53 protein-coding genes, 8 tRNA genes and 1 other RNA gene (1 of these 62 running past the window's edge) are annotated in these 55,636 nt (G+C 70.4%); 23 read left to right on the plus strand and 39 right to left on the minus strand.

What is annotated here, in order from left to right; genetic code table 11:
- The 3 genes from AC07AW_RS35170 to AC07AW_RS35180 form a co-directional block, all read right to left on the minus strand.
- The coding region (locus AC07AW_RS35170) for a DEAD/DEAH box helicase (protein WP_478819542.1) at positions 1–1,977 on the minus strand (1,977 nt) is incomplete at its 3' end.
- 197 nt (positions 1,978–2,174) lie between these two features.
- Positions 2,175–2,858, minus strand: a complete 684-nt coding sequence (locus tag AC07AW_RS35175; RefSeq protein WP_478819543.1) for a hypothetical protein — start codon at positions 2,856–2,858, stop codon at positions 2,175–2,177.
- A 96-nt stretch (positions 2,859–2,954) separates the two neighbouring features.
- Positions 2,955–3,305, minus strand: coding sequence for a metallopeptidase family protein (locus AC07AW_RS35180; protein WP_369145485.1), 351 nt, complete (start codon positions 3,303–3,305; stop codon positions 2,955–2,957).
- 104 nt (positions 3,306–3,409) lie between these two features.
- On the opposite strand from AC07AW_RS35180, the gene AC07AW_RS35185 reads away from it, so the two are divergent.
- From AC07AW_RS35185 to AC07AW_RS35195, 3 genes are all read left to right on the plus strand, one after another.
- Positions 3,410–3,482: transfer RNA gene (locus tag AC07AW_RS35185), tRNA-Glu, on the plus strand.
- Between the two features lie 41 nt (positions 3,483–3,523).
- Positions 3,524–3,597: transfer RNA gene (locus AC07AW_RS35190), tRNA-Asp, on the plus strand.
- A gap of 22 nt (positions 3,598–3,619) precedes the next feature.
- Positions 3,620–3,693: transfer RNA gene (locus tag AC07AW_RS35195), tRNA-Phe, on the plus strand.
- A 109-nt stretch (positions 3,694–3,802) separates the two neighbouring features.
- Here the strand turns inward: AC07AW_RS35195 and AC07AW_RS35200 are convergent.
- Genes AC07AW_RS35200 through AC07AW_RS35210 form a run of 3 tightly spaced genes read right to left on the minus strand, consistent with a single transcriptional unit; the run spans position 3,803 to position 5,759 of the window.
- A complete protein-coding gene (locus AC07AW_RS35200) occupies positions 3,803–4,627 on the minus strand; it encodes a cytochrome c biogenesis CcdA family protein (RefSeq protein ID WP_478819544.1) in 825 nt (274 codons plus the stop codon).
- Entirely contained in the window at positions 4,624–5,352 is a 729-nt protein-coding gene (locus tag AC07AW_RS35205) for a DsbA family protein (protein WP_478819545.1), read from the minus strand. The genes AC07AW_RS35200 and AC07AW_RS35205 overlap by 4 nt, the downstream gene beginning before the upstream one ends.
- A 56-nt stretch (positions 5,353–5,408) precedes the next feature.
- On the minus strand, positions 5,409–5,759 hold the full coding sequence (locus AC07AW_RS35210; RefSeq protein ID WP_478819546.1) for a hypothetical protein: 351 nt from the start codon (positions 5,757–5,759) through the stop codon (positions 5,409–5,411).
- Positions 5,760–5,883: 124 nt separating this feature from the next.
- Here AC07AW_RS35210 and hrpA point away from each other — a divergent pair, with 124 nt between their 5' ends.
- The 3 genes from hrpA (at position 5,884) to AC07AW_RS35225 (ending at position 10,351) form a co-directional block, all read left to right on the plus strand.
- Positions 5,884–9,852, plus strand: coding sequence for an ATP-dependent RNA helicase HrpA (hrpA, locus tag AC07AW_RS35215; RefSeq protein WP_478819547.1), 3,969 nt, complete (start codon positions 5,884–5,886; stop codon positions 9,850–9,852).
- 98 nt (positions 9,853–9,950) lie between these two features.
- A tRNA-Asp gene (locus AC07AW_RS35220) sits at positions 9,951–10,024 on the plus strand.
- 126 nt (positions 10,025–10,150) lie between these two features.
- A complete protein-coding gene (locus AC07AW_RS35225) occupies positions 10,151–10,351 on the plus strand; it encodes a DUF6274 family protein (RefSeq protein WP_478819548.1) in 201 nt (66 codons plus the stop codon).
- 341 nt (positions 10,352–10,692) lie between these two features.
- Here the strand turns inward: AC07AW_RS35225 and bldC are convergent, their stop codons facing one another.
- Positions 10,693–10,899, minus strand: a complete 207-nt coding sequence (bldC, locus tag AC07AW_RS35230; protein WP_003949541.1) for a developmental transcriptional regulator BldC — start codon at positions 10,897–10,899, stop codon at positions 10,693–10,695.
- A gap of 559 nt (positions 10,900–11,458) precedes the next feature.
- The gene (locus AC07AW_RS35235; RefSeq protein ID WP_478819549.1) at positions 11,459–12,319 is read right to left on the minus strand and encodes a DUF8083 family protein; all 861 of its coding nucleotides are present in this window, start codon (positions 12,317–12,319) and stop codon (positions 11,459–11,461) included.
- A gap of 155 nt (positions 12,320–12,474) precedes the next feature.
- On the opposite strand from AC07AW_RS35235, the gene AC07AW_RS35240 reads away from it, so the two are divergent.
- Positions 12,475–13,566, plus strand: a complete 1,092-nt coding sequence (locus AC07AW_RS35240) for a Leu/Phe/Val dehydrogenase (RefSeq protein ID WP_478819550.1) — start codon at positions 12,475–12,477, stop codon at positions 13,564–13,566.
- A gap of 289 nt (positions 13,567–13,855) precedes the next feature.
- On the plus strand, positions 13,856–14,110 hold the full coding sequence (locus AC07AW_RS35245; protein ID WP_225804330.1) for a DUF3073 domain-containing protein: 255 nt from the start codon (positions 13,856–13,858) through the stop codon (positions 14,108–14,110).
- 156 nt (positions 14,111–14,266) lie between these two features.
- Here AC07AW_RS35245 and purM read toward each other — a convergent pair whose 3' ends face one another.
- The 4 genes from purM to AC07AW_RS35265 form a co-directional block, all read right to left on the minus strand.
- Positions 14,267–15,334 (minus strand): phosphoribosylformylglycinamidine cyclo-ligase, encoded by a 1,068-nt coding sequence (purM, locus tag AC07AW_RS35250; protein ID WP_478819551.1) that lies wholly within the window; start codon positions 15,332–15,334, stop codon positions 14,267–14,269.
- 74 nt (positions 15,335–15,408) lie between these two features.
- The gene (purF, locus tag AC07AW_RS35255; RefSeq protein ID WP_116159817.1) at positions 15,409–16,935 is read right to left on the minus strand and encodes an amidophosphoribosyltransferase; all 1,527 of its coding nucleotides are present in this window, start codon (positions 16,933–16,935) and stop codon (positions 15,409–15,411) included.
- A gap of 216 nt (positions 16,936–17,151) precedes the next feature.
- Positions 17,152–17,958: an META domain-containing protein gene (locus AC07AW_RS35260; RefSeq protein ID WP_478819552.1), complete on the minus strand. Its 807-nt coding sequence runs from the start codon at positions 17,956–17,958 to the stop codon at positions 17,152–17,154.
- A 39-nt stretch (positions 17,959–17,997) separates the two neighbouring features.
- Positions 17,998–18,786 carry a maleylpyruvate isomerase family mycothiol-dependent enzyme gene (locus tag AC07AW_RS35265; protein ID WP_478819553.1) on the minus strand — a complete coding sequence of 263 codons (789 nt, stop codon included), beginning with the start codon at positions 18,784–18,786 and terminating at the stop codon, positions 17,998–18,000.
- A 66-nt stretch (positions 18,787–18,852) separates the two neighbouring features.
- On the opposite strand from AC07AW_RS35265, the gene AC07AW_RS35270 reads away from it, so the two are divergent.
- Positions 18,853–19,260: a nuclear transport factor 2 family protein gene (locus tag AC07AW_RS35270; RefSeq protein WP_478819554.1), complete on the plus strand. Its 408-nt coding sequence runs from the start codon at positions 18,853–18,855 to the stop codon at positions 19,258–19,260.
- A 71-nt stretch (positions 19,261–19,331) separates the two neighbouring features.
- Here AC07AW_RS35270 and purL read toward each other — a convergent pair whose 3' ends face one another.
- The 3 genes from purL to purS are packed head-to-tail and all read right to left on the minus strand — an operon-like array spanning position 19,332 to position 22,503.
- Positions 19,332–21,581, minus strand: coding sequence for a phosphoribosylformylglycinamidine synthase subunit PurL (gene purL, locus AC07AW_RS35275; RefSeq protein ID WP_478819555.1), 2,250 nt, complete (start codon positions 21,579–21,581; stop codon positions 19,332–19,334).
- On the minus strand, positions 21,581–22,261 hold the full coding sequence (purQ, locus tag AC07AW_RS35280) for a phosphoribosylformylglycinamidine synthase subunit PurQ (protein WP_478819556.1): 681 nt from the start codon (positions 22,259–22,261) through the stop codon (positions 21,581–21,583). The genes purL and purQ overlap by 1 nt, the downstream gene beginning before the upstream one ends.
- A complete protein-coding gene (gene purS / locus AC07AW_RS35285; protein WP_017240564.1) occupies positions 22,258–22,503 on the minus strand; it encodes a phosphoribosylformylglycinamidine synthase subunit PurS in 246 nt (81 codons plus the stop codon). Before purS ends, purQ begins: the two co-directional genes overlap by 4 nt.
- 365 nt (positions 22,504–22,868) lie before the next feature.
- On the opposite strand from purS, the gene AC07AW_RS35290 reads away from it, so the two are divergent.
- The 4 genes from AC07AW_RS35290 (at position 22,869) to AC07AW_RS35305 (ending at position 23,783) form a co-directional block, all read left to right on the plus strand.
- Complete coding sequence (locus AC07AW_RS35290) at positions 22,869–23,210, plus strand: histone-like nucleoid-structuring protein Lsr2 (protein ID WP_478819557.1); 342 nt, start codon at positions 22,869–22,871, stop codon at positions 23,208–23,210.
- Between the two features lie 135 nt (positions 23,211–23,345).
- Positions 23,346–23,417 (plus strand) — tRNA-Gly (locus AC07AW_RS35295).
- Between the two features lie 84 nt (positions 23,418–23,501).
- Positions 23,502–23,574, plus strand: a tRNA-Gly gene (locus tag AC07AW_RS35300).
- 133 nt (positions 23,575–23,707) lie between these two features.
- Positions 23,708–23,783: transfer RNA gene (locus AC07AW_RS35305), tRNA-Gly, on the plus strand.
- A 43-nt stretch (positions 23,784–23,826) separates the two neighbouring features.
- On the opposite strand, the gene AC07AW_RS35310 is transcribed toward AC07AW_RS35305, so the two are convergent.
- From AC07AW_RS35310 to ffs, 6 genes are all read right to left on the minus strand, one after another.
- Positions 23,827–24,726, minus strand: a complete 900-nt coding sequence (locus AC07AW_RS35310; protein WP_478819558.1) for a phosphoribosylaminoimidazolesuccinocarboxamide synthase — start codon at positions 24,724–24,726, stop codon at positions 23,827–23,829.
- Between the two features lie 162 nt (positions 24,727–24,888).
- Positions 24,889–26,349: a N,N-dimethylformamidase beta subunit family domain-containing protein gene (locus tag AC07AW_RS35315; RefSeq protein WP_478819559.1), complete on the minus strand. Its 1,461-nt coding sequence runs from the start codon at positions 26,347–26,349 to the stop codon at positions 24,889–24,891.
- Positions 26,350–26,532: 183 nt separating this feature from the next.
- The gene (locus AC07AW_RS35320) at positions 26,533–28,434 is read right to left on the minus strand and encodes a M48 family metalloprotease (RefSeq protein ID WP_478819560.1); all 1,902 of its coding nucleotides are present in this window, start codon (positions 28,432–28,434) and stop codon (positions 26,533–26,535) included.
- A gap of 280 nt (positions 28,435–28,714) precedes the next feature.
- Complete coding sequence (gene purD / locus AC07AW_RS35325) at positions 28,715–29,968, minus strand: phosphoribosylamine--glycine ligase (protein ID WP_478819561.1); 1,254 nt, start codon at positions 29,966–29,968, stop codon at positions 28,715–28,717.
- A gap of 61 nt (positions 29,969–30,029) precedes the next feature.
- Positions 30,030–32,150, minus strand: coding sequence for a DNA polymerase III subunit gamma and tau (locus AC07AW_RS35330; protein WP_478819562.1), 2,121 nt, complete (start codon positions 32,148–32,150; stop codon positions 30,030–30,032).
- A gap of 56 nt (positions 32,151–32,206) precedes the next feature.
- Positions 32,207–32,305: signal recognition particle sRNA small type (gene ffs / locus AC07AW_RS35335), an RNA gene on the minus strand.
- Positions 32,306–32,423: 118 nt separating this feature from the next.
- On the opposite strand from ffs, the gene AC07AW_RS35340 reads away from it, so the two are divergent.
- Positions 32,424–32,511: transfer RNA gene (locus tag AC07AW_RS35340), tRNA-Ser, on the plus strand.
- 63 nt (positions 32,512–32,574) lie between these two features.
- Here the strand turns inward: AC07AW_RS35340 and AC07AW_RS35345 are convergent.
- The 16 genes from AC07AW_RS35345 to AC07AW_RS35420 all read right to left on the minus strand — a co-directional run bounded on the left by AC07AW_RS35345 (position 32,575) and on the right by AC07AW_RS35420 (position 42,883).
- A complete protein-coding gene (locus tag AC07AW_RS35345; protein WP_469954699.1) occupies positions 32,575–33,855 on the minus strand; it encodes a tyrosine-type recombinase/integrase in 1,281 nt (426 codons plus the stop codon).
- Between the two features lie 10 nt (positions 33,856–33,865).
- Positions 33,866–34,090 carry an excisionase family DNA-binding protein gene (locus AC07AW_RS35350; RefSeq protein ID WP_469954697.1) on the minus strand — a complete coding sequence of 75 codons (225 nt, stop codon included), beginning with the start codon at positions 34,088–34,090 and terminating at the stop codon, positions 33,866–33,868.
- 472 nt (positions 34,091–34,562) lie between these two features.
- On the minus strand, positions 34,563–36,038 hold the full coding sequence (locus tag AC07AW_RS35355; RefSeq protein WP_478819563.1) for an ATP-binding protein: 1,476 nt from the start codon (positions 36,036–36,038) through the stop codon (positions 34,563–34,565).
- A 1-nt stretch (position 36,039) separates the two neighbouring features.
- A complete protein-coding gene (locus AC07AW_RS35360; protein WP_478819564.1) occupies positions 36,040–36,912 on the minus strand; it encodes a bifunctional DNA primase/polymerase in 873 nt (290 codons plus the stop codon).
- 78 nt (positions 36,913–36,990) lie between these two features.
- On the minus strand, positions 36,991–37,335 hold the full coding sequence (locus tag AC07AW_RS35365) for a hypothetical protein (RefSeq protein ID WP_478819565.1): 345 nt from the start codon (positions 37,333–37,335) through the stop codon (positions 36,991–36,993).
- Positions 37,336–37,341: 6 nt separating this feature from the next.
- Positions 37,342–37,530, minus strand: coding sequence for a hypothetical protein (locus tag AC07AW_RS35370; RefSeq protein ID WP_478819566.1), 189 nt, complete (start codon positions 37,528–37,530; stop codon positions 37,342–37,344).
- 204 nt (positions 37,531–37,734) lie between these two features.
- Complete coding sequence (locus tag AC07AW_RS35375; protein WP_478819567.1) at positions 37,735–39,861, minus strand: FtsK/SpoIIIE domain-containing protein; 2,127 nt, start codon at positions 39,859–39,861, stop codon at positions 37,735–37,737.
- 88 nt (positions 39,862–39,949) lie between these two features.
- Positions 39,950–40,138: a hypothetical protein gene (locus AC07AW_RS35380; RefSeq protein ID WP_478819568.1), complete on the minus strand. Its 189-nt coding sequence runs from the start codon at positions 40,136–40,138 to the stop codon at positions 39,950–39,952.
- Positions 40,135–40,299 (minus strand): DUF6257 family protein, encoded by a 165-nt coding sequence (locus AC07AW_RS35385; RefSeq protein ID WP_478819569.1) that lies wholly within the window; start codon positions 40,297–40,299, stop codon positions 40,135–40,137. The genes AC07AW_RS35380 and AC07AW_RS35385 overlap by 4 nt, the downstream gene beginning before the upstream one ends.
- Positions 40,300–40,301: 2 nt before the next feature.
- A complete protein-coding gene (locus AC07AW_RS35390; RefSeq protein ID WP_478819570.1) occupies positions 40,302–40,472 on the minus strand; it encodes a hypothetical protein in 171 nt (56 codons plus the stop codon).
- Between the two features lie 97 nt (positions 40,473–40,569).
- Positions 40,570–40,770 carry a hypothetical protein gene (locus tag AC07AW_RS35395; protein ID WP_478819571.1) on the minus strand — a complete coding sequence of 67 codons (201 nt, stop codon included), beginning with the start codon at positions 40,768–40,770 and terminating at the stop codon, positions 40,570–40,572.
- Position 40,771: 1 nt separating this feature from the next.
- Positions 40,772–41,158 carry a DUF6251 family protein gene (locus tag AC07AW_RS35400; protein WP_478819672.1) on the minus strand — a complete coding sequence of 129 codons (387 nt, stop codon included), beginning with the start codon at positions 41,156–41,158 and terminating at the stop codon, positions 40,772–40,774.
- Positions 41,159–41,183: 25 nt separating this feature from the next.
- A complete protein-coding gene (locus AC07AW_RS35405) occupies positions 41,184–41,519 on the minus strand; it encodes an RRQRL motif-containing zinc-binding protein (RefSeq protein ID WP_478819572.1) in 336 nt (111 codons plus the stop codon).
- On the minus strand, positions 41,516–42,391 hold the full coding sequence (locus AC07AW_RS35410; protein ID WP_478819573.1) for a protein spdB: 876 nt from the start codon (positions 42,389–42,391) through the stop codon (positions 41,516–41,518). The genes AC07AW_RS35405 and AC07AW_RS35410 overlap by 4 nt, the downstream gene beginning before the upstream one ends.
- Positions 42,392–42,431: 40 nt before the next feature.
- On the minus strand, positions 42,432–42,620 hold the full coding sequence (locus AC07AW_RS35415) for a hypothetical protein (RefSeq protein ID WP_478819574.1): 189 nt from the start codon (positions 42,618–42,620) through the stop codon (positions 42,432–42,434).
- The gene (locus AC07AW_RS35420) at positions 42,617–42,883 is read right to left on the minus strand and encodes a DUF6284 family protein (RefSeq protein WP_478819575.1); all 267 of its coding nucleotides are present in this window, start codon (positions 42,881–42,883) and stop codon (positions 42,617–42,619) included. The genes AC07AW_RS35415 and AC07AW_RS35420 overlap by 4 nt, the downstream gene beginning before the upstream one ends.
- A gap of 461 nt (positions 42,884–43,344) precedes the next feature.
- Between AC07AW_RS35420 and AC07AW_RS35425 the strand changes: the two genes are divergently transcribed.
- The 4 genes from AC07AW_RS35425 to AC07AW_RS35440 all read left to right on the plus strand — a co-directional run bounded on the left by AC07AW_RS35425 (position 43,345) and on the right by AC07AW_RS35440 (position 48,085).
- On the plus strand, positions 43,345–44,103 hold the full coding sequence (locus tag AC07AW_RS35425; protein ID WP_478819576.1) for a GntR family transcriptional regulator: 759 nt from the start codon (positions 43,345–43,347) through the stop codon (positions 44,101–44,103).
- On the plus strand, positions 44,100–44,669 hold the full coding sequence (locus AC07AW_RS35430) for a P-loop nucleotide/nucleoside kinase family protein (RefSeq protein WP_478819577.1): 570 nt from the start codon (positions 44,100–44,102) through the stop codon (positions 44,667–44,669). Before AC07AW_RS35425 ends, AC07AW_RS35430 begins: the two co-directional genes overlap by 4 nt.
- Before the next feature lie 288 nt (positions 44,670–44,957).
- The gene (locus AC07AW_RS35435; protein ID WP_478819578.1) at positions 44,958–45,395 is read left to right on the plus strand and encodes a hypothetical protein; all 438 of its coding nucleotides are present in this window, start codon (positions 44,958–44,960) and stop codon (positions 45,393–45,395) included.
- A 311-nt stretch (positions 45,396–45,706) separates the two neighbouring features.
- On the plus strand, positions 45,707–48,085 hold the full coding sequence (locus AC07AW_RS35440) for a tetratricopeptide repeat protein (protein ID WP_478819579.1): 2,379 nt from the start codon (positions 45,707–45,709) through the stop codon (positions 48,083–48,085).
- Positions 48,086–48,428: 343 nt separating this feature from the next.
- On the opposite strand, the gene AC07AW_RS35445 is transcribed toward AC07AW_RS35440, so the two are convergent.
- On the minus strand, positions 48,429–48,989 hold the full coding sequence (locus tag AC07AW_RS35445; RefSeq protein ID WP_478819580.1) for a hypothetical protein: 561 nt from the start codon (positions 48,987–48,989) through the stop codon (positions 48,429–48,431).
- 239 nt (positions 48,990–49,228) lie between these two features.
- On the opposite strand from AC07AW_RS35445, the gene AC07AW_RS35450 reads away from it, so the two are divergent.
- From AC07AW_RS35450 to AC07AW_RS35460, 3 genes are all read left to right on the plus strand, one after another.
- Positions 49,229–49,642, plus strand: a complete 414-nt coding sequence (locus AC07AW_RS35450) for a hypothetical protein (RefSeq protein ID WP_478819581.1) — start codon at positions 49,229–49,231, stop codon at positions 49,640–49,642.
- 61 nt (positions 49,643–49,703) lie between these two features.
- On the plus strand, positions 49,704–50,381 hold the full coding sequence (locus AC07AW_RS35455) for an ABC transporter ATP-binding protein (protein WP_478819582.1): 678 nt from the start codon (positions 49,704–49,706) through the stop codon (positions 50,379–50,381).
- Positions 50,378–52,633 (plus strand): FtsX-like permease family protein, encoded by a 2,256-nt coding sequence (locus tag AC07AW_RS35460; protein ID WP_478819583.1) that lies wholly within the window; start codon positions 50,378–50,380, stop codon positions 52,631–52,633. The genes AC07AW_RS35455 and AC07AW_RS35460 overlap by 4 nt, the downstream gene beginning before the upstream one ends.
- 94 nt (positions 52,634–52,727) lie before the next feature.
- Here the strand turns inward: AC07AW_RS35460 and AC07AW_RS35465 are convergent, their stop codons facing one another.
- Entirely contained in the window at positions 52,728–53,948 is a 1,221-nt protein-coding gene (locus AC07AW_RS35465; RefSeq protein ID WP_478819584.1) for an MFS transporter, read from the minus strand.
- Between the two features lie 86 nt (positions 53,949–54,034).
- On the opposite strand from AC07AW_RS35465, the gene AC07AW_RS35470 reads away from it, so the two are divergent.
- Both AC07AW_RS35470 and AC07AW_RS35475 read left to right on the plus strand, forming a co-directional pair.
- The gene (locus tag AC07AW_RS35470) at positions 54,035–55,030 is read left to right on the plus strand and encodes an ArsR/SmtB family transcription factor (protein WP_478819585.1); all 996 of its coding nucleotides are present in this window, start codon (positions 54,035–54,037) and stop codon (positions 55,028–55,030) included.
- Positions 55,027–55,636, plus strand: the 5' portion of a protein-coding gene (locus AC07AW_RS35475; protein ID WP_478819586.1) for an alpha/beta fold hydrolase. Its footprint extends 233 nt past the window's final position; only the first 610 of its 843 coding nucleotides appear in the window; it begins with the start codon at positions 55,027–55,029; its stop codon lies off the right edge, out of view. Before AC07AW_RS35470 ends, AC07AW_RS35475 begins: the two co-directional genes overlap by 4 nt.

Consider the following 55,636-nt stretch of genomic DNA (forward strand, 5'->3'; position numbering starts at 1 on the left):
GTCGCCACCGCGGTCGTCACGGTTGAAGCCACCCGAGGGGCGGTCGTCGCGGCGGAAGCCACCGGACGGACGGTCGTTGTCGCGACGGAAGCCACCACGGTCGCCACCGCGGTCGTCACGGTTGAAGCCACCCGAGGGGCGGTCGTCGCGGCGGAAGCCACCGGACGGACGGTCGTTGTCGCGACGGAAGCCACCGGACGGACGGTCGTCACGGTTGAAGCCACCCGACGGACGGTCGTCACGACGGAAGCCGCCCGAGGGACGGTCGTTGTCGCGACGGAAGCCGCCACGGTCGTTGTCCCGGCGGAAGCCGCCACGGTCGCCGCGGTCCTCACGGTTGAAGCCACCGCGGTCGCGGCGCTCGAAGTTGCCCCGCTCGTCGCGGAAGGTCGAACGCTCCTCGCGGCGCTCCTCGGCCTTCGCGGCGCGCTCGGCCTCGACGGCGGCGGCAGCGACCTCGGCCTCGGCGGCCTCGGTCACCTCGGCGACAGCGGCCTCCGGGTCCTCGCCGCGCTCGCGGGCGGCACGGGCCACCAGGCGGTCGGCCTCCTCGCGGAGCTCGACGGCACGGCGCTGGAGGCGCTCCAGCTGCTTGGTCAGGTCGACGACCTCGCGCTCGGCCTGCTTGGCCGAGTTGTTCGCGGAGTCGGCCTGGACCTCGGTCAGCGAACGGGCGCCGGTGATCTCGGCGACCTCCGGGTCGAAGGCGCCGGCGCCGCCGACGATGTGACGCGAGGCGTCGACGCCCGCGTCCTCCATCAGGCGGAAGATCTGGCGGCGCTGGTGCGGCAGGGCCAGGGAGACCACGACGCCGGAGCGGCCGGCGCGGGCGGTGCGGCCCGAGCGGTGCAGGTAGTCCTTGTGGTCGCCGGCCGGGTCCACGTTCAGGACCAGGTCGATGCCGTCGACGTGGATGCCTCGGGCGGCGACGTCGGTCGCGACGAGCGCGTTGACGTAGCCGTCCTTGAAGTCGGCCAGGGTGCGCGTACGGGCGCCCTGGGTCATGCCGCCGTGCAGGGCGTCGGCCTTCACACCGGCGTCGCGCAGCTGCTCGGCGATGCGGTCGGCGCCCAGCTGGGTGCGGACGAAGATGATCGTGCGGCCCTTGCGCGCGGCGATGGCGGCGGTGACCGGGGCCTTGTCCTTCGGCTTCACGACGAGGACGTGGTGGGTCATGGTGGTGACGGCACCGGCGGAGGGGTCGACCTCGTGCGTGATCGGGTCGACGAGGTAGCGCTTCACGAGCGTGTCGATCTCGTTCTCCAGCGTGGCGGAGAAGAGAAGACGCTGGCCACCGGTCGGAACCTGGTCGAGCAGCTCGGTGACCTCGGGCAGGAAGCCCAGGTCGGCCATCTGGTCGGCCTCGTCGAGGACGGCGACCTGGACCTGCTCCAGGGAGCAGGCGCCGCGGTTGATGATGTCGCGCAGGCGGCCCGGGGTGGCGACGAGGATGTCGACGCCGCGCTCCAGGGCGTAGATCTGGTTGCCCATGGACGTACCGCCGCAGACGACCTTCATCTTGAGGCCGAGCACGTCGCCGTAGGGCTGGAGGGCGTCCGCGACCTGCATCGCGAGCTCACGGGTCGGGGTGAGGATGACGCCGCGGGGCTTCTTCTTCTCGGTGTGGCCGTCCGCCAGGGTGGCGAGCAGCGGCAGACCGAAGGAGAGGGTCTTGCCGGAGCCGGTGCGGCCGCGGCCGAGGATGTCCTTGCCGGCCAGGGCGTCCGGGATGGTCGCCGCCTGGATCGGGAAGGGGGTGGTGACGCCGTTCTGCGCGAGCTTGCGCACGACGCCCTCGGGGAGACCGAGGTCGCCGAAGGTGATGGTGGGCTCGTCGGAGACGGTCTCCTCGACGACCGTCTCGGCGGTGTCGTCGGCCTCGATCTCCACGATCTCGACGATCTCGGTGGCCTCTACGGCCTCGACGATCTCGTCGTTCTCGGGCATGACGGCGTGGTCAGAACTGAAAATGGACATGCGAAATGCGAAACCTTCCGGAGTCTCGGCACGCGCCCGTCAACTCCGTGATTTCGCAAACGACCGCCTCAATGCGGTCAGCCACGGCTAGGGAGAGTACGCGCCACGCGGCGCTCTTCTGTGTCGGCGCCGGGCAATAGGATCAAGCGATCTACCACCATACGGACTCTCCCCCACCTATAGCAAATCGGACTACGTCACACCGGTCCGACCTGCGGCGATGCCGCCGGCTCCGGGGGCGCTCCCGGCCCGTCCGCCGCACGCATCGCACCCATCTGGGTGTCGGTGCCGGACGACGGCGGATCGGTGGGGTTCGAGGTCGGTTCCGGGGTCGGCTCGGGCGTCGGGTTCGAGGTCGGCTCGGGCGTCGGCTCCGGGCTCGGCGCGGTCGGCTGCGGCGTGGGCGTGGCCCCGCCCCCGTCCGCACCCCCGACGCTCCCGCCGCTGTCCCCCCCGCCGCCACTGCCCCCGCTGCCGCCGTTCCCGCCACCGCCGGAGCCGCCCGGAACCTCGTGGCCGCCACCGGCCGGCGGCGGCTTCGACGGCCCTCCGGTCCCGCCCGGGCCCTCCACCGGCAGGACGGCGCCCGGCGAGGGCTTCGCCGTGCCGGACGGGGAGCCGCTCGGCACCGGGGACTCCTTGCCCGCACCGGCCGCGGCGGGACCGCCCTTCCCCGGCCGGCCGTTCCACGACCCGCCGCCCCCGCCCTGGGCTCTGCCGCCGCCGTCGGCCTCGGCCGCCACGCCCTGCTTCCCCCCGGACGCGCCGGGCGCCGGCTTCGCCCCCTCGTCGCTCACACTCATACAGCCGCTCAGACCGGCACAGGCCGCGACGGCCAGCGCGGTGGCGGCCCATCTCACCGGGGTGGGCAAATGGCGCACGGGGGCACCTCCAGGACACAACAGGCAGGAACGGAACGCGTCGCACTGCCCAACTCCCGGGGCCCCACAAGGGACACGCGCGAAGCGCGCCGAGCCTCAGCCGTAGCCGAGCGCGTGCAGCCGCTCGTCGTCGATGCCGAAGTGGTGGGCGATCTCGTGCACGACGGTGATCTCGGTCTCCGCGACCACGTCCTCGCGCGACTCGCACATCCGCAGCGTCGGCCCCCGGTAGATGGTGATCCGGTCGGGCAGCACCCCGGCGTACCACTCGCCGCGCTCGGTCAGCGGCGTCCCCTCGTAGAGCCCGAGCAGCTCGGGATCGTCCGCGGAGGGCTCGTCCTCCACGAACACGGCGACGTTGTCCATCAGCCGGGTCAGCTCCGGCGGGATCCGGTCCAGGGCCTCGGCGACAAGCTCCTCGAACTCCTCGCGCGTCATCTCCAGCACGGGCCCATTCTCCCCCCGCCGGAAACCGTTTTGGCGATAGCGGCCGGGATCCCATATGCTTCTCACGTCCCCGACGCGCTGGAAAGCGCGCAGGTGAGCCTCTAGCCCTCATCGTCTAGTGGCCCAGGACGCCGCCCTTTCAAGGCGGTAGCACGGGTTCGAATCCCGTTGGGGGCACGCATTACCGTGTGCGAGACTAGTGATCGCACACAACGCAAGGTCCTGTGGAGCAGTTGGTTAGCTCGCCACCCTGTCAAGGTGGAGGTCGCGGGTTCAAGTCCCGTCAGGATCGCTGAGGTCAGCAATGGCCTCGTGGCTGGGTAGCTCAGTTGGTACGAGCGATCGCCTGAAAAGCGATAGGTCGCCGGTTCGACCCCGGCCCCAGCCACAGAAGGAAGGCCCCGTTCGAAAGAACGGGGCCTTTTTCGTGCACCCGAAAGGCGGCCGTACGGGGAGCGGCCGTACGGGGGAGGGGCCCGCGCCCCTCCCCCGTACGGTCAGCCCTCCCTGCCCCGCCTCGCCCGCACCGCGAGCGCCGCCGCCACCACCGCCACGACCGTGACGAGCAGTGCCCAGTCCGGCACCGAGCGGCCCAGTGAGGCCACCCGCTCCTCCACGGCGAAGGATTCGTCCACCGACAGCAGGCCCGGCAGCGCGGTCGTCCCGTCGAAGACCAGGAACAGGGTGCCGAGGGCGAGGAAGAAGAGGCCCGAGAGCAGCGAGGTGGAGTGGACCTCGAAGCGGCCGGCACGGAGCGGGCGGCCCCGCAGCCAGCGCCGCCGGCCCAGCTCGTACCGGTCCCAGAGCAGCGCCAGGACGAACAGCGGGACGGCCATGCCGAGCGCGTACACCGCGAGGAGCAGTCCGCCGTACGCCGGGCTGCCGCTCAGCGCCGCCACCGTCAGGACGCTGCCGAGGATCGGGCCGGCGCAGAAGCCGGCGAGGCCGTAGACCAGGCCGAGGGCGTAGACGGAGAGCGCCGACGTCGGGCGGATGCGGCCGCTCGCCTCGGCGATCCGGCGGGAGGTGAAGCCCAGGCCGAGGATCTGGAGGACGCCGAGCCCGATGATCAGCCAGCCCCCGGCGGTGACGAGCAGGTCCCGGTGGCCGTAGAAGAACCGGCCCGCGAGGGAGCCGGCCGCGCCGAGCGGGACGAGGGTCGTCGCCAGACCCGCGTAGAGGATGCCGGTCCTGGCCACGAGCTTCGCGCGCGTGTCGATCGAATACGCGAAGAAGGCGGGCAGGAGCAGGGCGCTGCACGGGCTGAGCAGGGCGAGGAGGCCGCCGAGGAAGGCGGCGAAGTAGCCGATGCCGGAGGTCACTGCCCGGCCTTCTTCGGCGCGGCCTTCGCCGCCGCCTCGATGGCCTCGGTGAAGGTCTCCAGGGGCTGGGCGCCGGCGATCGGCCGGCCGTTGATCAGAAAGGAGGGGGTGGAGGTGGCGCCGAGCGCGTACCCCTGCTCCTGGTCCTCGCGGACGGCCTCGCGGGCGGCCTCGCTGTCGCTGTCCTTGGCGAACCGGGCGGCGTCGGGGACGCCCGCCTCCTTCGCGAGGGCGGTCAGCCGCTCCTTGCCGAAGCCCTTCTCCTTGGCCCCCTCGGCGTAGGCGGCCTTGTGGAACTCCCAGAACCGGCCCTGCTGCCCGGCGGCCCAGGAGGCGCGGGCGATGTTCTCCGACTCCTCGCCGAAGATCGGGAAGTTCCGCCACTCGATGCGCAGGGTGCCGTTCTCGACGTACTTCTTCACGAGGGCGGGCTCGGTGTCGCGGGCGAACTTCCCGCAGTAGCCACACTTGAAGTCGGCGTACTCGATGAGCACGACGGGCGCGTCGGCCCGGCCGAGGGCCAGCCTGTCGGCGGGGTCGCGGCGGGCGTACGCCTCCAGTTCGGCGTAGACGCCGGCGGAGGGGTCGGCGGAGACCTCGGCGACGGACGAGGAGCCGGAGGCGCCGGGGGACGTGGGCTTGGTGGCGGTGTACGAGGCGAAAGCGAGCAGCGCGGCGACGGCCGCCACCCCGGAGACGATCATGATCGGCTTGGTCTTGGACATGCGGAAGCGCTCCTGGAGGAGGGAGAAGGGAAGGGCGGCGGAGGCGAACCGTCCGTCTACACCCTCAGGACCTTCAGCTCCACGGGAGACAGGGGTACGCGCGCGGGTGGCTCCCGGCCCGGTGACGCGGCCGGGCCGCCCGGGTCCGGCTGCCGGAGCCCGGGGGCCACCCGGTCGGCGGCCAGGGCCGGCAGCAGCTCGGCGAAGCCGTGCGCACGCGGCGGTACGACGGGGCCCGAGGCCCCTTCGTCGACGGGGTGGCCGGGGTCGCAGCCGGGCACGGCGGCGGCCGTCACGACGGGGGCCGCCCCCGGAGGCGTACTGGAGGAGGCGCCGCAGACCAGGAGCCCGAGCACCAGACCCAGCAAGGCGGCGAACGCCGCCGTCGCGCGGGTGGTGCAGAACATGCGAAACCTCTCCGGTCCGGTCGGCGTGCCCGAAATAGTACGCACCCCGCGCGCGTGGCCCCGGGGAAGCCGCTCGTAAATCGGTTCGCCGCTTCTCGTCCGCAGGTGCGATCCTGGATCCCGTATGTCTACTTCCTTCGCCGCCCTCCAGTCCGTCCTGGCCGAGGTCTCGCTGCGGGACTCCCACCGGCTCGGCCGCCGTCTCGAAGGCGCCCGCCGCATCCGCAAGCCCGAGGCCCGCGTGGCCGTCCTGGACGAGATCGCCGCCGAGGCGGCCAAGGCCAAGGAGCGCGTCGACGGGCGTGCCTCCCGCGTGCCCGCGGTCACGTACCCCGAGCAGCTGCCCGTCTCGCAGAAGAAGGACGCGATCCTGGAGGCGATACGCGACCACCAGGTCGTGATCGTCGCCGGTGAGACGGGCTCCGGAAAGACCACACAGATCCCGAAGATCTGTCTGGAGCTGGGCCGGGGCGTCCGGGGCATGATCGGGCACACCCAGCCCCGCCGGATCGCCGCCCGCACGGTCGCCGAGCGCGTCGCCGAGGAGCTGCGGACGCCGCTGGGCGAGGCCGTCGGCTGGAAGGTCCGCTTCACGGACCAGGTGAACCCCGACGCGACCTTCGTGAAGCTGATGACGGACGGCATCCTGCTCGCCGAGATCCAGACGGACCGCGAGCTGCGCGCGTACGACACGATCATCATCGACGAGGCCCACGAGCGGTCCCTCAACATCGACTTCCTTCTCGGCTATCTGGCCCAGCTGCTCCCGAAGCGTCCCGACCTGAAGGTCGTGATCACCTCCGCGACGATCGACCCGGAGCGCTTCTCCCGCCACTTCGGCGACGCCCCGATCGTCGAGGTCAGCGGCCGTACGTATCCGGTCGAGGTCCGCTACCGCCCGCTCCTCGAAGAGGACAGCGAGGAGTCCGACCGGGACCAGATCACCGCGATCTGCGACGCCGTCGACGAGCTCCAGAAGGAGGGCCCGGGCGACGTCCTGGTCTTCCTCTCCGGCGAGCGCGAGATCCGCGACACCGCGGACGCCCTGCTCAAGAAGAAGCTCTTCAACACCGAGATCCTCCCGCTGTACGCGCGCCTCTCGCACGCCGAGCAGCACCGGGTCTTCCAGGCGCACTCGGGCCGCCGGATCGTCCTCGCGACGAACGTCGCCGAGACCTCCCTGACCGTCCCCGGCATCAAGTACGTGATCGATCCGGGCACCGCCCGCATCTCCCGCTACTCGCACCGGACCAAGGTGCAGCGGCTGCCGATCGAGCCGGTCAGCCAGGCCAGCGCCAACCAGCGCAAGGGCCGCTGCGGCCGTACGAGCGACGGCATCTGCATCCGCCTCTACTCCGAGGACGACTTCCTCACCCGTCCGGAGTTCACGGACGCCGAGATCCTCCGTACGAACCTGGCCTCCGTCATCCTCCAGATGACCGCGGCCGGCCTCGGCGACATCGAGAAGTTCCCCTTCATCGACCCGCCGGACCACCGGAACATCCGGGACGGCGTGCAGCTCCTCCAGGAGCTCGGCGCGATCGACCCGACGGAGAAGGATCCGAAGAAGCGGCTCACGCAGCAGGGCCGGAAGCTGTCCCAGCTGCCCGTGGACCCGCGGCTCGCCCGGATGGTCCTGGAGGCCGACAGGAACGGCTGTGTCCGCGAGGTCATGGTGATCGCGGCCGCGCTGTCGATCCAGGACCCGCGCGAGCGGCCCTCGGAGAAGCAGGCGCAGGCCGATCAGCAGCACGCCCGGTTCAAGGACGAGACGAGCGACTTCCTCGCCTTCCTCAACCTGTGGCGGTACGTCCGCGAGCAGCAGAGGGAGCGCGGTTCCAGCTCCTTCCGCCGGATGTGCAAGCAGGAGTACCTGAACTTCCTGCGCATCCGGGAGTGGCAGGACATCTACGCCCAGCTGCGGACGGTCGCGAAGCAGATGGGCATCCACCTCAACGAGGAGGACGCGCCGGAGCAGTCCGTGCACGTCTCCCTGCTCTCCGGCCTGCTCTCCCACGTCGGTCTGAAGGACGTGAAGGAGAACAAGGAGAGCCGGGACCCGAAGCGCGAGGGCACCCGGAACGAGTACCTGGGCGCGCGGAACGCCAAGTTCGCGATCTTCCCCGGTTCCGCGCTCTTCAAGAAGCCCCCGCGGTTCGTCATGTCCGCCGAGCTGGTGGAGACCTCGCGGCTCTGGGCCCGGGTCAACGCCCGGATCGAGCCGGAGTGGATCGAGCCGCTCGCGCAGCACCTGGTGAAGAAGACGTACAGCGAGCCGCACTGGGAGAAGGACCAGGCGGCCGTGATGGCCTTCGAGAAGGTGACGCTGTACGGCGTCCCGATCGTCGCCGACCGCAAGGTGAACTTCGGGCGGATCGACCCGGAGGTCTCCCGCGACCTGTTCATCCGGAACGCGCTCGTCGAGGGCGACTGGCGCACCCACCACAAGTTCTTCGCGGACAACCGCAAGCTCCTCACCGAGGTCGAGGAGCTCGAACACCGGGCCAGGCGCCGGGACATCCTCGTCGACGACGAGACGCTCTTCGACTTCTACGACAAGCGCGTCCCCGAACACGTCGTGTCCGGCGCCCACTTCGACTCCTGGTGGAAGCACAAGCGCCACGAGGAGCCGGAGTTCCTCGACTTCGAGCGCGAGATGCTCATCAACGAGAAGGCCGGGGCGGTCACCAAGGACGACTACCCGGACTCCTGGCGGCAGGGCGCGCTGAAGTTCCGGGTGACGTACCAGTTCGAGCCGGGCGCGGACGCGGACGGCGTGACCGTCCACGTACCGCTCCAGGTGCTCAACCAGGTGACGGACGAGGGCTTCGAGTGGCAGATCCCGGGTCTGCGCGCGGAGGTCGTCACCGAGCTGATCCGGTCCCTCCCGAAGCCGATCCGGCGCCACTACGTGCCCGCGCCGAACTTCGCGACCCGCTTCCTGGACACGGTCGTCCCCGTCCAGGAGCCGCTGACGGGCGCGCTCGCCCGCGAGCTCCAGCGGATGGTCGGCGTCCCGGTCACGGCCGAGGACTTCGACTGGGCGAAGGTCCCCGAGCACCTCAAGGTGACCTTCCGGATCGTCGACGAGCGGCGCCGGAAGCTCGCCGAGGACAAGGACCTGGAGACGCTGCGGCTGCAGCTGCGCCCCAAGGCCCGTCAGGCGCTGTCCAAGGCCGCCGCGGCGGCGACGGGCGGCCCGGACGGCTCCGGGCCGTCCCTGGAGCGCACGGGCCTCAAGGACTGGACGATCGGCACGCTCACCAAGGTCTTCGAGACCCGGCGGGCCGGGCAGCCGGTCAAGGCGTTCCCGGCGCTGGTCGACGAGGGCGACTCGGTGGCCGTGCGGCTCTTCGACTCGGAGGCCGAGCAGGCGCAGGCGATGTGGCGGGGCACCCGGAAGCTGATCATGCTGAACATCCCGGTGAACCCGGCGAAGTTCGCCTCGGACAAGCTGACCAACCAGCAGAAGCTGGCCCTGTCGTCGAACCCGCACGGCTCGATCCAGGCCCTCTTCGACGACTGCGCCACCGCCGCCGCCGACCGGCTGATCGCGGACCACGGCGGCCCGGCGTGGGACGAGGAGTCCTTCCGGAAGCTGTACGACAAGGTCCGCGCGGACCTCGTCGAGCTGACCATCCGCACCGTGAGCCAGGTCCAGCAGGTCCTGGCGGCCTGGCAGGCCTGCGAGCGCCGGCTGAAGTCCACGAACAGCCTGGCGCTGATCAACAACCTCACCGACGTACGTGAGCAGCTCGCCTGGCTGATGCCGGCCGGCTTCGTCACCCGTACGGGCCTGAAGCGGCTCCCGGACCTGATGCGCTACCTGGTGGCGGTGGACCGGCGGCTCCAGCAGATGCCCACCGGGGTCCAGCGGGACACCACCCGGATGGAGAAGGTCCAGGAGATGCAGGACGAGTACGCCTGGCTCCTGGAACAGCTCCCCAAGGGCCGCCCGGTGCCGTCCGAGGTCACCGACATCCGCTGGATGATCGAGGAGCTGCGGGTGAGCTACTTCGCGCACGCGCTGGGCACGGCGTACGCGATCTCGGACAAGCGGATCGTGAAGGCGATCGACGCGGCGGCCCCGTAGGGATCCGTAAGCGGGACCTCGCCGTCGGTGAGTTCGACCAGACCCCCTGACCTGCTGTACAGTCTTGCTCGCAGCCGCTTACGAGGGGCTGCGAGCAAGGCTCTGTGGAGCAGTTGGTTAGCTCGCCACCCTGTCAAGGTGGAGGTCGCGGGTTCAAGTCCCGTCAGAGTCGCTTTTCACGAAGGCCCGCATCGCGAGATGCGGGCCTTCGTTGTGTTCCCGTGTCTTGACGGGGCCGCGCGCCCGCCGGTACCCCGGACTTCAGGGAATCGGGGGCCCACACCGGAGGTGGTCGCGCATGGCCGCGGCGTCCACAGCACGGCACGACACACGAGCACTGCTGCGCGCCCATCTGGCGGCCGCGTCGCGGTACGGACACCTCACCCGCCACTGCGTGGTCTGCCATCGCCTCCTGAGGCTCGCCATGGAGCTCCCCGACCCGGAGGAGCCGGCGGAGGTGACGGAGAGCACCGAGGACGAAAGTCCCACCGACCCATGACCAACGGCGGGTTGGGAGCGATCCCGGAGGTGGCAGGCTGTTCCTTGGCAAGCCTTCCGCAGTGTGACGGGTGTCACTGAAACCGTTTCAGAAACGACCACACTTACACCCTCCCTACACCACCCCGATTTAATATGTGCAATTGCACCACCCTGGAGAGGGTGTGGCGCGGGGCACAAAAAAGATCGCGCTGGACCCGGCGGAGTCCAGCGCGATCGTTGACGAAGACCTGTTGGGGCAGGAGTCCGTCGGCAGTACTAGGGGTGGGCGACCGGATTGGGGGATCCGGACGGGCCCGGTGTTACGGGGTGTTGCGGGGTTCTGCAGGGTTCTGCGCGACCTCAGGCCTCGCTGCGCTGCTGCGGAATACCCGCCAGCAGTGCGCGAACCTCGGCCTCGCGGTACCGGCGGTGCCCACCCAGGGTGCGGATGGACGTGAGCTTGCCGGCCTTGGCCCAACGGGTCACCGTCTTCGGGTCCACGCGGAACATCGTGGCAACCTCGGCAGGGGTCAGCAGCGGCTCGGCATCAGGGGTGCGAGCGGTCATGAGCGGCCTCCTCGGGAGAACCGAACCAATCTCGGTTCTTTCCTCTAAATTCTGCACCTTGACCCGCCATGCCCGAAATGGCAGAAGCGGGTCGAGTCGGTTATAGGACGAACGGCTTGTCCTCGGCACTACAACTACACCATCCGTCCAGCCGCGTCGGCCAAACCGATGGAATTGCCCTCGCAGGTGTTCATCAGCGGCGGAAGTCGACTGACCATGCCATAACGGACAGTCACACCGCTGTGACGATCAGTCACAGGGCGATCAGGAGTCCTCAGACCCCCCATAGAGTGCAATGCTGAGTGTTCCGCCCAAAGTTGGGCGGAAGGAACCCTCCCCGGACTCCTTGTCCTATTTTGGCACGAGGGTGGGTGATGGGCGCAAGGGTGCGTTACGTGCTGTCCGTCACGCTTGAGCCAAAGGCCCGGATCGGGACCAACGTCCTCACCCCATCAGTGCGAAAGACCCGGCCATCGGAAACCGGCCAGGCCCTCAAGATCATTTACACCCGCCGGACATGTCTTGTCGATACCTACCTGACGAACTTGTCCGACTGATGTCAGTTCGCGAAACGCAGGTCCCTGACCGTCCGCCAGCGCTCCGCGAGCCGCCCGTACACCGCGCTCGCCGCCTCGCCGTCCCCGGCCCGCAGCGCCGCGATCCCCTCCGCCAGCTGCGCCGCCGACCGGTCCTCCGCCAGCCACCGGGCCGGCATCGCGTGCACCAGACCACCGAAGTCCAGCTCCACGAGCGCCCGCGGATGGAACTCCTCCAGCCAGCGCCCCACCTCGACCAGGCCCTCCGTCATCGGACCCTCGTCGATCGACTCCCGCAGCGCCTTCAGCGCCCGCGCCAGCCGCCGCCGCGCCTGCGCCATCGTCGTCCGGTAGCGCAGCACCGGCGCCCGGCCCGCCTCCGTACTGCCCGGGTCTCCCGGCTCGTACTCCCGGTCCTCGTCCCCGAAGAGCGCGAACCAGCGCAGCGGGACCTGCCAGACCCCCGTACGGATCCACGGCCGCGCGTCCGGGTTCCGGCTCAGCCACCGCTCGTAGTCGCTCGCCACCTGCGCCCGCACCACCGGCGGCAGCATCGCGTCGAGCACCGGCGCCGGATACGGGCCGGACGCCAGCTCCTCCAGGGCCAGCCAGCCGCGCAGCCGGGTCCGCCACGGGCAGATCACCACCACCCCGTCCAGTTGCGCGACGAACGCCTCCCCGCTCTCGTGGACCGGCACCGGCACCGGAGGCGTCGGCAGCAGATCGGCCAGCGAACGGCGCAGCTCCTCTTGGGCCCCCGGGGTGCTCGGCCGGCGCGCGTACCGGGCCCAGTGGGACCGCTCCGGCTCGGGAAACGCGGCCAGCGGCTCGTACACCCGCAGATAGGACGCGTAGGGAACGGGGACCGTGGAGGCGACCGACATGTCGCAAATCCTTCCACGGAGGTACTCCGGGAGGGGGTGATCCTCAGCACTGAGGCCGATCTACGCCCAGGTAGGACTTACCCTCTTGCCGAACTGGTCCTCCCCCACCCGTAGGGAGGGCCGCAACCGCCGCTTCGTACTTGGGAGTCACCACCGTGACCGATGTGACCGGCGTTCCTGCTGACGTACTGCACACTCTGTTCCACTCGGAGCAGGGTGGCCACGAGCAAGTCGTGCTCTGCCAGGACCGCGCCACCGGCCTCAAGGCCGTCATCGCCCTCCACTCCACCGCCCTGGGCCCCGCCCTCGGCGGCACCCGTTTCTACCCGTACGCCACCGAGGCCGAGGCGATCGCCGACGCGCTCAACCTCTCCCGCGGCATGTCGTACAAGAACGCCATGGCCGGCCTCGACCACGGCGGCGGCAAGGCCGTCATCATCGGCGACCCGGAGCAGATCAAGAGCGAGGAGCTCCTCCTCGCCTACGGCCGCTTCGTCGCCTCCCTCGGCGGCCGGTACGTCACGGCCTGCGACGTCGGCACCTACGTCGCCGACATGGACGTCGTCGCCCGCACCAACCAGTGGACGACCGGCCGCTCCCCCGAGAACGGCGGCGCCGGAGACTCCTCCGTCCTCACCGCCTTCGGCGTCTTCCAGGGCATGCGCGCCGCCGCCCAGACCGTGTGGGGCGACCCGACGCTGCGCGGCCGCAAGGTCGGCGTCGCGGGTGTCGGCAAGGTCGGCCACTACCTCGTCGAGCACCTCCTGGAGGACGGCGCCGAGGTCGTGATCACCGATGTGCGCGAGGAGTCGGTGCGCCGGATCACCGACAAGCACCCGCAGGTCACCGTGGTCGCCGACACCGACGCCCTGATCCGCATCGAGGGCCTCGACATCTACGCCCCCTGCGCGCTGGGCGGCGCCCTGAACGACGAGACCGTGCCGGTCCTCACCGCGCGGATCGTCTGCGGCGCGGCCAACAACCAGCTCGCCCACCCCGGCGTCGAGAAGGACCTCGCGGACCGCGGCATCCTCTACGCGCCCGACTACGTGGTCAACGCCGGTGGCGTGATCCAGGTCGCCGACGAGCTGCACGGCTTCGACTTCGACCGCTGTAAGGCCAAGGCGACGAAGATCTTCGACACCACCCTGGAGATCTTCGCACGTGCGAACGCGGACGGCATTCCGCCGGCCGCGGCGGCCGACCGGATCGCCGAGCAGCGGATGGCGGAAGCCCGCCGCGGCTGAGCCTCACCCGGGCCGGCCCGTCAAAACAGGGGCGTCAGCGAGACTTCGCTCACGCCCCTCGGCGGGTCGGCCCTCAAGAAGAGGTTAAAATCGCGATTGACCAGCGAGGAAAGGGCACCTCGAAGGTTCTGTACCGGGGTATGTGATGCGCGCGGCGTACCGTAGACCCACGGAAACAGGTACCGTTGAAGCCCTACGGACCGGTCTCTCTGTCGAGAGTCCGTTCCGAATCATGAACGCGTGTCAAGACTCTGGGGCCGACGAGCCCCGTCACCGAGGGGGTCGAGCCATGGGGCGCGGCCGGGCAAAGGCCAAGCAGACCAAGGTCGCCCGCCAGCTGAAGTACAGCAGCGGCGGGACAGACCTGACGCGTCTGGCCAATGAGCTGGGCGCTTCGACTTCGAGCCAGCCGCCGAATGGCGAGCCGTTCGAGGACGACGACGAGGAAGACGACCCGTACGCCCAGTACGCGGATCTCTACAACACGGACGACGAGGACGAGGACGACGAGTCCGGTCCGAGCACGTCCCCGCGTCGCGCTTGACCTTCTGAATCACCGAAACCCGGACCGGGGTCACCCGGCCGGGTTTCTGTGCTGTCCGCACACGGGATCTTCCAGGTGCGGATGGTGCGGATACGCCGACGGGGCGCCCCTCAGGAGCGCCCCGCCTCGTACCGCAGCTCTTACTTCGCGACGCCTCTACTGTGCATACGTCCCGACCAGCTCAGCGCCGCTCGTGTGCGCCCCGCGCTCGGTGATCTCGCCCGCGACCCAGGCCTCGACCCCGCGGTCCTCCAGCGTCGCCAGGGCCACGTCCACGGACTCGGCCGGGACGACGGCCATCATGCCGACGCCCATGTTGAGGGTCTTCTCCAGCTCCAGGCGCTCCACCTGACCCGCCTTGCCGACCAGGTCGAAGATCGCGCCCGGCGTCCAGGTCGAGCGGTCGACGGTGGCGTGCAGCCCGTCCGGGATCACCCGCGCCAGGTTGGCGGCGAGGCCGCCGCCCGTGATGTGGCTGAAGGCGTGGACGTCCGTGGTCCGGGTGAGGGCCAGGCAGTCCAGCGAGTAGATCTTCGTGGGCTCCAGGAGCTCCTCGCCGAGCGTCCGGCCGAGCTCCTCGACCTGCTGGTCGAGGGTCATGCCGGCGCGGTCGAAGACCACGTGCCGGACGAGCGAGTACCCGTTGGAGTGAAGGCCCGAGGACGCCATGGCGATGACCGCGTCCCCCGTACGGATGCGGTCCGCGCCGAGCAGCCGGTCGTACTCCACGACACCCGTGCCGGCGCCGGCGACGTCGAAGTCGTCCGGGCCGAGGAGGCCCGGGTGCTCCGCCGTCTCGCCGCCGACCAGGGCGCAGCCGGCGAGGACACAGCCCTCGGCGATGCCCTTGACGATGGCGGCGACCCGCTCGGGGTGGACCTTGCCGACGCAGATGTAGTCGGTCATGAAGAGCGGCTCGGCGCCGCAGACGACGATGTCGTCCATGACCATCGCGACCAGGTCGTGGCCGATCGTGTCGTACACGCCCATCTGGCGGGCGATGTCGACCTTCGTGCCGACGCCGTCGGTCGCCGAGGCGAGCAGCGGACGCTCGTAGCGCTTGAGGGCGGAGGCGTCGAAGAGGCCGGCGAAGCCGCCGAGGCCGCCGAGGACCTCGGGGCGCTGCGTCTTCTTCACCCACTCCTTCATGAGCTCGACGGCGCGGTCGCCCGCTTCGATGTCGACGCCCGCGCTCGCGTAGGAGGCACCGGTGGTCTCAGTCATGGGGTGAGAACTTTCGTGTCGTCGTACTGCTCGTACCGCCCGCGCCGCGGGTCGCGGCGCGGGCGGCGGGGGTCTTACGGGCGACGGAGCGCGTCGGAGGCCGCGGTGGCGGCCGGGCCGGCGGCCAGCTCGGTCTCCAGGAGCTGCTTGCCGAGCAGCTCGGGGTCCGGCAGCTCCATCGGGTACTCGCCGTCGAAGCAGGCACGGCAGAGGTTCGGCTTCTGGATCGTGGTCGCCTCGATCATCCCCTCCAGGGAGATGTACGAGAGCGAGTCCGCGCCGAGCGACTTGCCGATCTCGTCGACCGACATCCCGTTGGCGATCAGCTCCGCACGGGTCGCGAAGTCGATGCCGAAGAAGCAGGGCCACTTGACCGGCGGAGAGGAGATCCGGATGTGGACCTCGGCCGCACCGGCCTCGCGGAGCATCCGGACCAGGGCGCGCTGGGTGTTGCCGCGGACGATCGAGTCGTCGACGACCACGAGCTTCTTCCCCTTGATGACTTCCTTGAGGGGGTTCAGCTTCAGCCGGATGCCCAGCTGGCGGATGGTCTGGGAGGGCTGGATGAAGGTGCGCCCGACGTAGGCGTTCTTCACCAGGCCGGCGCCGAAGGGGATGCCCGAGGCCTCGGCGTAGCCGATGGCGGCCGGGGTGCCGGACTCCGGCGTCGCTATCACCAGGTCGGCCTCGACCGGCGCCTCCTTGGCGAGGCGGCGGCCCATCTCCACACGGGAGAGGTACACGTTCCGGCCGGCGATGTCGGTGTCCGGGCGGGCCAGGTACACGTACTCGAAGACGCAGCCCTTGGGCTTCGCTTCCGCGAATCGCGAGGTACGGATGCCGTTCTCGTCGATCGCGATCATCTCGCCCGGCTCGACCTCGCGGACGAAGCTGGCGCCGCAGATGTCGAGGGCGGCGGACTCCGAGGCGACGACCCAGCCGCGCTCCAGACGACCGAGGACCAGCGGGCGGATGCCCTGCGGGTCACGGGCCGCGTAGAGCGTGTGCTCGTCCATGAAGACGAGGGAGAAGGCGCCCCGGACCTCGGGGAGAACCTTCGCGGCCGCCTGCTCGATGGTGAGCGGCGTGCCGTCCTCGTCCACCTGGCCCGCGAGGAGCGCGGTGACCAGGTCGGTGTCGTTGGTGGCGGCGACCCGGTTGGTGCGGCCCTCCTTCTTGGGGAGGTCCGCGACCATCTCGGCGAGCTGCGCCGTGTTCACCAGGTTGCCGTTGTGGCCGAGCGCGATCGAGCCCTGGGCGGTCGCCCGGAACGTCGGCTGCGCGTTCTCCCATGTGGAGGCCCCGGTGGTCGAGTAGCGGGCGTGACCGACCGCGATATGACCCTGGAGGGAACCGAGAGAAGTCTCGTCGAAGACCTGGGAGACGAGTCCCATGTCCTTGAAGACGAGGATCTGGGAGCCATTGCTTACCGCGATTCCCGCGGATTCCTGGCCCCGATGCTGGAGGGCGTAGAGCCCGAAGTACGTGAGCTTTGCGACCTCTTCACCCGGAGCCCAGACACCGAAGACGCCACAAGCGTCCTGGGGGCCTTTCTCACCGGGGAGCAGATCGTGATTGAGTCGACCGTCTCCGCGTGGCACGTTTCCGAGTGTAGACGGGCTCGACCACTGGTCCGAATTGAGGAAATGTGGAGGTGGCGGCCCTCGTGCGATCGCACAAAATGATCAACTCCGGCTTGGAGAGGGCTACAAAGCAGGCGGGGTAAGGGATTCCGACCCCCGGGCCCCGACGAGCGGACGCTCGTACCAGGCCCGGGGCGGTCCTGCGATGTGACGGACGCCGCAGTCCACGTCCGCTCAGCGGGCGGCCACGGTCGCCGTGAGGCCCTCCCCGGAGGCGTCGGTGAGGGTCAGGGTTCGGTGGTTCAGCCGATAGGTGAGCGGGCCGTCGAGGAGCTCGTACAGCCGCGTCTCCAGCTTCATCTGCGGGGGCGTGCACATCATCCGGGTCGTCGCCGCCGGGCCCTCGACGGTGAGGGTCCGGGCCTTCTCGTCGAGGCGGGCGGTCGCGGAGAAGTTGTTGCAGCCGAGGTTGCCGGTGACCCGGCCGTCGGCGCCGAGGACGAACCGCGCCTTGTCACCGCTGCCGGCGGGCAGGGAGGACGCCGTCTCCTTCGAGACCAGCCCGTCGACCTTCCAGGTGGTGCCGCGCAGCGGGACGGCCCGCTCGGCGGTCAGCTCCAGGACGTTGCGCCCGTCGGACGAGGCCAGCCGCAGGTCGTCGCCCTTCAGCGTCCCCTTCAACGGGCCGGAGAAGGCCTTCAGGAGCTCCTTCTCGAAGCGCTCCCGGTCGCCGGGGCAGCCGATCTCGGTCACCTCGTCCGGGGAGACGGTGAGCGTGTCGCCCTTGAGCACCACACCGGCGCCGAAGGTGTTGCAGCCGGTGTTCCCCCGGGCCCGGCCGTCCTCGAAGTCGACGCGCGCGCCGTCGGGCGCGGCCGACCTGCGGCCGTCGACCGTGACGGCGTCGACCGTCCACTGCGTGCCGGCGACCGGCAGGTCGGGCTCTCCCGCGCCCGCGCCGCTCCCCGCCCCTCCTTCCGTACCGCAGGCGGTGAGCAGAAGGAGGGGGACCAGGACGACGAGTGCGCGTGGCTTCGGCATGCCGGTGGGACGGACGGCCCTGCCGTACGGTTCCGCCGGTCACCCCATCAGGGGCAGCAGGTCCTTCAGGTCGGCGCGCTCCCCGCTCGCGCTGACGTGCGCCGCGTCCAGCTCCGCCGCCCAGTCCGTACGGCCCGTCGCGAGCCGGATCCAGGTCAGCGGGTCCGTCTCCACCACGTTCGGCGGGGTGCCCCGGGTGTGCCGGGGGCCCTCCACGCACTGCACCACCGCGTACGGCGGGACCCGCACCTCCACCGCCCCGCCCGGGGCCTTCACCGCGAGCGTGTCGGCGAGGAGCCGGGTGCAGGCGGCGAGGGCCTGGCGGTCGTACGGGACGTCCGCGCCGGTTGCCGCGTTGAGGTCGTCGGTGTGGACGACGAGTTCGACGGTGCGGGTCACCAGGAAGTCCCCGAGCCGCATCGCGCCGAAGCGGCTCGGGACGAGCCGCTCGTCGGAGACGCCCGCGATCGCCTCCTCGTACCGCGCGAGGGTCCGCTCGTACAGCGCCGGCAGGTCACCCGTGTCGATCGCCCGGGTGTCCTCGTCGATGCTCGCCGCCGCCGTCGCCGTGGCCAGGGGCCAGTCGGCCAGGGCGAGTTCCCGCCGCTCCGGCTCCGGCTCCGCGAGCTTCCGGACCAGGGAGCCGAGCACCATCGTGAAGTGCGCCGCCAGGTCCCGTACGGTCCACTCCCCCAGCCGGGTCGGCCCGTCCAGCTGCTCGGGCGTGAGCGCGGCGACCGCCTCCCGTACGTGCCCGAACTGGGCGAGCACGGCGGCCCGGATCTTGGCGGAGTCGTACGTGCGGGGACGCTTCTTGGCGGGTGGCATGGCCCGAGGCTAGCGCCGAGACTGGAGGGAGGGGGAACTCCCCTCGCGAAAGGCAGTGACGGGACCATGACCCATCACGAGCACCCCGATGCCGCACTCGTGCGCCGGGGCTACGAAGCGTTCAGCAAGGGTGACATGGAGGCACTCGCCGCCACCATGACCAGCGACTGCACCCACCACGCACCCGGCACCACCCGGTTCGGCGGGCACTTCAAGGGCCGGGACAACGTCCTGGCCATGTTCGGCGAGATGTTCGAGTACACCGGCGGCAGCATGCGCGTCGAGCTCGAGGGCATCTACCCCGACGGCCGTGGCCATGTGATCTCGTCCCACAAGTTCTACGCCGAACACGGCGATCGCGGGATCGAGATGAGGGGCGCCATGTTCTTCACCATCATCGGGGGCAAGGTCTCGGACGTCGACGAGTGCGTCGAGGACATCACCGAACTCGACGCCTTCTACTCCCAGGCCTGAGAATCCCAGGCCTGAAAAAGGCGTCGAGCCCCCGCCCGGGTGAGGGCGGGGGCTCGTTCCGGTACGGACGATCAGGCCAGCAGGCCCGGGATCGTCGCCTCGTGCGCCTCGCGCAGCTCCGTCAGGGAGAGCGCGAACTCGCCCTGCACGTCCACCGCGTCACCGTCGACGACGCCGATCCGGGTCGCCGGCAGACCCCGCGCACCGCACATGTCGGTGAAGCGGAGCTCCTCGCTGCGCGGGACGGCGACGACCGCACGGCCCGCCGACTCGCTGAAGAGGAACGTGAAGGCGTCCAGGCCCTCGGGGACGACCAGACGCGCGCCGTTCCCGCCGCGCAGGCAGGACTCGACGACCGCCTGCACGAGACCGCCGTCGGACAGGTCGTGCGCCGCGTCGATCATGCCGTCGCGCGAGGCCGAGATCAGGATCTCGCCGAGCAGCTTCTCCCGGTCGAGGTCCACGGCCGGCGGCAGACCGCCGAGGTGCTGGTGGATGACCTCGGACCAGGCCGAGCCGCCGAACTCCTCGCGCGTGTCGCCGAGCAGGTAGAGGAGCTGGCCCTCTTCCGCGAAGGCGATCGGCGTACGGCGGTTGACGTCGTCGATCACACCGAGGACGGCCACGACGGGCGTCGGGTGGATGGCGACCTCACCGGTCTGGTTGTAGAGGGAGACGTTGCCACCCGTCACCGGGGTGCCGAGCTGGAGGCAGCCGTCCGCGAGACCACGGGTGGCCTCGGCGAACTGCCACATCACGGCCGGGTCCTCGGGCGAACCGAAGTTCAGGCAGTCCGAGATCGCGAGGGGCTTCGCACCGGAGGCGGCGACGTTGCGGTACGCCTCCGCCAGCGCGAGCTGCGCGCCCGTGTACGGGTCGAGCTTGGCGTACCGGCCGTTGCCGTCGGTCGCCATGGCCACGCCGAGGTTGGTCTCCTCGTCGATACGGACCATGCCCGCGTCCTCGGGCTGCGCCAGGACCGTGTTGCCCTGCACGAACCGGTCGTACTGGTCCGTGATCCAGGACTTCGAGGCCTGGTTCGGGGAGGAGACGAGCTTGAGGACCTGGTCCTTCAGCTCGGCGCCGTTCTGCGGCCGGGGCAGCTTGCCGGCGTCGTCGGCCTGGAGGGCGTCCTGCCAGTCCGGACGCGCGAACGGCCGGTGGTAGGTCGGGCCCTCGTGGGCGACGGAGCGCGGCGGCACGTCGACGATCTGCTCGCCGTGCCAGAAGATCTCCAGACGCTCGCCCTCGGTCACCTCACCGATGACGACGGCGATGACGTCCCACTTCTCGCAGATCTCCAGGAAGCGGTCGACGTGCTGCGGCTCGACGATCGCGCACATGCGCTCCTGCGACTCGCTCATGAGGATTTCCTCGGGCGAGAGCGTGGCGTCGCGCAGGTGGACCTTCTCCAGGTCGACCCGCATGCCGCCGGAGCCCGCGGAGGCCAGCTCGGACGTGGCGCAGGAGAGCCCGGCGCCGCCGAGGTCCTGGATGCCCGCGACGAGCTTCTCCTTGAAGATCTCCAGGGTGCACTCGATGAGGAGCTTCTCCTGGAAGGGGTCACCGACCTGGACGGCGGGGCGCTTGGTGGGCTTGGTGTCGTCGAAGGTCTCGGACGCGAGGACCGAGACGCCGCCGATGCCGTCGCCACCCGTGCGGGCGCCGTACAGGATGACCTTGTTGCCGGGGCCGGAGGCCTTGGCGAGGTGGATGTCCTCGTGCTTCATCACGCCGATGCAGCCGGCGTTGACGAGCGGGTTGCCCTGGTAGCAGGAGTCGAAGACGACCTCGCCACCGATGTTGGGCAGGCCGAGGCAGTTGCCGTAGCCGCCGATGCCGGCGACGACACCGGGCAGCACGCGCTTGGTGTCGGGGTGGTCGGCCGCGCCGAAGCGCAGCGGGTCGACGACCGCGACCGGACGGGCACCCATGGCGAGGATGTCGCGGACGATGCCGCCGACGCCGGTGGCCGCGCCCTGGTAGGGCTCGATGTACGAGGGGTGGTTGTGCGACTCGACCTTGAAGGTGACCGCGTACCCCTGGCCGACGTCGACGACGCCGGCGTTCTCACCGATGCCGACGAGCATGGCGTCGTTCTCGGGGACCTTCTCGCCGAACTGCTTCAGGTGGACCTTGCTGCTCTTGTAGGAGCAGTGCTCGGACCACATGACCGAGTACATGGCGAGCTCGGCGCCGGTGGGCCGGCGGCCGAGGATCTCGCGGATGCGCGCGTACTCGTCCTCCTTGAGGCCGAGCTCCTTCCAGGGCTGCTCGCTGTCCGGCGTCTCGCTCGCGTGCTTGACGGTGTCGAGGCTCATCAGGCGTTGACCAGCTTCTTGAGGATCGAGGTGAAGAAACCGAGACCGTCGGTCTTGCCGGTGCCGACAAGCGGTTCGACGGCGTGCTCCGGGTGCGGCATGAGGCCGACCACGTTGCCCGCGGCGTTGGTGATGCCCGCGATGTCGCGCAGCGAGCCGTTGGGGTTGACGTCCAGGTAGCGGAAGGCGACCCGCCCCTCGGCCTCCAGCTCGTCGAGCGTGTGCTCGTCGGCGACGTACCGGCCGTCCATGTTCTTGAGCGGGACCTCGATCTCCTGGCCCTCGGTGTAGTCCGAGGTCCAGGCGGTCTCCGCGTTCTCCACCCGCAGCTTCTGGTCGCGGCAGATGAAGTGGAGGTGGTTGTTGCGCAGCATCGCGCCCGGCAGCAGATGGGCCTCGGTGAGGATCTGGAAGCCGTTGCAGATGCCGAGGACGGGCATGCCCGCCTTCGCCTGCTCGATGATCGTCTCCATCACCGGCGAGAAGCGGGAGATGGCTCCGGCCCGCAGGTAGTCGCCGTAGGAGAAGCCGCCGGCCAGGACCACGGCGTCGACCTGCTTGAGGTCCTTGTCGCGGTGCCAGAGCGAGACGGGCTCGGCGCCCGCGAGGCGGGCGGCACGCAGCGCGTCCTGGTCGTCGAGCGTTCCGGGGAACGTGACGACGCCGATGCGTGCGGTCACGACTCCACCTTCACGATGAAGTCTTCGATCACGGTGTTGGCAAGGAAGGTTTCGGCCATCTCATGGATGCGGGCGAGGGCGGCGTCGTCGACCGGTCCCTCCACCTCCAGCTCGAAGCGCTTCCCCTGACGGACGTCGGCGATTCCGGCGAACCCGAGGCGAGGCAGTGCACGCTGCACCGCCTGTCCCTGCGGGTCGAGGATCTCCGGCTTGAGCATGACGTCGACTACGACGCGTGCCACTGGCACTCCCGGTGGTGTGTTGCGTGGGCGGTTCCCTCAGCGTACCTGCCTCCAAATTCTACGCGGGTAGAGATCTGAAGGATCCTACAAAAGCCCGGTTCAGAGCGGTGTGCGTCACACGAACACCTTCCACGCGCCCGGCACGCACTCCACACAAAATTCGAGTGAAATATTGCGGACCGCATTACACCGGGACACGCTGAAACAATTGACAGGGCTTCACAATGCGACGCCTGCCGCTGTACAAAGGAATCCAGAAGAAAGCAGCATTGTCCCGGCACAGCCGTACGGTCGGCATCGTCGCACGTCAGGGGCGCCACAAGCGCTCCGTCGACCTCGGCGGCCGCAGGAAAGGACCGATATCCGTGGCTCAGCGTGTGGTGGTCACTCTCTCCGACGACATCGACGGCGGAGAAGCGGCTGAAACGGTCGCGTTCGGCCTCGACGGGAAGATGTACGAGATCGACCTGAATGCTGCCAATGCAAAGAAACTCCGCAAGGCCCTCGCGCCCTACCTCGCCGCCGGGCGCAAGCTGCCGGCCAGGGCGGCGGCCCGCCGGAGCGCCTCGGCCGACTCGTACACCCACACCGCCCTCGCCCCCGATCCGGCGGCGGTCCGCGCCTGGGCCCAGTCCAACAAGATGGACGTCCCCGCCCGCGGCCGGATCCCGAAGCGCGTCTACGAGGCCTTCCGCGAGGCGAGCTGAGCGGGGGCCGAACAGGAGAGCGGGCCCGGCCGGGGAGGCTCGGCCGGAGCCGATTTGCATTGCACCCCCTCTGATCGGCTAGAGTCTGGATCACGCCGAGGGGCGAGGCCGAAAAAGCCAAGTCCCCAGCAGCGTGCGGGTGTAGTTCAGTAGCAGAACAGCCCCCTTCCAGGGGGAAGGCGCAGTGTGCAATCCCTGTCACCCGCTCTGCGAGAAACGCGTTACCGACCACTCCGGTGGATCAGGTAGAGTGGTGCTCGCACCGAGCAGCGAAAGCTGACCGGTAGCAATGCGGACGTGGCTCAGTTGGTAGAGCATCACCTTGCCAAGGTGAGGGTCGCGAGTTCGAATCTCGTCGTCCGCTCAGGGATCAAAGGCCCCGGTTCTCAGGAACCGGGGCCTTTGTCGTGTTCCCGGGGAGTGTGAAGGGCCCCACACGGCGGTATGTCACGAGCACCGTCGAGGTTGGGTATAGTTAGCAGCGCGCTACGGCGCATGCGGACGTGGCTCAGTTGGTAGAGCATCACCTTGCCAAGGTGAGGGTCGCGAGTTCGAATCTCGTCGTCCGCTCCATGAAGAAGCCCCCGGTCGAATCGACCGGGGGCTTTCTCGTTCCCTAGGACCAGGCCTGGCCGGTCAGGAGCTCGAACGCCTCGATGTACTTGGCGCGGGTCGCGTCCACGACCTCCTGCGGCAGGGCCGGCGGCGGCTGCTCGCTCTTGCGGTCCCAGCCGGAGGCCGGGGACGTCAGCCAGTCCCGTACGAACTGCTTGTCGTACGAGGGCTGGGCGCGGCCCGGCTGCCACTGGTCGGCCGGCCAGAAGCGGGACGAGTCCGGGGTGAGGACCTCGTCGGCGAGGATCAGGCGGTCGCCCTCGAAGCCGAACTCGAACTTGGTGTCGGCGAGGATGATGCCCCGGTCGCGGGCGATGTCCCGGGCCCGGCCGTACACGGCGAGGGTCGTCTGGCGCAGCAGGGCGGCGGTCTCGGAGCCGACCTGGCGGGCGACCTCCTCGTACGACACGTTCTCGTCGTGGTCGCCGACCGCGGCCTTCGTCGCCGGGGTGAAGATCGGCGCGGGCAGCTCGGAGCCGTCGCTCAGGCCCTCGGGGAGCGCGAGGCCGCAGACCGTGCGGGACTCGTTGTACTCGAGGAGGCCGGATCCGGTGAGGTAGCCGCGGGCGACGCACTCGACCGGGACCATGTTCAGCGACTTGCAGATGGTCGTGCGGCCCTCCCAGTCGGCGGGGGCGCCGGCCGGCAGCTCGGTGGACAGCACGTGGTTCGGGACGATGTCGGCGAGCTGGTCGAACCACCACAGGGAGAGCCGGGTGAGGACCCGCCCCTTGTCGGGGATCTCGGTGGGCAGCACCCAGTCGTACGCGGACATGCGGTCGCTCGCCACCATGACGAGGTCACCGGCCTCGTTCCGGTACAGCTCGCGCACTTTGCCCGTGTGGAGATGGGTCAGGCCCGGGACCTGGACGGGCTCGGGCTTTTCTACGAATCCGGACACGGTTCCTCCGCGTAGGTTGATCCAGGAGCGAGTCCGATTCTCTCGCACATCCGGCCGGATCCTGCCGGATGCGCCTGTGACCCCCCGCTCAGTCCCTTTTGCCTCGGTCGTTGTGCCTCAGACGCATGTGCCTGAGACCCCTGTGCCTCAGACCCGCTTGCTTCAGTCCCTTTTGCAGATGCGGTCGAGGAGGTTCGCGGTGGCGCGCTGGATCCTGGCGTCGACATGGCCCGGCCGGTCGAGCGCCGGCGACCAGGCGAAGGTGCCGGACGCGAAGACCCACGCCCCGGAAGGGGCCCGGTAGAGACTCGTCTCCTGGTGGCGCAGGGCACCTTCGCTGTCCTGGTACGGCGAGTGGGAGAGCAGGATCCGGCCCTGGTGCTCCGGGAGCGCGGTGCGCGGGAAGTAGCGGTCGGCCTCGCCCGCGACCAGGCCCGGGAGCTCGTCGCCGTCTCCCGCGCCGGTGGCCTCCCAGATCCAGTGGTCGGCGTTCCGTACGACCAGCGGGTGCGGTTCGGGCACGCGGCCCGCGTACTGGATGCCGAGGAGCTGCTGCTCGGGCCGGTCGACCTCGCGCCAGAGCGCCGGGCGGCCGGGGCCGCGCCGCTTGCGGCAGGTGAGGAGGCGGTCCGGCACCCCGGACGGCGAGGGGCCCAGCTCCACCTGCCAGTACATGGTGTTGGCGGAGAGGAAGACGAGCGAGGTGCCCTGGTCGCGGGCGAGTTCGACGGTCCGGCGCATCGGCGCCGACCAGTACTCGTCGTGGCCCGGGAAGACGAGACCCCGGTAGCGGCTCGGGTCGACCCGGCCGGCGTGCAGGTCGCGGGTCTCCGCGTACGCCAGGTCGTAGCCGTAGCGCTCGGCCCACCGGATGAAGTCGTACGCGTGGCCGACGTGCAGGGGCAGCCCCGCGCCCGCGTACGGGCGGTCGAAGGAGACGGTGACGGCCGCCTCCTCCTCGCCGAGCAGCCGGCCCTCCTCGTCCCAGGCGTGGTAGAGGCTGGCGCCGGTGTGGCCGTCCTCCGGGTAGAGGTTGTACGCCTGCCAGGTCACGTCCGGGAGGACGAGGAGCAGATCCGCCGGGTGGTTGTCGCGGACCGTGAAGGGGATGTGCGAGCGGTAGCCGTCGGCGGTGGTGAGGACGGCGACGTATGCGCCGATCGACCAGTACGAGGGGACCTGGAGCCGCCAGGACTGCCACCAGTGGTGGCAGGAGACCGTGCGGTCGGCGGTGAGCGGGGCCGGCTGGACGATCCCGGAGAGGCGCGGGCTGGTGGTGATCTTCGCGGCGCCGTCGCCGCCGTAGTGCCCGATCCGGTAGACGTCGACCGAGAACTGCTGCGGCGGGTCCACGGTGATGTGGAAGTCGATCGACTGGCCCGGCGCCACGGCCCCGTCGGACGCGAAGCCCTTGATCTGGCGCCGGACGTCGTCGGCCGTGCGCGGGCCGCCGCTGCCGCCCCGGGCCAGGGTCTCGTCCGCGTACCAGGGGACCATCTGACCGGTGTCGTCGAAGTAGTTCTCCGAGCCGCGCAGCCAGGGCAGCGGGCCCTGGCCGAAGGGATCGGAGACGGCGTGCGCGAGCGCACCCGACTCCCACCGTCTGATCTGCTCCGCCCCCATGTGCGCCCCTCCCTCGACTCCCCCGGTCGGCCGGTCAGTGCCTGTGGCTCGTGCCTCTGTCTGCGTGCCTCTGTCAGTGACGGTCTCCAGCACATCACATAACGCACGCACTCCGTCACCGTTCGTCGCGAATTGGCGAGAGTGGAAGCCCAAGCTCCGGGTTGTCGTTCGTCCGGGTCGCTCTCAGACCAGGCGTACGGGCTTCTCCGGGCGCACCCCGGTGAGGGTGAGCCAGGCCCGCAGGGGCTCGGGGTCGCCGTCCTCGACGAGGGCGAGGACCCGGGGACCGAGGTCCGCCGCGCGCTCGCCGCCGACGAGCAGGGCCGGCCCGTCGAGCCAGTCGAGGCCGGGGGCGGCCTCGGCGGTGTCGACGGCCGCGCAGCAGACCATCGCGGTCACGTGGTCGGCGAGCAGGTCGCGGCCGGTACGGGGCGGCTGGAGCGGGAACAGCGGCAGGGGCCCGTCGGGGCCGCTGACGGCCATGTGCGGGGTGGCGGTCCGGCCCTTGTCAGCCGTCCGGCCCTTCTCGGACGTCCGGCCCTTCTCGGCCGTGCGGGCGTTCTCGGCCGTGCGGGCGTTCTCGGCCGTGCGGGCGTTCTCGGCCGCTGCGGCGACGCGGGCCTCGCGGGCCGCCTCCTCCCGCGCGAGCAGCGCGCTGAGCGCTCCGGCGAGCGCATCGGCGGCGGGGTTGACCGGCTCGTCGTCGTCCTCGTCGGGGTCCGCGGTGGCGGGATCGGGGCGGGAAGCGTCCGGGCCTGTGGTCGCGGTGGCAGGCTCGGGGCGGGAAGCGTCCGGGGCTGTGGTCGCGGCGGGATCGGGCCGGGGCGTCGTCAGGTGGGCCATCACGCGGGTCAGGGTCGGGCCCGCCGCGCCGGAGCCCCGGCCGCCGGAGGCCTCGGCCACGCCCAGGCCGTCGAGGACCTGGTGCAGGCGGGCCGCGTCGGTGCGCCACTTCCGGTCGACGACCTCCTCCGGGTACTGGCTCCACTCCACCGGGGCCCAGTCGGGACCGGGCTCGGCCGGGCCGCCGTGGAAGAGGCGGGCGGCGAGCAGCGAGGTGGCCTCGTCGACGGCGCCGGGCTCCTCCAGGAGGTCGCAGGCGGGGCGCTCACCGAGCCGGGAGGAGAAGCCCTCCGCGAGCCGGTCGCGGCGGGAGAGCTCGGTCAGCGCGGAGACCACGCCCGCGTCGAGCTTGGCGGGCCAGCGGCCCATGCGCCAGGCGGGCAGCGCGACCCGGGTCAGGAGCCGGTCCCAGCCCGCGTACGCCAGGCCGACCTGCTCCTGGGCGACGATCCGTACGCCGTAGTCCACCGCCTGGGCGCGCTCCGAGCCGGCGGCGGCGACCCCGCGCTCCATCTCGGCGGCGTGCCCGCGACAGGCGCGCAGCAGCACGCGGGCGACCTGCCCGACACCGTGGGCGCCGAGCCGGCGGAGCGGGTCGAGGCCGGGGTCCCGGGGCACGGCGACGGCGGCGTCCAGGCCGCGGACGAAGCGGCGGGCCGCGGCTATGTCGGGATGGGCGGCGGGTCCCGTACCGGCGACGACGGGGGCGAGGACCGCCCGCAGCTCGCCGACGCGCATCCACCACAGGAACGGCGAGCCTATGACCAGGACCGGAGCGCCGTCGCCGCCGGACGTGCGGTGCAGGCGGTGGGCCCGGTGGGTGCGGTCCTCCAGCCAGCTGTCGCAGTCCGGCGTGAGGGCTATCGCAGCGGGCGGCGGGACGTCGAGCCGGTCGGCCAGGTCGCGGACGAGGCGGTACAGATCGGGGGCGGCGGTCTCGGCGAGCTCCACCGTCGGCGTGGTCGCGGGACGGGCCCGGGCGACGACGAGGGCGACGGCCGCGGCGGCGAGGAGGACGAGCACGGCGAGGACGGTCACGATCCAGCGGGCCGTGTCCCAGCCCGCTCCCGTGAAGTGGCCGGTGACCCCGCCCGCGTACAGGACGACGGCCACCGCGGCGGGGAGCACCGCGAGGCCCAGTGCCCTGCCGCGGACGCGGAGGACGGCGAGGGCCCGGGAGCGCGCGGCGCGCGCACCCCACTCCTCGCCGACAACGGAGCCGGTACCGGACACGCCGTTCATCACCCCCTCCTGCCCTCGACGGGACTGCCTGTGGCGGTGTTGCTCACTCCCCCACTGTGGCACCCGCCACTGACATCGCAATGCCGGTGGGCCAAGTGCCGGAATGCCTTCGCCGCACCCTAGTTGGGGCTGTGGCGGGCGTCATCCGTATGGCCGAGCCGTCACTCGATGGAATGGCTTTGGGTAAAGGTGATGGCGCACGTGTGGCCGTGTGGTGCACAGATTCCGCACCACACGGCCACAAGTGGAATCACAGGGATTCAGGCGAAATCGAGCAGATTCAGGCCTCTGCGGCCTTCCGCGCGATGTCCGTCCGGTGCTGCGAACCGTCAAGGCGGATGCGGCCGACCGCCGCGTACGCGCGCTCACGGGCCTGCGCCAGGTCCGAACCGGTGGCGGTGACCGAGAGGACGCGCCCGCCGGCGCTCAGGACCGCGCCGTCCTCGCCGCGCTTCGTACCGGCGTGGAGCACGTACGCGTGCGGGGCGTCCTTCTCGGCGACCTCGTCCAGGCCCTCGATCGGGTCGCCCGTGCGCGGGGTGTCCGGGTAGTTGTGCGAGGCGACGACCACGGTGACGGCGGCCTCGTCGCTCCAGCTCAGCGGGGCCTGGTCGTCCAGGGTGCCGTTGGCGGAGTGCAGCAGGACGCCCGCGAGCGGGGTCTTCAGACGGGCCAGGACGACCTGGGTCTCGGGGTCGCCGAAGCGCGCGTTGAACTCGATGACCCGCACGCCACGGCTGGTGATCGCCAGACCCGCGTACAGGAGGCCGGAGAACGGGGTGCCACGGCGGCGCAGCTCGTCGACCGTCGGCTGCAGGACGGTCTCCAGGACCTCCTCGACCAGCTTCGGGTCGGCCCAGGGCAGCGGCGAGTAGGCGCCCATGCCGCCGGTGTTCGGGCCCTCGTCGCCGTCGAGCGCGCGCTTGAAGTCCTGCGCGGGCTTCAGCGGGAGGACGGTCGTGCCGTCGGTGATCGCGAAGAGGGAGACCTCGGGGCCGTCCAGGTACTCCTCGATGACCACGCGGTCGCAGGCGAGCGCGTGCGCCCGGGCCTGCTCGACGTCCTCGGTGACGACGACGCCCTTGCCGGCCGCGAGGCCGTCGTCCTTCACCACGTACGGAGCGCCGAAGGCGTCGAGCGCCTCGTCGATCTCGGCCGCGGTGGTGCAGACGTAGCTGCGGGCGGTGGGGACCCCGGCGCCGGCCATGACGTCCTTGGCGAACGCCTTGGAGCCCTCCAGCTGCGCCGCCTCCTGGGACGGACCGAAGACCGGGATGCCGGCCGCGCGGACGGCGTCGGCGACACCGGCGACGAGCGGGGCCTCCGGGCCGACGACGACCAGCTCGGCGCCGAGCTCGGTGGCGAGCGCGGCGACGGCCGCGCCGTCCAGCTGGTCGACGGGGTGCAGCTCGGCGACCTCCGCGATTCCGGCGTTGCCGGGCGCGCAGTGCAGAGCGGTGACGTCGGGATCGAGGGAGAGAGAGCGGCACAGGGCGTGTTCGCGGGCGCCGCCGCCGATGACGAGGACCTTCACGCCTGCCAGGGTAGCCCGCGGGGCGGGATGCCCCTTGTGCGGGCCACCGAGCGAGACACCCCTACTCGTTCGTGTATTCCTCCACAACCGTGGCTCCCAGCTCGCGCACGATCAGGTCGTGCCCGGAGAGCGCGGAGTCGACGAGGTCCGGATCGTCCTCCTCCGGGATGTCGTCCTCGGGCGCCACGGGCTGCGGCGCGGGCGGCGTGTACGCGGGCGCGGGGGCGGCCGGCGGGGCCTGCTGGAAAGCGGGGGCCGGGGCGGGCTGCGCCTGTACGGGAGCGGACGGCGGGGCCTGCTGGAAGGCGGGCGCGGGAGCGGGAGGGGCGGGCCGGCCGCCGCCTCCACCGCCGAAGCCGCCACCGCCGCCGCCACCGAAGCCACCGCCGGACCCGCCGCCGAAGCCGGTGGCGGCGGGCGGGGGCGCGGAGCCGCCCGAGGGGTCGATGATCGCCTCGATCTTCCAGTTCACGTTGAACTGCTCGGCGAGGGCCTGCTTGAGGACCTCCTCGCTGCCGCTGCTCGCGAAGTTGTCGCGGGCGCCGGCGTTGAGGAAGCCGAGCTGGAGCGTCGTGCCGTCGAACCCGGCCACCTGGGCGTTCTGGCTGAGCAGGATCCAGGTGAAGCGGCGCCGGTTCTTCACGGCGTCGAGGATCTGCGGCCACAGGTTCCGCACCTGGGCCGTGTCCCCGCCGCCGGCGGCCGGAGCGGGAGCCTGCGGCGCGGGCTGCGCCTGTACGGGCGCGGGGGCCGGGGCGACGGGCGCCGAGGGCGCGGACGCGCCGGGCCAGGCACCGGGGGCGCCGCCGCCGGGGATGGCGGCACCGGGCCAGGCACCGGGCCGGGGCCCGGCGGGGGCCGGCTGCTCCTGCACGGGAGCCTGTACGGGAGCGGGGGCCGGCTGCTGAACGGGCGCCGGGGCGGGCGGGGGCGGGGCCATCGGCGTATGAGCCTCGGGCCCGGGGACGTACCCCATGGCGGGCGCCGGCGGTCCGGGCGTGAAGACCGGCGCGGGCGCGGCGGCGGCCCCGCGCTCCAGCCGGTCGAGCCGCGCCTGGAGGGAACGCTCGTCGTCGAAGGCGGCGGGCAGCAGCACGCGCGCGCAGATCAGCTCCAGCTGGAGCCGGGGCGAGGTGGCGCCGCGCATCTCGGTCAGTCCGGCGTTCACGAGGTCGGCGGCGCGGCTGAGCTCCGCGGCCCCGAACACGGAGGCCTGCGCCTGCATGCGCTCGATGACGTCGACAGGAGCGTCGATGAGCCCCTTATCGGCGGCGTCGGGCACGGCGGCGAGGATCACGAGATCCCGCAGCCGCTCCAGGAGGTCGGCGACGAACCGCCGGGGGTCGTTGCCGCCCTCGATGACCCGGTCGACGACCTCGAACGCGGCGGCGCCGTCCCCGGCCGCGAAGGCGTCGACGACGGAGTCGAGCAGCGACCCTTCGGTGTACCCGAGAAGAGAGGTGGCCATGGAATACGTCACACCGTCGTCGGCGGCACCGGCGAGCAGCTGGTCCATGACGGACATCGAGTCACGCACGGACCCGGCACCGGCGCGCACGACCAGCGGCAGCACCCCGTCCTCGACGGGAATCCCTTCCCGCCCGCACACCTCGCCGAGGTAGTCCCGAAGCGTCCCCGGCGGCACGAGCCGGAAGGGGTAGTGATGGGTCCGGGACCGAATGGTCCCGATGACCTTCTCGGGCTCGGTGGTGGCGAAAATGAACTTGAGATGCTCCGGCGGCTCCTCGACCACCTTCAGGAGGGCGTTGAAGCCCGCCGAGGTGACCATGTGGGCCTCGTCGATGATGTAGATCTTGTAGCGGCTGGACGCGGGCCCGAAGAAGGCCTTCTCCCGCAGGTCACGGGCGTCGTCCACACCACCGTGCGAGGCGGCGTCGATCTCGATGACGTCGATGGACCCGGGCCCGTTCCGCGCGAGGTCCCGACAGCTCTGGCACTCCCCGCAAGGGGTGGGCGTGGGCCCCTGCTCACAGTTCAGACACCGCGCGAGAATCCGCGCACTGGTCGTCTTTCCGCAGCCTCGCGGCCCGCTGAACAGGTACGCGTGATTGACCCGGTTGTTCCGCAGGGCCTGCTGCAACGGGTCGGTGACATGCTCCTGCCCGATGACCTCGGCGAAGGACTCGGGGCGATAGCGGCGGTACAGCGCGAGAGACGACACGTATACGAGGTTATAGGCGCCCACCGACAACCCGGGAAAACCGACCTGTGCCCGGGAACGCAAGCGCCCCCCACGCACCTGCCAGAGCCGACCTACCCTTGCTGCCTTCCGGCCCTGGGGGAGTTCAGTCAGATAGCACCGCGTGAGGGGCTGCGCCCAGCGTACCCGATCCGAGCCCCGCCCCGGCCATCCCCACCGACCTGCACCCTTTGCCGGACCCCCGCCCGGAATCGTGTGCGCGAGCACCCTCTCCGGTCATGTAATGTTCTCCACGGAGGATTCGCCTAGAGGCCTAGGGCGCACGCTTGGAAAGCGTGTTGGGGGCAACCCCTCACGAGTTCGAATCTCGTATCCTCCGCCATTGCTCTCACCGGGCAATTCGTTGAAGGGCCCCACCGTTCGCGGTGGGGCCCTTCGACGTTCCTCAGGCGCCGTTGTCCTGGTTTTTGTCCACAGGCTGTGACTCCAGCGGCCCCCAGATGGCACCGGCGATCTTTCGGGCGACGTCCTTCAGCATGGCGTCCGGCACATGGAGGTACCGCGCACGCATGCTCGCGGAGGTTCCCGGCTCCCAGCCCATGATCTGGTCGATGACGCGGTCCGGCACGCCGAGGATCATCAGCACCGTGGCGGCCGTGTGCCGGGCGTCATGGAGTCGGGCGTCACGAACCCCCGCGTCATCCAGTAGCCGCTTCCAGTCGTGATAGTCCGTGTTCGGGCTCAGCGGACCACCGAGCGGCTTGGTGAACACGTACTCCGACTCGACCCACAGGTCGCCAGCCCTCTTGCGCTCCCTCTCCTGGGTCTCAGCGTGCGCGCGGAGCATGGTCACCAAGGGGCCCGGCAGGGGCACAGCGCGCCGCCCCGCCCGGGACTTGGTGTTCTTCGTCTCGCGCCGTACCTGCACCCTGTCGGGGCAGTACCCCGCCTTCCTGCCGCACGAGGAGGACTCCGAGCACCCATGCTCGTACTTGGGGCGCAGACGGTTGCGACGCAGCTTGAGGTACTCGTTGCCCAGGTCCACATCAGACCAGCGCAGCCCGAGCGTCTCGCCCTGACGCAGTCCGAGCGCCAACGCCAACATCCAGCGGGCCGTGTTCCTCCGCTTGTTGGCCGCGATCAGCAGGCGCTGCACCTCCTCCACCGAGTAGGGCTCGACCTCGGACTCGTCCTCCTCCATGCGCGGCGACTTGGCCAGCGCGGCGGCGTTCTTCGCCGCGTAGCCGCGCCGTACGGCCTCGCCCAGCGCGGTGCGGGCCGTGCGGTGGGCCTGGTGGGCCGTGCCGGCCTTGCGCGCGCCGTTCGCCTGCATGCGGCGGTACAGGCTCTCCAGGTGTTCGGGCTGCAAGCGGTCGAGCCGGTGCTTGCCCACCCCAGGCACAAGGTGGACCCGGACGGCGACCTCGTAGCCGTCATAGGTGTTCTCGCTGACGGTCGGTTTGGCGATGTTCTCGACCCAGTGCGTCAACCACTTCTCGACCGTCCACGGCTTGCCGGGCTGACGTGCCGAGCCTTCGTCTCGCTGCTTCTCAAGTCGCCGAACCTCCTCCACCAAGTCTTCGCGCGTCTTGCGCGTCAGGTGGCGGCGGTACGGCTCCCCGTTGTCCTTGTAGCCCATCGGAACGCGGGCATGCCAACGGCCGTCCTGCCCGAAGTAGATGGCCGACTCGCCGTTGGCGCGGCGGGTGCGCTTCTTGTCTTGCACGGAGATCCTTTCAGGCGGCAACGGTCTTGTTGGCCGCGCGCAGTCGGTTCACGTACTCGGGGATCGCGGCGACGGGGACACGACGGAGCCGGCCGATGGGGACCGACTCCAGCTCCCCCGAGCCGATGAGGCGGAAGCAGAGGGTGCGCCCGATCCGGAGCCGTCGGGCGGCCTCCTCGACCGTGAGCAGCGCCAGCGTGGGGTCCTCGTGTGCGTCCAGTTCTCGGTGATCCATCCGGTGCACTCCTCATGAGCGAGAGCGGGCGGTCTGTGACGTCTCGGCGGCCGCACCTGTCCGAGGTCGGGATTTCTGCGTCATTGCGTCATCAGCGTCATTCGTGTCCCTGACCTGCGGGTTTGGATGACGCAGGGGGTTGCGGGCTGCGTCATTGGTGACGCAGCCGTGCGTCATGGCGTGACGCAGATGACGCAGGATGACGCAGAGATTTGGCTCTGCGTCACTGTTGTTGGTGCAGGTCAGGAGCCGTTTTAGGGCCGGTAGTGACGCAGGTGACGCAGAGCTTCCTACTTAGGAAAAAGAGAGGGTGGTGTCTGTTGTTGTGCGCGCCTTAGAGCGTGAAGAAGGAGCCGCAGAGCGGCACGCCTTTGGAGCGGCGGCGAGCCGCCGAAGAACAAGAGGAGCACCACCGCGCCGGGGGGCGGGGCCGTGCTCCTCTTGCCTGTGCGGCGGCCCGGACGGGGCGGGGCTAGAACATCTCGCCCTGCTCGCTCGGCGACGGCGGCGCGGAGCGGGTCATCTCGATGTAGCGGGCAGCGCCGGTGCGGCCCCAGTCGACGAGTACGCCCCGGGCGGCGAGGACGGGCTGGATGCGCTTGAGGCGGTCGGAGAGGACCTTGCCGGTGGTCGGCCACCCCTTCGGCAGGGGACGGCATTCCTCGCCGGTGTAGAGCTGGGTCAGGCAGTGCAGCCACTCCGACGACGCCATGCGGATCTCCGCGCCGGGGTCGATGCCGGCGGCGTGCTTCAGGACGGTCTGGGCGAGCAGGTCGCCCTCGATGACGTCGTCGTTGAGGTCGTCCAGGCTCGCCCGGTAGCCGCCCAGCGCGCCGAAGCCGGTGGCGGCGTCGAGCTGCGCGCACAGGTGGGCGAAGTCGGCCATCCGCAGGTCGGTCGGGATGTCCGCCTCGGTCGCACGGACCTTGACGGTGAGGTCGAGCAGTGAGCCGAGGATGACCGGCAGGATCGGCTCGAACTCGGCCCACAGCTCGGCCTCGGTCCTCCTCACCTTGGGCCGTTCCAGTCGGAGGGGGAGGAGGCGTTCGGCGAGGTCGGGACGGATGACGCCGACGTCGATGCCGGTCAGCAGCAGGGGCTTGCGGTAGCGGGAGCGCACGACGTCTCCGTCGGTGAACAGGGCCCGCTTCACGTTCTCGGCGCCGGTGACGATGCAGCACATGGCGTCCGACATGTCCGGCGTCAGGTGGGAGAGGTTGTCGAGCGCGGTGACCCACCCGGCAGCCACGGCCGCCGTCAGGTTCTCCTCGTCCTTCGGAGCGCGTCGCAGGTCGGCGCTCATCCCCTCGATGATCCGCAGGAGCATCCGCGCACCGGTGGACTTGCCCGCGCCCTGGGGGCCGGTGAGGAACGGCGCGGGGACCGGCACGGACGGCCCCAGGCAGCCGATCAGCCAGGCGATGACCATGCTCTCGACCTCGGCGCTGGCGAAGTTGCACAGCCGCATCAGCAGGTCGATGCCCTTGCCGTCCGTGTCCTTGACCGGCAGGGGCAGTTCCCCGGTGAGCTGGGTGCGGCGCCAGCACACCTCCTGCGGGTCGGGGGTGAGAATGTCCCAGCCCGTGGGGTGAATGCGGACGGACAGGCCGTCGTTGCGGCCCAGGTCGAGCCAGGTCGCCCCGTCGAATCCGGGGGCGACGCGGATGTGGACGGGCTGCACCTGCTCGCTCATGGCCAGTGCCTCGATCAAGTCCAATGCCTCCTTGAGGGCCGTTCCGTTGAACACGCCGTAGCCGTCCTTGAACAGGCCCACGATGAGTTCCTGACGGTGGCTGCCCGTCGTTCCCTGGGAGCGGATCGGGCGGGCGACGGGGTGGCCGTTGCGCTGGGCGTAGACGGTGCCGTCGGCAGTGCGGAAGTACCGGAAGTGCTCCTGCGCGTAATTGGAGATGACTTCGCGGGCCGGGTTCTTCTCGTCCTCGGACATGTCACATCCCCAGGGCGGTGAGGGCGTTGGACCAGGCGTCCGTGCAGTGCCGCGGGGACTCGCCCTTGGCCTGCGCGGCGGTGAACAGGCGGCCGATGTGCGCCTCGGTAAGGCACCCGCACCGGCCATGGGCGGCGAGCACCGCCAGGAACGTCCGATACACCGTCGAATGGACCGCGCTGGCGGCATCGGTGATCCGCTGCTCCGCCATGGCGATCCCGCGCTCCAGGTAGGCGGGCGAGCGGTGACGGCACTCCCCACCCCCGGCGGGCGCGGGCACCGTCACGGCCCGGGGCGCCGGCCGAACGACGGCGGGCTGCTTCTCGGCGAGCGCGCGCACTACGTCGGGCAGCTCGGTCATGATGCCGGTGCCGGGCCCGAGCCACCGGGCGTAGGACATCGTGGACTTGATGTCGACACCGGCGCGGACGCCGTTCACGGAGCGCATGGTGCCGGAGTAGATCCAGTGCTCGCCGCGCGTCGTCGCCACGGTGCGGGTCAGGGGCAGGGTCGCGCGGGCCCAGGCGACGGCGGCGTCGTCGTCCAGGTCGACCACGGTGACGCCGGCGCCGCCGGGGTGGTAGCCGACGACGCCGGCGTCGCGCCATGCGGTCGCCCACATGGGCGAGGTGAGGACGTTCGGGTCGGTGGTGGCGGCGGCCCAGGCGTGGCACGGACGCGGGCAGGAGCAGGGGCCGGGGGTCTTCATGTTCGGCCGTCCGCCGCACGCGTTGTCCGCGCAGGTGCGGCAGTTGCCCACGGGGCCCTTCCCGGCGCGCAGGGGCAGGACCGGCAGGCCCGTGGTCGCCAGTTGCAGCGCGAGGGCGAGGTGGCCGGTCCGGGCTTCTCGCCGGATCGGGGTGGCATGGGTCATGCTGGGTATCTCCAGTTCTCGATGCTGGATGTGAGGGCGGCCCCGGCTTTGGCGAGACGGGGGCCGCCCTTCGTGCTGTCACGCGGCGAACAGGCCGCGCTGCCCCGGCTCGATGTCGACATCGACGACAGCGGGGCGGGGGCCGGTGGTGACCGGGGTCAAGACGGTCACGCGCTGGTCGGTGGTGGGGCCGTCGTTGTGGAAGCGCCAGGTGCCGACGTCGTGCTGAGGCCGGTCGGGGGCGGGTCGGGTGTAGCGGCGCGCCTCGCCCGGGTGGGAGGCGTTCCACTCCTCGGCACACACCTTGTGGACGGCCTCACCGCCGTGGGACCGCATGGGGGTCGGCCTGCCGCACAGGCAGCAGGGCCGGTCCCGGGTGTGGTCGAAGTGCCGGGCGTCGCCCCAATCGAGCAGGGGACCCATGACGAGTCAGAGGCTCTGGACGGTCTGGATGAGGGACTCGGTGAGCTGGTTGATGGGGCGGGCGGCGCCGGTGGAGGCGAGGAAGAAGCCGAACCCGACGGCGATGAACGCGGCGCCGGGGCCGAGGGTGCGCGAGCGCAGGAGGAAGAACAGGACGAGTCCGAACAGGGCGACGAGCGAGAGGCTGATGGCCACGGGAAGGGGTCTCCGTTCGACAGCGTGGAGGGGTCAGGGAGGGAGGCAGGGACGGCCCGGAGGGGGGCTCCCGGAGGGGGTTTCAGGGCCCTGAGCTGGGGTGCCTCCCCGCCTCCCTGGAGGGGTGTTTGCGCTGATCAGAGCCAGGGAGGCGGGTCAGGGAGGCGTTCAGGGAGTTCTCCCTGCCTCCCGGCCGTCTCCCTGTCACTGGGAGGCGGCGTCCGGGGTCTCGGTGGCCCGCTGGGCGAGGGCGTCGGCGACCTTGAGGCCGTCGACGTGCATGCGTCCGTCTGTCTTGCGCGGCGGGGCGCCGGCGTCTTCGAGGACCGTGCGGAGGTCGGAGAACGTCCACTCGCGGTACTCGCCCGGGTTGAGCGCGGCGAGCCGGCGCAGGACTTCCTGGGTGAGCATCTTCGGGGCGTCGCCGAGGACAGCGGCGATGTCCGTGAGCGCGTCCGCAGCGGTCTCGGAGGGTTCGACGGCGGTCAGGGTGGTGACGCCGTCGCGCAGGTTCTTGGCGCGCTGGGCCACGGCCTTGGCCGCGTCGTCGTCGATGAAGTGGGTGCGGACGGTGATGGACGGCTGCCCGGCCGGGATCTTGATGCCGTCCGAGGCGACGACGACGGTGCCCTTGTCGAGTCCCTGGCGGAGCAGGTGCGGTGCGGCGCCGCCGTCGATGGCCTTGTCGCCCAGTGCCATGCGGGCCTGTGACTCGGTGCCCAGGACGAGCGAGGCCCGGGTGTGGGCGCCCTCGCGGACCAGCTTGGGGAGGTTCTGGTCGGTCGGGTCCTGCGTGCCCTCCCACAGCAGCACGTCCACGGCCCGGCCCTGGTTGTGAATCTTGCGGACGGCCATGAAGTACCGGGACGTAGCCTTCGACCCGCCGTACGGGCGTCCGTCCTCACCTTTCGCCGGGCACATGAACGCGACCTGCGCCTCATCCACGATGCCGATCAGCGGGTCGAACTTCGTGCCGGGCGGCGCCTGGATCCGGCGCTCCATCTCCCCGACCAGGCCTTCGACCATCTCGGTGGCGTCGATGACGTGCTCGTCCGTCGGGCCCTGGATCAGGACGGTGGCGATGCCGTCGAACATGCCCCAGTCGCCCACGCCCTTGAGGTCGGCGATCCGGAACTCCACCCGACGGTCCAGAGCCAGCCACAGGGCGAGCGCGCGCAGGGACGCGGTCTTGCCCTGGTTCGACAGGCCCGTGATGAGCATGTGCCGCTGGTAGAGGCTGATCGTGGCGGCGTCGCCGCGCAGGTCCTGGCCCCAGGGGGCGCGGCCCTTGGCGTAGTCGGCGGTCATCGTCTCGTCGGTGACCAGCGGCGACGGGCCGATGGGCTCGTCCAGCGCGCCGGAGTCCGCGATCCACAGCCGCACCGTGCGAGCGGCCTCGGGGATGGTGATGAAGACTTCGTGCTCGTGGCGGGCGAGGTTCTCCGCGAGCTTCTTGCGCCGGTTCTGCACCTCCTCCGTGGAGACGCCGGAGGGGAGGCTGACGTCGACTTCCACGCCGCATCCGGCGATGCGGATCGGGCCGAGCATCGCGGCGCCGGCGTCGCCCATCTCCTTGATTGCGTTACGGAGGGGGGCGATGCCGAGGTCGCGCAGGGCCGTGACCACGATGGACGGGGTGATGGGCGCTCCGGCGTCGTCCGAGCGCTTGCCCTGGGGCAGGGCCCACTGCGGGGCGGTGGCCCGCTGGCGTCCGACCGCCCACAGGCCCGCGAGCGCGAGCCACGGCCCGATCGCGACGAGCGGCCCCCACACCATCTGCACGATGACGACGAGCAGCCGGATCAGCTCGACCAGCGCCATCAGCGGCGTGAACACGTCGGACGGGTCCTTGGTGGCGATCGCGAGGGCGACGCCGATCGCGATAAGGCCGCCTATCCCGGTGGCCGTGCCGATCGCCGCGCTCTTCGCGGCGTGCTGCGGGGCGGTGATCAGGTCCATGCGCCGCTTGTGCCGCTGCTCGCGGAAGCGGTGCAGCCGTTCCTCCCACTCGCCGGCCGCCTCGTAGTTCCCCGCGGCTTCCGCCGCCCGCAGCAACCGCTCGTAGCGGGCGCCGGTGCGGCCGTCCCACGCCCGGCGGGTCACCACGCGGGTGCCGCCGATCAGGTAGGAGCCGTGGCGGACGGTCAGGCGGGCCGCCTGCCGGGTCCGCTCGTGCTTGACCGCACCGGTGACGGCGCGGCGGGTACGGAGGAACACCCGTGCCGGACGCGGCTTGGCCGACGGCTCGGGGGCGGCCGTGAGCGGCTCGGCGGGGGCGGTGGGGTCTTGGGTGGGCGGTTCCTTGAACAGGGGGACCACGTTGTCGGTCATGCTGGGCGTCTCCTGCTGCTCGAAAGGGCGTGGGATGGGCCCGGGGCGGTCGGGATGCTTGCCGGCTGTCGGCCGCCCCGGGGCACAGCTACCTGCGTTTGAGCGTGAGCTTCACGGGGCCGCAGGGCTGGTAGCCGGCGGCCTGCACGGACTCGATGACGCCCTGCCGGGCATCGGCCTCGCTGTGGGAGTGGACGAGGCTGCTGTGCTTGCCCAGGCGGCCCTTGCTGTCGGTCGCGTAGAGGGTGAATTTCCAGGTCGACCGGCGGGCGCTCACTTCGCGGCCCTCTTGCGCGCCTTGTCGATGACGCGCTCGACCTTCCTCTCCAGGTCGCCCTGGTAGACGGTCTCGCCCGCGATACCGCGCTTGCACATGCGGGCGACGTACCAGGCGACCTGCGCCTTCTCTCCGGCGTTCAGCTTCGGGGTGTCGGCCATGACTACTTCTCCTCGCTGCTCTGGGTCTGGGCGGCGGCCTCGGTGGTGGCGGCGGCCTGCGCGAGTCGGGCCCACACGGCGGCCTCCTCGATCGCGGTGGCACTGGGGTGCCCGCCGTACATGGCGTTGCGCAGCAGGCTCTCGGCCCGCTCGCGGTACTCGTGGCTGGTCACAGGGGTTTCCCTCCCGGGCCGGGGCTGTCCCGACTCCCCACCCACCCCCGGCCCGCGTGGGGCCGAGGGTGGGCAGGCAGGCGTCAGACCCGGGTCATCAGCGGCCGGGCGTGACCTTCCGCAGCTCGTGGGCGTGGCACAGGACCGGGGCGATCAGCCAGCTGATCCGGTTCACCGTCCACCGCCCCGCCGTGAGCGGGCCCGGGGGGACCTCGTCGAGGATCCGCCCGGTGCGGCCGATGGCCCTCGGGTCGTCCTCGCACGCGACGATCAGCACCTTGTCTCCGGCGTTGAACATGTCACTTCCCCTTCCGAGACCGACGGGTCTTGGCGAGGGTCTTGGCGGCGGCCTTGCCGTCCGGGCCGCCGATCGACTTCACGACGCTCACGACGCCCCAGGACAGGACGGCGGCCAGGAACGCGAGCAGGGCCAGGTTCGCGGCGATCGCGGTCAGCGCGCCGACCAGCAGCGGGCCGAAGTAGACCCCGGCGGCGACCGTGCCGGCGCCGATCCCGGAGCCGAGCGCGATCCGCTGGACGGTGCGGTCCGGCGGCGCCTGGTGGATGTGCTGGTGGACCACCTGCGGCACCGGGGCGGGCTGGATCGGGGTGGGGAGGTGGTCGGCGTAGGTGTAGGTGCCGTCCGGGAGCTGCACGACCCGGACGGGGTCGGGGAGGTGGTTCACGGAGGTCACGTCCTCTCGTGGCCGCTCAGGCGGCGGAGATGTCGGGATAGGCGCAGGGGGAGCACATGCCGAGCGTGGGCGGGATGCGGTACCCGGCGTCCCGCCCGCATTCAGGGCAGAGCTGCCGGGCCGCGTTCGCCTTGGCCAGGGCCGCCCGCTTGGCCGGGGTCATCGGCCGTACGGGCTTGGCCCGGTCGATCCGGTAGAGGAACGCGATCAGCGGTTCGCGCTGGCGGCAGGGGCGTTCGAGCTGGGCGGCGACGTCCTGACCGCCGGGCCTCAGCCCGAGCGCGCGGAGCTGCCGGAACGTCGCCAGTCCTTCCGGCGCGCGGCGCCAGGGGTAGACGGGGATCGTGCTCATGGGGCGGTGGCGGTGGTGGTGGTGACGCGTCGCCAAGCGGCCCGGAGCCGGGTCTCGCTCGCGCTGTGGCCGGCGGCCCGGAAGCGGAGCGAGAGTTCGCGGTAGGACAGGGGCGGTGTCTGGCTGGTGTGGAGATCGGTGACGATGCGGTCGAGTTCGTCATCGCTCAGGGCGGGCGCGTCCAGGGCGGGGACGGGTTCGTAGGGGCCCCAGACGGGGAGTTCCCATCGGGGCTGTGCCCCGGGTGTGACCCGGTCCGTCACGCAGGTCAGAGCCCGTGCGGTGCCCTCGCCCTGCCTGGCCGCCTCCAGCGTCGACCACGCCCCGGAGAGCTGCTCGGCGGTCCTGGCCTGCACCCGTGCGACGCGTGACCCGGCCTCCGTCACGGCCGTCAGCCGGGTCTCCTCCGTGCCCGCCTGCGCCCTCAGCCGGGCCCGTGCCACGGCCGCCTCGTCCCGTGCCTCCTGCTGGATGCCCCGGATCGCATCCAGAGCGACCGGGGTGAGCGCGGTCCGCTCCCACAGCCCGTGCACGAGCCACAGTGCCTTGGCCGCGAGCGGGAGCCAGGACACCGCGAGCCAGGCGCCCGTGGACTCCTCGCCGAGCGCGTGGGCGACCAGGACGCCGGTCGCGGCCAGTCCGAACGCCCACCCGACCACCGTGACGGGAGTGGAGTGGTCGCCCTGGGCGGCGAGCCGCCGTTCGTAGGCGAGGGTGGCCAGCCATCCGCCGTCGAGCCCGAGCCCGACGACCAGGGCGATCTGCCAGGGCATCGAGCCGCCGAGCCACATCACGACCACGGCCAGGGTGAGGACCATGGACACGACCGTCATGGCGACCGCCGGGGCGACGGTCGAGAGCTGCTTCTTCATCCCGCCACCGCCCGGTGCCGGAGCGGGTTGGCCGGGCGGGTCACCGCTCCTCACCCGCCTCGGCGAACTCCTCGTAGCGGTCGGCGCGGTGCAGGAGGCGGTCGACGGCGATCACGCCGAATCCGGCGATGGCACCCACGAGGGTGACGTCCTGGTTGTCGATGACCTGGCCCCAGGCCTCGACGGTGACGCACAGGGCCAGCAGGAGCCAGTAGGCGATGGTGTTCACGCGGCACCGCCCGCCTGCGCCAGGCCGGCGCGGTTGGTCAGGTCGCGGCGCTCATCCAGGACCCGGTTGCGGGCCCGGCGGATCCGCCGCTCGTCCAGCGCGGTGGCCGGACGGTCCAGCATCCAGATCTCCACGTCGAGCAGGTCGATCTCCGCCAGGATCAGCGGCATCTCCCGATCGATCGCGTCCAGCTCTCCGTCCGACGGCTCACCGTCGAACGGGGTGGCCGTAACAGCGGCCTGAAGTGCAGCGATGGACTTCATTGGGTGTGTTCCTCTCATACAGGAACGGCCCGAACAGAGCCCCCGGTGTTCCCGCACCGGGGGCTCACGCCGTTTGGAACCATCCGGCTCCCCTCAACCCCGCCCGTACGAGACGGGCAGAGGAGGCAACCGGCCGCAGCCCACCGATAGGTGGAGGCGGAGGGGCTGAGCTGCGCTGTTCCGTACGCGAAGGCAGGATCCACGTACGCCGCCCGCTTTTTTGCTGGAGGGGGGCGGATTCCTCAAAGCACGCTGTTGAGTTCTCAAGGGGCTGTCGCTTCCATCGAGCCGTTTCACGGGCTCTCCGGGCGCCGGGAGCAGCCCAAAGAAGGGCCTCCCCGCTCGCCTGGCGATCGAGCTAGCCACCAGGCGGGTACGTCCCTAAGGTTCCCTAGGGTTCCCTGTGGTGTCAAGCGGTAAGCTAGGGAACCTCAGGGATGTCACGACAGGGAGCGAGCGACATGGCAGGCCAGGCCGACAATCGGGCGCCCTACGCGAGGATTGCTGCTCACTACGCTGAACTGATCGCTACTGGTCAGCTTCAGCCGGGAACCCTCATGCCGAGCATCAAGAACCTCTCGGAGGAGTGGAAGGTAAGCACGGCCACAGTCGAGAAAGCCCTGCGCAAGCTGCGCAACGACGGACTCATTCGCGGCATCCACGGCATCGGTACCGAGGTTCTGGATCAACCCGCTCCCATGTCCTCCGGCTCTCAGCGACAGGACCGGGGACGCCGCACAGGGTCCAGCTGGGGCGACGGAGAACGCTCCGACTCGCACCAGGCCGCAGTGGTGCCGGCGCCCGCCGATGTGGCGCAAGCCCTGGACATTCAGCCTGGCTCCGAAGTGGTGCGCCGCAGCCGTGTCTATCGAGACCGCCACGGCATCGTCGCGCACAGCACATCATGGATCCCCGCTCGCTACGCTCAGCTGATCCCGCAGCTGGCGACGAGTGAGCGCCTAACAGGGGGAACCTCGCTCCAGCTCATCGCAGAGGCGACGGGACATCCGATCAGCCATCGCGTCGACACGGCTTCCGCATCCCTCCTGACTCCGGAGTACGCGCGCCTCCTGGAGTTGGATTCCGACGACGCGCCTTCGGACCCGGTGGTCGTCATGACCGCGAAGTTCGTGGACAGCGAGGGCATCGTCGTGGAGTACGGCGTAGACCTTGGTGGTCCTGGACGGACGTGGCGGACGGAATCAGAGGTAGTCGCGTGAGCGGCGCGGACTACGCGCAGGCGATCCCCGCACCACCTCGCCGGCCGTTCTGTGTCTTCATGGTCGGGCTCCCCGGATCCGGCAAGACCACCCTGTCCCGCATCCTCACCGATCGGGGATTCGTGCGCCTATGCCCGGACGAGGAGATGTTCCGCCGGCACGGGGTCTACGGAGTGGACTTCCCGAGAGGTCTCTTTCCGACCCTGGAGCGCCCGGTCCTGGAGGATGTGGCCACCGAACTCAGGGAGCACCTGAAGGCCGGGCACGACGTCGTGGTCGACCATGGCTTCTGGACCCCAGAGGACAGGGCGAAGTGGCGGTCGATCGCCACTGCCGTCGGAGCAACCCCCCTTCTCGTCTACCTCGCGGCGAGTCATGACGAGTTGTGGGAGCGGATCAGCAAGCGCAACGAGTTCCATGCGGATGACCCGAACGCGATCTACTTCTCGGAAAGCGACCTTCAGCGGTACCGCACCCGGTTCTTCCCCCCTACGGCTGAGGAGTCGCACGTGCTGTATGACGGCGATCCCGCGCCTGTGATCGAGGCCCTGAAGGGTTCGCGCTAATGCTGCCGATGGTCCGACACATCGTCAACTCACAGTTGTGCATACCAACCGGCGAAGCCTCGGCGGCGACGCGTGTAAGGCAAGGCATGTACGCAGGGACCGAGGCAGGCACTGCAGCCGTGGTGGTGCAGCAAAGCTGCCCGACCGATGTGAGACCCGCCCCGTCGGGCGGCCCCGTTGCGCGAACTTGAGCAGAGGTTGCACCGTTCTGCCCTCGCAGAATGCCGCGCTCTTTTAGCCTTTAGATCCATCGGGCCACGGGGTGCCGGGACAGATCAGGGGGCCGCTGTGAATGCGGAGATCATGGAAGTGATGGAGCAGGCGGGGCCGTATCTGACGGCGGCCGTGAGCGCGTACGGGACGGCCGTACTGGTGCGAGCCCAGGACGCGGCTCTGGATGCCGCAGTGGAGGGGACCGCCGGTGTGGGCCGGCGGATTCTCGCCCTGGTGTGGCGTCGCCGCGACGGGGAGGAGCGTGCGGCGCTGGAAGCGGCGGTACAGGAGGCCGCCGAGGAGCCGGAAGACGCGGATGCCGCCGCGGCGCTGCGCCAGCAGATCAAGCGGGCTTTGCGGGAGGACGCTGAGCTCATGCGTGAGTTGGCGGCGCTATTGCCGGAGCGGGGCGGCGTGACAGTGAACGTGTCGGGGACGCGGGCGATCGGAGCCCAGCGCATCGGTATCGCCGCGACCGGTGACCACGCCACGATTCACCCGCCGCAGTCGTGAGCGTGCCGGCCCCGAGGGAGTCGGCGCGGGTGAATGTGTCGGGTGACCGGCCGATCGGGGCCGAGTCAGTCCAGGTCGCGCTCAGCGGAGACCATGCCCAGGTGACAGTGCTGCCGGAGCAGGCTGCCCACTGGGCGCGAACCGTTGAGGTGCCGACGGGGGCTGGGTTCCTTCCGGAGTCCGCATCAGGGGTATTCGTCGGCCGTGAGGAGGAGCTGACGTCGTTGCGGCGGATGCTCACGGGCGAGGGTGCGGCGGCGGTGGTACAGCCGCAGCGAACGTCGGCACGTGCGATCAGCGGGCTAGGTGGCGTGGGCAAGAGCGCGCTCGCCTTGCATTACGCCCATCGCTACCGCGACTCCTACACGCTCGTGTGGTGGGTCTCCGCCGAGTCGCCGGAGACGATCGTGACCGGTCTGGGCCGGATCACAGAACAGGTGTGTCCGCAGTGGGCGCGCGGGTGCGGGCCGGAAGATCGGGCAATATGGGCGATCGCCTGGCTCCAGGCGCACCCGGGATGGCTGCTCGTCTTCGACAACGTCGAGGACCCGTCCCATCTGCACCCCTACCTGGGCACCCTTTCCGGCGGACACCACCTCGCCACCAGCCGCAGAGCCACCGGCTGGCACGCCCTGGCCCCCGTCATGCCCCTGGACACCCTCCCGCCGGGCGAGGCGACCGACCTGCTGTGCTCTCTCGCCTTCCACGGCCAGGTAGCCACAGCGGAGCAGCGGGAGGCAGCGCGGCGGCTCGCCGAAGACCTGGGGTGCCTGCCGCTGGCCCTGGAACAGGCCGGCGCCTACGCCTACCGCACCGGCATCGACCTCGACACCTATCGCCACTCTCTCGCCCTCGTCCTTGACGACAACCGCGACGCCCCGGGTCCGGAACGCACGATCGCCCGGATCTGGGACCACACCCTCACTGCCCTGACCACCCGCAATCCTCTGGCCGTCACCCTTCTGCACACCATGGCCTGGCTCGCCCCCGACGGCATCCCCCGCACCCTTCTTGCCCCCCTCACCCCGCACCCGCTCGCACTCGCCAATGCCCTGGGGGAACTGCACGCTTACAACATGGTCGCCTTCACCCCTGACCGTCAGGGCGTCGGCGTCCACCGGCTCGTACAGACCGTCCTACGCAACCGCGACCCGCAGGCCCTCGGTCGCACAGAGGCCGAACAGGCCGTCCGCCAAGCTCTTCCGCCCGGCAACTCCCAGCCCGACGACACCATCGATTGGGAACGCCTCCTTCCCCATGTCCACGCTCTGGCCGACACCACGCCGGTTGATGCCACAGCCTCCATCGATACCGCCAATACCTACGAGCGGGCAGCCCAGTACTTGTGCCGGCAAGGCCGCCACGCCCATACCACCAACCTCCGCGGACAGGTCCTCGCCCAGCGAGCGGAAGTACTGGGCGACACCCACCCGGACACCCTGACCAGCCGCAACAACCTCGCCGTCGCCTACGAGTCGGCCGGAGACCTGAGGCGGGCGATCCCTCTGTACGAGGCCACCCTCGCCCAGTCCGTGGAGGTGCTGGGGGACACCCACCCGGACACCCTGACCAGCCGCAACAACCTCGCCGTCGCCTACGAGTCGGCCGGAGACCTGAGACGGGCGATCCCTCTGCACGAGGCCACCCTCGCCCAGCGAGCGGAAGTACTGGGCGACACCCACCCGGACACCCTGATCAGCCACAACAACGTCGCCTACGTCTACCACTCGGCCGGAGACCTGAGACGGGCGATCCCTCTGCACGAGGCCACCCTCGCCCAGCGAGCGGAGCTACTGGGGGACACCCACCCGGACACCCTGAACAGCCGCAACAACCTCGCCCACGCCTACCAGGACGCGGGGGATCTGGGACGAGCGATCCCTCTGCTCGAGACCACCCTCGCCCAGCGAGCGGAAGTACTGGGCGACACCCATCCCTCCACCCTGAACAGCCGCAACAACCTCGCCAGCGCCTACGAGTCGGCCGGAGACGTGGGACGGGCGATCCCTCTGTATGAGGCCACCCTCGCCCAGTCCGTGGAGGTGCTGGGCGATACTCACCCCTCCACCCTGAACAGCCGCAACAACCTCGCCAGCGCCTACCACTCGGCCAGAGACCTGAGACGGGCGATCCCTCTGTACGAGGCAACCCTCGCCCAGCGAGCGGAAGTACTGGGCGACACCCACCCGGACACCCTGAACAGCCGCAACAACCTCGCCCACGCCTACCAGGACGCGGGGGATCTGGGACGAGCGATCCCTCTGCACGAGACCACCCTCGCCCAGTCCGTGGAGGTGCTGGGCGATACTCACCCCTCCACCCTGAACAGCCGCAACAACCTCGCCAGCGCCTACGAGTCGGCCGGAGACCTGAAACGGGCGATCCCTCTGTATGAGGCCACCCTCGCCCAGCGAGCGGAGCTACTGGGCGACACCCACCCGGACACCCTGACCAGCCGCAACAACCTCGCCCTCGCCTACCAGGAGGCGGGGGATCTGGGACGGGCGATCCCTCTGTACGAGACCACCCTCGCCCAGTCCGTGGAGGTGCTGGGCGATACTCACCCCTCCACCCTGATCAGCCGCAACAACCTCGCCAGCGCGCTGGAAGCTGCAAAGGCTGTACAGCAGTGCGGTACAACAACTAAAGCGATCGATAGCGGCTCTCAGCTTTTCCCTCACCCTAAATAACCGGTATGCCCATTCCCGACCGAACCCTATGAAGTCATGGCGGCTCTACCTTCTAAATCAAAGGGCCGCGTAAGCCGTCGCCGGTACGACGCGTTGTCCTGGTCTTTGTCCAGTACGCCAGAGGACGTGGCCGTTCATCTGCATCCACGAACCCACCTAAACGGCCGCACGAACGCCTACGGACGTACATGAACGACGGGGCGGACAGTTGGAAAGCGTGTTGGGGGCAACCCCTCACGAGTTCGAATCTCGTATCCTCCGCCAGTGCCTCACCGGGCACGTTGTCGAAGGGCCCCACCGTTCACGGTGGGGCCCTTCGACGTATGCCGTGCCTGCCGTCCCGCTACACGGGGCAGGGGCGGTACTCGAGACTCAGCTCACGGTCGACGGCGTAGCTGGTCCGCATCGACGCGTCGATGACCTGCTGCCAGGAGCCGTACTTCGCGTACAGCTGGTCCGCCGTGGGGCCGAGGGGGTTGCCGTACTTGGCGATGTTCCGCTCCTCCAGGACGCGGACCTCCTCCGGGGTCATACCGGCGCGGGTGATCTCCTTGGCCTGGTTCCGCATGTCCACGAGCTCCCGAGCGATCTCCTCGTCCGTGGCCCCCGCCTCGCGCATGTCGCGCTCGGTGCGGTGCATGTCCTCCAGGAGCCCGTGGTACCGCATCCGGGTCCGCTGGGCCTCGACCTTCTCGTCCATCGGCAGGACACGGATCCGGCACACGACCGGGTCGGCGCTGGGACAGGGATCGTCGGCGGAGACGGGCGGGGCGAGGGGAGCCGTGATGACGGAGCCACAGGCCTCCGCCGCCCCGACCAGGGACGAGCCGGCCGCACCGAGGAGGGCGACGGCCGCCACGAACGGAACGAGGGCGCGGCTCAACAAGGAAGAGGAAGGTCGCATGGGCGCATCCTCGGGGACGCCGACCTGCCCCTTCACGCAGGCGCACCGGGTGATCACTCCTATGACGGCAGGCATGCAGGGGCGTGGCCCGCAGGGCTGAACGTGACTCCCAGCAGGGCTCGTTCACTGGATAGGGGGGTGATCGGCGGGAGGGACGTTCCTTCTCCATCCGATCTGTAGTGATGCCGATACTTTCTGTGATGACCAGTCGGCACACTCGACTCAACTAGGGGCGATCAATGAGGAAGTTGGCAACGGCGGCCGTGGCTGCGGGGCTTTTCTTCGGGGGGATGGGGGTGGCGGCGGCCGACTCGTGGCATGCAGTAGCGACCTTCAAGACAACCGGAGCGCACTTCGCGGAAGCGAAGTACAAGTGGGAGCCCGCAGAGGTGCAGCAGGGCGCCTTCCACATCAAGGGCGAGCTGCGTGACATTGGCAAGAACGACAACCACAACGTGTATCTCCAGGTGAAGGTTCACGGTTACGGCTGGAACCGCTTCGACGGGGTGCAGAAGAAGAACGTCCGGATCGACAAGCTCGTGCACGACGGTGCCTCTCGGTACACCAATACGGCACAGGTGCGCGTATGCCAGAACCGCGGCTCCTTGCACCCTGACAACTGCTCTCCGACGAAGCGCTTCAAGCGCCCGTAGGGCAGTCGATCAGTGCGGGAGCCGCTCACCAGCGGCTCCCGCTCCCATAGGAGTGCACATCTTGAAGGACGTCATCCTCCGCGCCGAGGGCGTGGATCTCTTCTACGGCACACAGCAAGCGGTAACCGGTGCCGATTTCACGCTCAAGCGCGGCGAAGTGGCCGCCATCATGGGCAGCAGTGGGTCGGGGAAGTCGTCCCTGCTGTACTGCCTCGCCGGGGTTCTTCCGCCCTCCAACGGCACGGTGACCTTCGATGGAGTACAGCTCTCGTCTCTCCCCGACGGGGAGCTCAGTGCCTTGCGTCGCACCCGCCTGGGATTCGTGTTCCAGTACGGGGAACTGCTGCCGGAACTGACCGTCGAGGAGAACGCGGCGCTTCCTCTCCGGCTCGCCGGGATCAGTAAGTCCCATGCCCACGCCATGGCCGGCCAGGTGCTGGGGCGGCTTGGGATGGGCGATCTGTTGCGGCGCAGGACGTCGAAGCTGTCGGGTGGCCAGAGTCAGCGCGTTGCAGTTGCGCGAGCCCTGGTCCACCGGCCGGACGTGGTGTTCGCGGACGAACCCACCGGAGCGCTCGACAGCGCCAACGCAGCTGCCGTGCTCGATGAGTTCCTTCAGCTGGCGAGAAGACAGAAGACCGCCGTCGTCATCGTCACGCACGACGCCGATGTCGCCGCCAAGGCCGACACCCAGTACACGATGTCGGATGGTGTGCTGGCCCAGCGGGTGGCGGTGTGAACGCGTTCGTCCTTGGCATGCGTCTGCTGTGGCGCAGCGGGCGCAGGGCGCGGGTCAGGTTCCTCCTGATGGTGTTCGGGTCCGCACTTGGCGTTGCCTGCCTGGCCGCCGCACTCACCATTCCGACGATCATCGCTGCCAGCGATGCCCGCGTGACGATCCGATCTGTGCAGTCCGCCAAGAACACCAACGCCGTCTACCAAGAATTCCTGGACCCCTATGGCTCACAACCGTTGCGACGAATCTTCATTGCTCGCACAGGTCCTGGGCCTCTGCCGGTTCCCCCGGGAATCAAGGAACTGCCTCGCGCAGGCGAGGCGATCGTTTCGCCGAAGCTGGGCGAGATCTTGGCCGCCAACCCATCCGCTGCGGGACTCGTACCCGGCCATGTGACCGGCACGATTGCCCCGCCGGGGCTCGCAGGTCCCGACGAGCTTTACGCCTACATCGGCACCAGGCCGGATGCGCTGACCGGGGCGGCCCCGCTCAGCCACTTCGGCACCAAGTACATGCAGCACGAGCTCATCGATCCATCCACCCTGGACATCCTGCGGTTCACGCTCGGCTGCATCGTGCTACTCCCTCTCGTCATCTTCCTCTCGGTCTGCGCGCGGCTCTCCGGCGAGTCCCGTGCGCGCCGGCTCGCTGCACTTCGCCTCCTCGGCCTCAGCTTGAAGGACACTCTGCGGGTCAACGCCGGAGAAAGTGTGGTCGCCGCCTTTGTCGGTTCCGTGGTCGGACTCATCGGTTATCTCGGGGTCAACGAATTCATGGCGCGGGTCGGGTTGCCCGGGTTGCACTGGTACCCAGCCGACGGGCGGCCGGAAGGGGTAACCATCGCCGTATGCCTGCTGGGGTGTCCGGTCCTCGCATGGGTCGTCGGGCAGTTCAGCCCGCGGCAGGCAGCTCAGTCGCCCATCAGCGTGCGCCGCACTGGAGAGAGCAAGCCTCCGAAGAAGTACGGGACGTTGCTGTTGATCCCCGGACTTGGGGTCATCGGCGGATACTGCGTACTCAGTGCGATGGGGCGGGATCCGTCAGGCGGGTCCGGCAGTTCGGTGCTCGTTCCCGCTGCCGTGCTAATGACGGGGGCGGGGCTCGTGTTCGGTCTGGCACCGATCACGTCATGGCTCTCGCAACGTCTGGCGGCTGTGTCGAAGTCACTGCCTCTGTCACTCGCCATGCGACGGACGGAGGTCGATCCAGGCAGCGCGCTGCGAGTGGTCACCGGTCTCGTGCTGCTGGTGTTCGGGGCCTCACTCACGCAAGGGGTACTCATCGAATTGGATCAGGTCAGTCGGAGAACGACTCCGGTCCAGGAGTACAGCCTTCCGATGTCGGAGCTGAGTGGGCAGCAGCGCACGCAGATGTCCGCATTGAGTGGCGTACAGGCCCATGGGCTCGTCACCCAGTCATGGGTGGCCAGCTTGGAAGAGGACGTACCCAGAATCCAAGCTGTCGTTGCAACCTGTGGTCAGTTGGCTGCTTTCACTGAGACCACGAACGGATGCGTCGACAACAAGGTGCTGCGGATCACGGATCCGACTTACCCGTCTGATGACGATGCTCGCCCCGGCAGCAGCTTCCCGTTCCTGCTCAGCGACGGGCGAAGGCTGCAGGTCGCCCTGCCCCGGGACGCTGTCACGGTTCGGTCTTACCAACCCTCAGAGTTCGGCGGTCCAAGCCTGCTCATCCCTCCCTCACGCCTCCCCCCAGGCGCCCAGATCGCAGACGCCCGCTTCGTTCTCGTCAGTCCTTCCGACCCCGACACCGTCCGCTCCGTTCTCGACGGCATCGGGGCCGTTGCGCCCACCGCCTCCGTCGAGCCCGTCGGGATTGTCATCGACTCGCTCGCTCAGTTGACCGTGATTCGGAGTCTGCTCGTCGTCGGGATGGTGCTCGGGCTGGTGATCGGGGTTGCCGCGTTTGTCGTGTCCGTGGCCGATCGGGCCATGGAGCGGCGGGGGCAGGTGACCGCGCTTGCCTTGTTGGGGGCTCGGGCCGGGACGTTGCGGGTGGTGCAGGTGGTGCAGGTGTTGTTGCCGTTGGTCGTGGGGTTGGGGGCGGCCATCGTCACCGGGTGGCTGGCCGAGTCCAGTTATCTGATCACCGGGGGTGGCGAGGTGCACTGGGACTGGGACGGGTTGCCCTTGTTGTTCGCCTCAGCCCTGGGGGTCATGCTCGCCGCCGCGGTCGCCTCCGTTCCCATGGTGCGGCGCCACATCGATCCCGAGCACATCCGGCGGGACTGATCGGCGAGCGAGCGATCAGCGAGAGGACGTACGGACTGGGCCACGGGCGCACCCAGCGCGCTCGTGGCCCATGTCCTGGCCGGGGGAAGTAGCTTCAGGCCGCCAGGGTGTGGGTGGTGCGGCGTTCGATTCGGGTCTTCAGGGTCAGCGTCGTCGCCGACGCTGCCGTGCCCGCCAGCAGCGCCGTCCACCACAGCGTCGCCGGGCTCAGGGTCGTGTACGTCGTCACCCCGAGCGTCAGCGCCCCGAAGCGGGCCACGCCCCACGTCCAGCTGAACGCTCCCTGGTAGCGGCCCCGGGCGTGGGCCGGGGCCAGGTTCGCGAAGAGGCCCGCCGCGATGCCCGCGACGACCACCTCGCCCAGCGACCAGACCACCACCGACAGCGCGTAGCCGGCGACGCTGTCCGCCAGGCCGGTCAGCGCGACGCCCACCGCGATCAGCGCGCTGCCCGCGCTCTGCACCACGAGCTGCGGCAGTCGGGACAGCCAGGCCGTCGCGAAGGGCTGGAGTGCGACCACCATGATCGCGTTGACCGCCGCCATCGCCCCGTACACCGCCGGCGACAGGCCGCTGTCGCGGACCGCGAGCGGGAGTGCGACCTCCGTCAGCGAGTACACGAAGAGCTGGATCCCGAAGAGGGGGAGCAGGAGCATCGCCAGGCGGTCGCGGATCACCACGCCGTAGCCGATTCCGTCCTTCGCCTGCTTCTGCGGCTCCTCGCGCTTCGGTTCCTCGATGCGTGCAGCCACCACCAGCGCGTACAGCAGCATCGAGCCCGCGTCCACCGCGAACAGGAGCCAGTACCCCTGCGCCGCCAGGTAGCCGCCCAGGACTCCCGCCACCGCGGTGCCGATGTTCACGCCCCAGCCGAAGAGGGCGTACGCGCGCCGGCGCCGTTCGCTGTCGACGGCGTCGGCCAGCAGCGCGTACGCCGCCGGGGAGACCAGGCTGCCCGCCGCGCTGATCAGCAGCGCCGCCGCCGCCATCGTCCACACCCCCGGCGCCAGGAAGAGGGCCCCCTGCGCCGCCGCCGCGCCGATCAGGCCGATCAGCATCGTGGGACGGCGGCCGATCCGGTCCGCGAGGATGCCGCCCACGGCCGGGCCGATCAGGTTGCCCGCGCCGAGCGCGCCGAGCACGTACGTGGATTCCCCGCCGTTCACTCCCCGCGAGGCCAGGAAGAACACCAGGAACGGGGTGACCAGGTAGCCGAGACGGTTGACGATCGTTCCCGCGAAGATCGTCCAGACCACGGACGGGAGGTCGCGGAAGGCGGAGGGGGAGAGGGAGAGGGAGGCACGGGTTCTGGGCATGAGGGGAGTTTGTTTTCCCGTCCCGCCGTCCCTCCATTGATTAAGGTCAGGCCGAATCCATTCGCCTACTCCAGGACGTAGCACGCATGGAAGCCGGGCTCAGTTTCTCCGCCGCCGACCTCGCCCAGACCCGCTTCGCCGTCTCCCCCATGTGGGAAGTCGTCACCAGCTACCGCATCGTCGCCCACCATCGCGACTCCGCCGCCCACAGCCGCTGGGCCGCCCAGGTCCGGCCCCGGATCGTCCGCGCCGGCCTCGATCGCGGCTGGCTCGCCGCCCTCGTGCCCGCCCGCGGCTACCTCGCCGACTTCCTCAACCCCACCCCCGCCGGGCCCTTCCCCACCCTCGACGCCGAGCTCGACGCCCTGCGCCGCTCCCCCGCCGCCGACGTGATCGACGACCTCGACACCTTGGAGCGGAAGGGCGTCGCCCCGGCTCGACTCCGGGCGCTGCGCGAGGACCCCTCGGCCGTCCTCCCCAAGGTCGCCGACGAGATCGAGACCTACTGGGAAATCGCCCTCGCCCCCTACTGGGCCCGCATCCAGAAGGTCCTGGAGGCCGATGTCTTCCACCGGGCACGGCAGGTCGCCGAGCACGGTTCCGCGCGGGTCCTGAGCGAACTCCACGAGACCGTGCGGTGGGACGACGGCACCCTGCGGCTCGTACGGCGGCACTGCGCGCTCACCCGCGACCAGGCCGGCTCCGGGCTGCTGCTCATCCCCTCCGTCTTCGCCTGGCCCCAGGTCCTCACCCGTTCCGTCCATCCCGACCCGCCTCAACTCGCCTATCCCGCACGAGGGTTCGGTGGCGTCTGGGAGCCTCGTGCCACCGCCGCCACCGACGCCGTCGCCGCCGTCCTCGGCCGCTCCCGCACCCTGCTCCTCACCGAGCTCGACACCCCCGCCTCCACCACCCAGCTCGCCACCCACTGCGGCATGTCCGCCGCCGGCGTCTCCCAGCACCTCATCGCCCTCCGGAACGCCGGACTCGTCACCGCCCACCGCAGCGGCCGCTCCGTCCTCTACGCCCGCACCGCCGTCGCCGACCAACTCCTCCAGCCCCCGGGGATCATTACGGGATGAGCTCTTCTTCCTGGACCGAGCGTGTTCTCGTACGTGATGACGGTGTACGGCTCTCCCTCCGCGACTGGGGCGGCCCTGGCGACTCGGGCACCCCCGGGCCCGACACCCTCCTCCTCCACGGGCTCGCCGGGCACTCCGGTGAGTGGGACGCCGTCGCCCGGCTGCTCCGGGACGCCGGCCACCGGGTCGTCGCCCTCGACCAGCGCGGACACGGCAGCAGCGAGCGGCTCCCGGCGGACGTCTCCCGTGCCGCGTACGTCGCCGACGTCCTCGCCGTCGTCGAGGAACTCGGGCTCGTACGGCCCCTGTTGATCGGCCAGTCGCTCGGCGGGCACACCGCGCTCCTCACCGCCGCCGCCCACCCCGGCCTGCCGCGCGCGCTCGTCCTCGTCGAGGCCGGGCCCGGCGAGCCCGAGCCCGGTCTGCCGGAGCAGATCGGGGGCTGGCTGCGGGCCTGGCCGGTGCCGTTCCCCTCGCGGGAGGCGGCCGTCGCGTACCTGGGGGACGGCAGGCGGGCCGTCGGGGAAGGGTGGGCCGACGGCCTCGAGGAGCGCGACGGCGGGCTCTGGCCGCGCTTCGACCCCGAGGTCATGGAGCGGTCCCTCG

Source organism: Streptomyces sp. NPDC044003 (genome assembly GCF_056435185.1).

Excerpts from the sequence above, each read along its gene's own strand:
- AC07AW_RS35205 (WP_478819545.1), bottom strand. The coding sequence starts at position 5,352 with ATGTCCAAGACCAAGCCGATCATGATCGTCTCCGGGGTGGCGGCCGTC.
- AC07AW_RS35210 (WP_478819546.1), bottom strand. The coding sequence starts at position 5,759 with ATGTTCTGCACCACCCGCGCGACGGCGGCGTTCGCCGCCTTGCTGGGT.
- hrpA (WP_478819547.1), top strand. The coding sequence starts at position 5,884 with ATGTCTACTTCCTTCGCCGCCCTCCAGTCCGTCCTGGCCGAGGTCTCG.
- AC07AW_RS35225 (WP_478819548.1), top strand. The coding sequence starts at position 10,151 with ATGGCCGCGGCGTCCACAGCACGGCACGACACACGAGCACTGCTGCGC.
- bldC (WP_003949541.1), bottom strand. The coding sequence starts at position 10,899 with ATGACCGCTCGCACCCCTGATGCCGAGCCGCTGCTGACCCCTGCCGAG.
- AC07AW_RS35235 (WP_478819549.1), bottom strand. The coding sequence starts at position 12,319 with ATGTCGGTCGCCTCCACGGTCCCCGTTCCCTACGCGTCCTATCTGCGG.
- AC07AW_RS35245 (WP_225804330.1), top strand. The coding sequence starts at position 13,856 with ATGGGGCGCGGCCGGGCAAAGGCCAAGCAGACCAAGGTCGCCCGCCAG.
- purM (WP_478819551.1), bottom strand. The coding sequence starts at position 15,334 with ATGACTGAGACCACCGGTGCCTCCTACGCGAGCGCGGGCGTCGACATC.
- AC07AW_RS35260 (WP_478819552.1), bottom strand. The coding sequence starts at position 17,958 with ATGCCGAAGCCACGCGCACTCGTCGTCCTGGTCCCCCTCCTTCTGCTC.
- AC07AW_RS35265 (WP_478819553.1), bottom strand. The coding sequence starts at position 18,786 with ATGCCACCCGCCAAGAAGCGTCCCCGCACGTACGACTCCGCCAAGATC.
- AC07AW_RS35270 (WP_478819554.1), top strand. The coding sequence starts at position 18,853 with ATGACCCATCACGAGCACCCCGATGCCGCACTCGTGCGCCGGGGCTAC.
- purL (WP_478819555.1), bottom strand. The coding sequence starts at position 21,581 with ATGAGCCTCGACACCGTCAAGCACGCGAGCGAGACGCCGGACAGCGAG.
- AC07AW_RS35315 (WP_478819559.1), bottom strand. The coding sequence starts at position 26,349 with ATGGGGGCGGAGCAGATCAGACGGTGGGAGTCGGGTGCGCTCGCGCAC.
- AC07AW_RS35320 (WP_478819560.1), bottom strand. The coding sequence starts at position 28,434 with ATGAACGGCGTGTCCGGTACCGGCTCCGTTGTCGGCGAGGAGTGGGGT.
- AC07AW_RS35350 (WP_469954697.1), bottom strand. The coding sequence starts at position 34,090 with ATGGATCACCGAGAACTGGACGCACACGAGGACCCCACGCTGGCGCTG.
- AC07AW_RS35355 (WP_478819563.1), bottom strand. The coding sequence starts at position 36,038 with ATGTCCGAGGACGAGAAGAACCCGGCCCGCGAAGTCATCTCCAATTAC.
- AC07AW_RS35360 (WP_478819564.1), bottom strand. The coding sequence starts at position 36,912 with ATGACCCATGCCACCCCGATCCGGCGAGAAGCCCGGACCGGCCACCTC.
- AC07AW_RS35365 (WP_478819565.1), bottom strand. The coding sequence starts at position 37,335 with ATGGGTCCCCTGCTCGATTGGGGCGACGCCCGGCACTTCGACCACACC.
- AC07AW_RS35375 (WP_478819567.1), bottom strand. The coding sequence starts at position 39,861 with ATGACCGACAACGTGGTCCCCCTGTTCAAGGAACCGCCCACCCAAGAC.
- AC07AW_RS35385 (WP_478819569.1), bottom strand. The coding sequence starts at position 40,299 with ATGGCCGACACCCCGAAGCTGAACGCCGGAGAGAAGGCGCAGGTCGCC.
- AC07AW_RS35395 (WP_478819571.1), bottom strand. The coding sequence starts at position 40,770 with ATGTTCAACGCCGGAGACAAGGTGCTGATCGTCGCGTGCGAGGACGAC.
- AC07AW_RS35405 (WP_478819572.1), bottom strand. The coding sequence starts at position 41,519 with ATGAGCACGATCCCCGTCTACCCCTGGCGCCGCGCGCCGGAAGGACTG.
- AC07AW_RS35410 (WP_478819573.1), bottom strand. The coding sequence starts at position 42,391 with ATGAAGAAGCAGCTCTCGACCGTCGCCCCGGCGGTCGCCATGACGGTC.
- AC07AW_RS35420 (WP_478819575.1), bottom strand. The coding sequence starts at position 42,883 with ATGAAGTCCATCGCTGCACTTCAGGCCGCTGTTACGGCCACCCCGTTC.
- AC07AW_RS35425 (WP_478819576.1), top strand. The coding sequence starts at position 43,345 with ATGGCAGGCCAGGCCGACAATCGGGCGCCCTACGCGAGGATTGCTGCT.
- AC07AW_RS35445 (WP_478819580.1), bottom strand. The coding sequence starts at position 48,989 with ATGCGACCTTCCTCTTCCTTGTTGAGCCGCGCCCTCGTTCCGTTCGTG.
- AC07AW_RS35450 (WP_478819581.1), top strand. The coding sequence starts at position 49,229 with ATGAGGAAGTTGGCAACGGCGGCCGTGGCTGCGGGGCTTTTCTTCGGG.
- AC07AW_RS35465 (WP_478819584.1), bottom strand. The coding sequence starts at position 53,948 with ATGCCCAGAACCCGTGCCTCCCTCTCCCTCTCCCCCTCCGCCTTCCGC.
- AC07AW_RS35470 (WP_478819585.1), top strand. The coding sequence starts at position 54,035 with ATGGAAGCCGGGCTCAGTTTCTCCGCCGCCGACCTCGCCCAGACCCGC.